Here is a 53,859-nt window from a genome sequence, read left to right on the forward strand (position 1 = left end):
TTATCGGTCCCTCCGCCGGCGGTCCGCCTGGTGCTGAGAACACCAGGCGGACGTCCCGGAAGACACCAGCAGCTTACCGCTTCTCCAACAGACAAGGGGTCGAAAGCCCTATTTAGATAGGTCTGAGAGACCGCTCACCCGACCTCGCTCCGCGAGGCCACCCTCTCCCGCAAGGGGAGAGGGACCTAGCTCGCGGCCTGCGACGCCGCCTTGAACACCGCCAGCTGTTCGGCGAAGGCGCGCTGGTAGGCGGGACGGGCCTCGGCGCGGGCGACATAGGCGGCGAGGTTGGGGTATTCGTCCAGCAGACCGTGGCCCCTGAGCCGCAGCAGCACCGAGGCCATCATCAGGTCGGCGGCGCTGAACGCGCCGTCCAGCCAATCGGCGTCGCCGAGACGGTCGGAGAGCTCGCCCAGTCGCGCGCGGATGCGGTCGTGGACCATGGCCAGGCGCTCCTCGTACCAGCTCTTGTCGCGCTCGGTGAACATGACGAACTGCAGTTCGACGATCGACTGCTCGACCGTGCTGAGCGAGGCGAACATCCAGGTGACCGCCCGCGCCCGGGCATCCGGGTCGTCCGGCAACAGCCCCGCGCGGGTCTGGGCGATGTGGAGCACGATGCCGCCGGATTCGAACAGCACCAGGTCGCCTTCCTCGTAAGTCGGGATCTGGCCGAAGGGGTGAAGCGCCCGGTGCGCCGGCTGCTTCATCTCGGCGAACGTGACGAGGCGGACGTCATAGGGCTGGCCGACCTCCTCGAGCGCCCAGCGCACGCGCATGTCGCGCGCCAGGCCCTGGCCGCGATCGGGCGAGGTCTTGAAGGCGGTGATGGTGGGCTTCGTGACACTGTTCATGGCGATGATCTCCCGATCGCTTGTTTCCCACCGAGGACGCATCACCCACGCCCCGCCCGACAAGACACCCTAGCTTTTTCGCAGAGCCGCGACCTCATCGGCCAGCGGAACGAGGGCGACCATTCTGAAAGTGAATTTATTTAATCCTTCCCTCAGGCCGCCGCTTCCCCTTAGGTTGCACAAAACACGGGGAGTGAAACATGCTGTCGAGACGCCGCCTGCTGGTCGCCGGAGCCGCCGCCATGGCCGCGGGCGGAGCCGCCGCCATGGCCGCAGGCGGAGCCGCCGCCGAGACCGCCAAGCCCTCGCCCGGCTTCGTCGCCGTCAAGGACGGCCGCCTGAGCCTGGACGGCAAGCCCTACCGCTTCGTCGGCGCGAACCTCTGGTACGGGGCCTGGCTGGGCTCGCCCGGCGTATCGGGCGACCGCGCCCGGCTGGGGCGCGAACTGGACCGGCTAAAGGCTCTCGGTGTCACCAATCTGCGCATCCTGGGCGCGGGCGAGACCTCCCCCGCCAAGGTGGCGATCTCTCCCACCTTCCGCGGCCCCGGCGAGGACTACGACCAGGACCTCCTCAAGGGCCTGGACGTGGTGCTGGCCGAGATGGCCAAGCGCGGCATGAAGGCGGTGATCTACGTCAACAACTTCTGGGACTGGTCGGGCGGCATGCCGGCCTATCTGCGCTGGACCGGCAACGGCGAGTGGTTCCAGCAGGGCGACCCCGCCCATCCCTGGCCCGAATTCGCCGACTATTCCGCGCGCTTCTACGGCGACGCCAAGGCCCAGGACCTGTTTCGCCACTATCTGCGCGCCCTGGTCGGCCGGGTCAGCAGCGTGACCGGCAAGCCCTATCGCGACGATCCCACGATCATGGCCTGGCAGTTGGCCAACGAGCCGCGGCCGGGCGGCAGCGAGGCGTTCGGCGTTCCCAACCTGCCCACCTACTATCGCTGGATCGCCGAGACCTCGGCCCTGATCAAGGCGCTGGACCCGCGCCACCTGGTCACCACCGGCAGTGAAGGGGCCATGGGCTGCCTGCAGCGCGAGGCCTGCGTGGTCGAGGCCCACAAGCCGGCGAGCATCGACTACCTGACGCTGCACGTCTGGCCCAACAACTGGGGCTGGATCGATCCGAAGAACCAGCCGGCGACCTATGCGGCCGGCGAAGCCAAGTGCCGCGACTACGTGACCCGCCACATCGCCATCGCCAAGGGGCTGGGCAAGCCGCTGGTGATCGAGGAGTTCGGCCTGATCCGTGAGGACCGCGCCTTCACGCCGGGCGGCCCGACCACCCACCGCGACCGGTTCTACAGGATGATGTTCGGCCTGGTCGAAGCCGACATGAAGGCCGGCGGCCCGTTGGCGGGCACCAACTTCTGGGCCTGGAACGGCGAGGGCCGCGCCCAGCATGCCGACGCCTGGTTCAAGATGGGCGATCGCGCCTATGTCGGCGACCCGCCGCAGGAGGAGCAGGGCCTGTTCGGCGTGTTCGACGCCGACGCCTCGACCCTGGCCGTGGTGCGGGAACACGCAAAGGCGGTGGCGGCGATCTAGAAGCCGTCCCCGGGAAGGCCGCCCTAGCAGCCTGGCCCCGCCCCCAGCGGCAGGCAGCGGCCATCCACGTCCGCGGGGACCGGCACGCCGGTGACCGCCGCGAGGGTCGGAGCGATGTCGACGGTCTCGATCGGCAGCACGCGCTCGCGCGCCGGGCCGCCTTTCCACCAGAACAGGATCGGCACCCGGCGGTCGTAGTTCCATGGGCTGCCGTGGCTGGCCACGTAGGTCGCGCCGGCCGAGGCCGGGGTCTGGTAGGGCTGGAAGGCCACCAGGATGTCGCCCACCCGGCCGGGATAGGCGCTGCGGCGCATGCGTTCGGCGACGCTGATCTCGTCCGGCGGCGTTCCCTTGGGGGGCGGGGCGGCGGTGACCAGGGCGCCGGCATCGTAGGCCGCGAACACCTCCGGCCGCTTGGCGAGAATGGCGAGGGCGGCGGCGGTGATCCGGGCGTGATCGACGGCGGTCGGCGCCTTGCCGTCGGCCCCGACCACGTACAGCGACTCGATCCCGCCGGCCTGGACCAGCGGATCGTAGGCCAGCTGCAGTTGCCCGCGCACGGCGGCGTTCAGGTCCTTCAGCCACTGGACCGGCGGCACTCGACCGGCGTCGTAGCCCTGCTGGGCTAGGCGTTCGGGGAAATCCGACCCGCCATGGTCGGCGGCCAGCACGACCAGCACCTGGCCCTTGACCTTGTCCAGGCTGTCGAGGAACACGCCCAGCCGGTCGTCCAGCCGCATCAGGTGGTCGCACATCTCCGGCCCCTTGGACCCGAAGCGGTGGCCGATGAAGTCCGTGGCCGACAGGCTGATGGCCAGGACGTCGGTCGCGTCGCCGTCGCCCAGCTTGAACTGGTCGCGCAGCATCTGGGCGGCGTCCAGGGTCACGCGGTCGGTGTAGGGGCTGACCGACAGGTCATCGGTCGCCGCGGCGGCGTCCTTCGGAGCCGGCCGCGGCAGGGCGGCGCGCCAGGCTCGGCCGCCGGTGACGTAGTCGTCCTCCAGGGTCGCGCAGCGCTTGTCGCCATAGGTCCAGGTGAACGGGTGCGTCTTCTGGTCGGCGACGAGCCGGGCGTTGAACGCCGCCACCGGCGCCAGCCGGGCCTTGGCGTCCTGGCCAGGCTCGACCCAGGTGGTCATGCCAAACCGCGTCTCCAGCCAGAACACGCCGTCGCCGTGGTGACCGGCCATGTTGATCGCCCCGCGGTCCTTGCCCGACACCGCATAGACCCGGCTCGCCGGCGAGACCGCCTTCAGCCAGTCGCCATAGGTATCGGCCATCAGTAGCTTCGGGCTGACCAGCCGGCCGCCGCCGGACGGCTCGTTGGCCAAGGTCACCGACGGGTCGGCCAGGCAATAGGTCTTCTGGCCGGTCGTCAGGTCGTAGAAGTCGTTGGCGACGATGCCGGTCTTGTTCGGCGACTTGCCGGTCAGCAGGGTGGAGTGGCCGGGGCAGGTCTCGGTCATGCCGTGCGACTGGTAGCCGCTGGGATAGACCGTCCCCTGCCGCGCCAGCCGCCCCAGGCCGCCGTGGAAGTCGGCGCGGTACTGCTCGAACAGGCTGGCGCCGAACTGGTCGATCGAGATCACCACCACCAGCTTGGGCCTGGGCGCCTGGGCCGGCTGGGCGAGAGCTGGCGAAAGGGGTGCGGCGAGGACGGCGGCGGTCAGGCCCGCCACGGCGACGGATTTGGACAAGCTGAACATGGCCGCCACCAAGCACCGTCACAAAACCGTCGCAAGCCGAAATCGACCGCACGGCGCTCGCTCGACCGGCCAGCGAGCACTTGCCCCGGCCGGGGGCGAATTCCTCGTCCTTCGACAGGCTCAGGATGAGGAATTCAATTCAACCGCTCTGAACGTAGACCTCATCCTGAGCCTGTCGAAGGACGAGGGCGGCTCCTCGGCGGCGGTCGTTCAACAGCCCACAGCACCTACACCGGAACGTGGCTGACGAACTCGATCAGCCGCCCGTCCGGATCGTGGGCGAAGCCGGCATAGTAGTGCGGGTGGATCTGCGGCAGCACGGCCGGGGCGCGCTCCCGCACGCCGCCATGCTGGCCGGACCGGGCGTAGGCTCGGTCGACCGCCGCGCGGTCGGCGGCCAGGAAGGCGTAGTGCACGTCGACCGACGGCTCGCCCTCGACGATCCAGAAATCGAGGCGCCCGCCGTTCGAGCCGAAGCCCTTCTTGGGGCCGTCGACGACCAGGCGATAGCCGGTGGGTTCCAGGACCTGGCGGTAGAAGGCTGCGCAGTCGTCCAGGCGGCGGGTGCGGATTTCCAGGTGATCGAGCAAGGGAGCGACCTTTCAGGGGAGCGAAACGACGCCGTGACGTGTAGCCGCGCGATTGCGGCGTTTGGCGGCGAAGATCGGCGGCTCAACGCGGAAATTCGGCGCTCCGAGGCGTGGATCTGGCGTAGGCTGAACCCCATGAAACTCGACCGCTTCGATCGCCAGCTGCTGAACCTGGTCCAGGAGGATGCGGGTCGCACCTCCGAGGACCTGGCCCAGCGGGTGGCGCTGTCGCCTTCTGCTGTGCAGCGCCGCCTGCGCAAGCTGAAGGAGGCCGGCGTCATTACCCGCCACACGGCCGTGCTGGAACCGCGCAAGGTGGGGCGGCCGACCTTCTTCATCGTCTCGCTGGAGATCGAGCGCGACCGGCCCGAACTGCTGACCCAGCTGCGCACTTGGCTGGCGGCGGAGGAGCACGTGCAGCAGGCCTTCTACGTGACCGGCGAGGCCGACTTCATCCTGGTGGTCACCGCCCCCGACACCGAAACCTACGACGCCCTGATGGCCCGGCTGGCGACCGAGAACCCCAATGTGCGCAAGTTCACCACCAACGTCGCCCTGGGCGTGGTCAAGCGCGGGCTGACCATCCCGGTGCCGCTGGAGGAGGCGTGAGATTCTCCAAAATTCCGCTCATCCCGGCGAATGCCGGGATGAGCGGTTTAAGAAAGTTAGCGCCTGAGTCCCGCCTCCAGCGCCCTTGCCGCCTCGCCTGGCGGGACCTTTCCCGCGTCCCGGTCCACCGCGTAGTTGGCCTTCTGCATGGCCTCGACCGTGATCGCCCCGTCCAGCCCCACCAGCGCCTTGCGCAGTCGCGCGTCCTCCGCCCGGCCCGGGGCGATCAGCAGCACCGCGTCGTAGGGCGGCAGGGCGCCCTTCGGGTCGCCCAGCACCACTAGGTCGTCGGCGGCGATGCGGCCGTCGCTGGAGAAGGCCGAGATCACGTCGGCCTCGCCCGAGCCCAGGGCGCGGTACATGAAGGTGGGCTGGAACTGCCGCCTGGCCTTGAAGCGCAGACCATAGGTCGTCTCGACGCTGGTCCATTCCGGACGCGAGAAGAACTCCAGGTCGCCGCCCATGGTCAGCTGCGGGGCCTTGGCGGCCAGATCGGCCAGGGTCCGGATCCCCAGGGCCTGGGCCCGGTCGCGGCGCATGGCCAGGGCGTAGGCGTTCTCGAAGCCGAGCGGGGCCAGCAACACCACGCCGTCGCGGCGCTTCAGCTCGGTGCGCAGGCCGGCCAGCACGGCGGCGCGGCCGGGATTGTCCTTGCGGCCCAGGACGTTGGCCCACAGGGTGCCGGAATAGTCGACATAGGCGTCGATCTCGCCGGCGGCCAGGGCGCGGTAGGCGACGGCCGAGCCGAGGTTGATTTTGCGCGTGACCTGCGCGCCCTGCCCTTCCAGCCGATCAGCCATCAGCTCGGCCAGAATGTACTGCTCGGAGAAGTTCTTGGCCCCGATCACGTAGCGGGTCGGACGGGGCGCCAGGTCCGCCGCAAGGGGGGCGAGGGCGACCGCCAGGCCGACGGCCAGACCGGCCAGGCCCGCGCCCCACAGCCGCCGGTCGCGTCGTTCGGTCCCGCGCTCGATCAGGCCCAGCAGTTGGTCGACCACCAGGGCCAGGACGGCCGAGGCGACGCAGCCGGTCAGGACCATCGCCCAGGTCTCGGTCTGCAGGCCGGAGAAGATATAGTCGCCCAGCGAGGTCTGGCCGACGGGGGTGGACAGGGTGGCCGCCCCGATGGTCCACACCGCCGCGGTGCGCACCCCGGCCATGATCACCGGCGCGGCCAGGGGCAGCTCCACGCGCCACAGCCGCTGGCGATCGGTCATGCCCACGCCGCGCGCCGCCTCGACCACCGCCGGGTCGACGCCCGTCAGGCCGGTCACCGTGTTGCGCAGGATCGGCAGCATCGAATAGAGCGTCAGGGCCAGCAGCGACGGCAGGAAGCCGAGCGCCGAAAACCCGTGGCCGAACGCGCCTTTGGCGAGGTTCGAGAGTCCCAGCAGCAGCGGATAGAACAGCGCCAGCAGGGCCAGGCTGGGTATGGTCTGGACCAGGCCGGCCAGGGCTAGGGACGGCCAGCGCAGGCGCGGGCTACGGGCGGCCAGCACGCCCAGCGGCAAGGCGATCGCCAGGCCCAGGGCCAGGGCCGCCGCCGACAGCGCCACGTGCCAAGCCAGCCGTTCCGGCAGCAGGGACAGCAGGCCGCTATTCACCGGCGATCTCCCGCATCCGCGCGGCTTGGCGGCGGGGGGCCTGCATCAGGGCCTCGACCGCCGGGTCGGGGTGGCCGGCCAGCAGGTCCCGGGGCGTATCGTCGGCGATCACTCGGCCCTGGCTCATCACCACGATCCGGTCGGCCAGCAGCACGGCCTCGGCGATGTCGTGGGTGACCATCACCGTGGTCAGGGACAGCTGGTCGTGCAGCCGCCGCACGTCGTCGGCCAGGGCCGTGCGGGTCACCGAGTCCAGGGCCCCGAACGGCTCGTCCATCAGCAGGATCGAGGGCCTGGCCGCCAGGGCGCGGGCGACGCCCACCCGCTGGCGCTGGCCGCCGGACAGGGCGGCGGGGCGGCGCACGGCGACCTCCCGGGGAAGGGCGACCAGGTCCAGCAGCTCGGCGGTCCGGGCGGCGATCGTCGCGGCGTCCCAGCCCAGCAGGGTCGGGACGATGCCGATGTTCTCGCCCACGCTCAGGTGCGGGAACAGGCCCACCTCCTGGAACACGTAGCCGATCCGCCGGCGCAGGGTGGGACCGTCCGGGTCGGCGACCGCCGCACCGTCGATCCGCACCTGCCCGCCGTCGGGCGCGACCAGGCCGTTGATGGTCTTGAGCAGGGTGGTCTTGCCCGCGCCCGATCCGCCGACCAGGGCGACGAACTGGCCCCTCGGGATGGAAAGGCTGGCGGGCTGCAGAACCGTCGCGCCGTCATAGGCCTTGCGCACCTGGTCCAGGACGATGGCGTCGGTCATGCGGCTCCCAGGCTGGTGAACGCGAAATCGCCAGGACAGGCTGTCGCAGGGGCGTCCTGTCACAGTCAGCCAGAACGCGCGGCGTGGGAAGCCTAATGCGACAGCTGATTCCCGGCGCGGTTCGCCGCCACGGGGAACGGCTCCAGGAGACCGACCATGACCTTCGACACGCTCGCCCTCGACCGCCGCTTCGAAGCCCGCGTCACCCCGGCCCAGCAGCGCGCCCGCGCCGACGGCCGCCTGCGCGAGGCCGTCTTGCTGATGGTGCTGCTGAACCTCCTGGTCTGGGGCGGCATGGTCGCCGCGACGCGCGGCCTGATCGACGTCCATCAACTGGCGGACCAGGCCTGGGCCCTGGGCGCCGGCTGGATCGCGGCGCTTCCCCAGGTGAGCGTCACGATCTCGCACTGAGCGCCGGCGCTCATCGGGTTGATGCGGGCGACCGTCCGCCCGGGTGAAAAGCCCCCGCCGCCTCACATCGCCGCGACGCGATCGAGATTGGCGATCAGCCGCTCGCGCAGCGTTTCCAGTTGCAGCGCCTCCGCTTCACTGAAGCACTTCCAGCGCCTCGGCGCTCCCGGCCAGCAGCCCCGCCACGGCCTCTGTTGAGCGTGGAACGCGGCCGCTCATGACGGTAGCGGTAACAATCGCTTTACGCATGCGAATTGTCTGAGTAATGTCGCGCGCACATAACAGCGACCGGGGGGAATTGGGTGAAACGAAATCTGTCTCTCGCGCTTGCCTGCTGGGCGGCGCTCGCTGCAGGCGGCGCCCCATCGGTCGGTCAGTCGGCTGGTCCCGAGCCGGTCATCGTCAACCGGGGCAACCCGCTGTTCCGCGACCGGTTCACCGCCGACCCCGCCCCGCTGGTCGTCGGCGACACGCTGTATCTCTACACCGGCCACGACGAGGCCCGGGGCGACGAGATGTTCACCATGCGCGACTGGCTGGTCTTTTCGACCAAGGACATGAAGACCTGGACGCCGCACGCTCCGATCATGAAGGCCACGGATTTCAAGTGGGCCAAGTCGGACGCCTGGGCGTCGCAGGCCATCGAGAAGAACGGCAAGTTCTACTTCTACGCCGCCGTCGCGCACGACGACAGTCATCCGGGCATGGCCATCGGCGTCGCCGTCTCGGACCGTCCAACCGGTCCGTTCACCGACGCGCGCGGATCGGCCCTGATCACCAACCAGATGACGCCCGAAGGCACGCACAGCTGGGAGGATATCGACCCCACCGTCTTCACCGACGATGATGGCGTGACCTGGATCGCCTGGGGCAATCGCGACTGCTACATCGCGAAACTCAAGGCCAACATGACGGAAATCGACGGCCCGATCCGCAAGATCACCCCGCCGCATTACGAGGAAGGCCCCTGGCTGCACAAGCGCGGCGATCTCTATTACCTCATCTATGCGTCGTTAGACCGCAAGACCCAGAGCGCCGAACACACCTCCTACGCCACCGCGACCTCGCTAAACGGTCCATGGACCTACCGCGGCGAACTGACCCAGTCGGCCAAGAACAGCTTCACGATCCATGCCGGGGTCGCCGAGTTCAAGGGCCAGGCGTACATCTTCCTGCACAATGCGACGCTTACGATCGGTGACCAGGGCGGCGCCGTCGGCCGCCGCGCCGTGACGGTCGAATACCTGCACTATAATCCGGACGGCACGCTCAAGCCCGTTGTCCAGACCGAGGCCGGCGTGTCCGTGCCGCCTCCGCCAGCCAATTAATCAGACAAATAGCCGCGCCCAACCATGGCGCGATAATCCACCGGGGATACGATCAATGCGCCTTCTGACCTCCGCGGCCGCGATCGCCGCCGTCCTGACCCTGCCGGTCGCGGCTCATGCCGCCGACGCCCCGGTTCAGGTCACGCTCGATGCGTCCAAGCCCGGCGCCGTGATCGACCGCCATGTCTTCGGCCAGTTCGCCGAGCACCTGGGCAGCGGCATCTATGGTGGTATCTGGGTCGGCAAGGAATCCACGATCCCGAACACGCGCGGTATCCGCAACGATGTCGTAGGGGCCTTGAAGGCGCTCAAGGTGCCCAACGTCCGCTGGCCGGGCGGCTGCTTCGCCGACCAGTACAACTGGCGCCGCGGTGTCGGTCCCGAGCGCAAGCCGATTGGGGCCGGCGAGCCCAACACTTTCGGCACCGACGAATTCATGGACTTCGCCCAGCAGATCGGAACCGAAGCCTATATCTCGGTCAATCTCGGCTCCAGCACCGCGCAGGATGCATCCGAATGGCTCGAGTACATGACCGCGTCGGCCGACCATGCCCTGGGCGCCGAGCGGGCCAAAAACGGTCATCCAGAGCCGTACAAGGTCGCGATCCTCGGCCTCGGCAACGAATCCTGGGACTGCGGCGGCGCGATGTCGGCGGACTTCTACGTCAACGAAATGAAGCGCTTTTCGCACTTCCTGCACAGCTATAACCCCGCCCAGCCGACGATGAAGCGCGTGGCCGTCGGACCGAGCGGCGGCGCCGAAAACTATACCGAAGAAGTCATGAAGGCGTGGAAGAGCCGTTCCTGGTCCTGGGACATCGACGCTATGTCACTGCATTTCTATGCGACGGGCGGCTGGCCGCCGCATATGGCGGACACCGGCTTTGACGAAAAGGACTATGCCGTCCTGCTGAAAGACCCGACGGCCATGGACGACATGATCAAGACGCAGTCGGCGATCATGGACAAGTACGATCCCGAAAAGAAGGTCGCCCTGGCGGTCGACGAATGGGGCGCGTGGCTGGCGCCGACGCCGGGATCGAACCCTGGCGCCCTGGCGCAGCAGAACAGCCAGCGCGACGCCGTGCTGACGGCGCTCAGCCTCAACGTCTTCGCGCGACATGCCGACCGTGTCCGCATGGCCAATATCGCGCAGATGATCAACGTCCTGCAGGCCATGATCCTGACCGACAAGGACAAGATGGTGCTGACGCCGACCTATCACGTCTTCCACATGTACGTGCCGTTCCAGGACGCGACCTTCATACCGCTGACCTTCGACGCCGGAACCTATACGACCAATGGCGTCACCCTGCCGCGCGTCGACGCCGTGGCGGCCAAGGACAAGGCCGGCAAGGTCTGGATCGCCGTCACCAATATCGACGCGAAGTCGCCCGCGACCTTCAGCGTTTCACTGGCCGGCGTGAAAGCCACGAAGGCTTCGGGCCAGACCCTTTCGGCGCCGAAGGTCAGCAGCATCAACACCTTCGACGCGCCCAATACCGTCGCCCCCAAGGCTCTGTCGGCCAAGGTCGCGGGCGGCAAGCTGACCATCACCGTCGCGCCGGCGTCGGTGACGGTGCTCGGCCTGGAATAGGGGGCAAAACCGGCGGGCCAAGGCTCGCCGGTTTTTTCTGCCAGTAAGGTGGGGAGTGCTCTTGGGCGCAATGCGCGGCCTCTGGCATGAGAGCGCATCCACGGCCCGGCGCTGGACCTGCTCACGATCGCAAGGCGGAGCGGACGTTCGCGGCGGGACGAACGCCCGGCGCGGCCCTCGCTCGCCGCTAGATCGGCATCCGCATGATTTCCTGGTAGGCCGAGATCACCTGGTCGCGGACGGCCATCACCGTGTCGAGGCTGGCCTCGGCCGAGGAGATGGCGGTGACGACGTCGATCAGTTCGGCCTTGCCGGCCGCCTGCTGGGCCATCTTGGTTTCGGCCGCCCGGGTCTGGTGCAGGGTGTCGGTCATAGCCGACTTCAGCAGGGCGCCGAAGTCCATGGCCTTCTTGGCCTCGCCGGTCCCGCCCAGCGAGGGCGCAGCCATCGAGCCCTGGGCGGCGTAGGCCTTGGCGGCCGCGAGCGCGGTGATCATCGCCTAGCTCCTTACTTGCGCAGGATGTCGAGCGTGCGCGCTTCCATGGCGCGCGACGTCTCGATGACGTTCATGTTGGCTTCGTAGGCGCGCTGCGCTTCCTTCATGTCCAGCGCCTCGACCAGGGTGTCGACATTGGGCAGCTTGACGTAGCCCTTGGCGTCGGCGGCCGGATTGCCGGGATCGTACTCGGTGCGGAAGTCGCTGCGGTCGGGATCGACCGAGGCCATGGCCACGCCCTCGCCACCGGCCACCTGGGCGGGCTTGAACACCGGCACCTGGCGGCGATACGGATCGCCGCCGGCCGTGCGGGCCGTCGAATTGGCGTTGGCGATGTTCTCGGCGATCACCCGCATGCGGCCCTGCTGGGCCTTCAGGGCGCTGGCGGCGATGGCCATGGTCGCCATGGACTGGGAACGGATCTCGGTCATCTAGCGTGTTCCCCTAGCCGCCCGGCCGACGCGTGGACGTCTTCAGCATGGCCATGGACTTCTGGTAGAAGCCGACGGCCGCGTCATAGTTCATCCGCGCGTCGGTCATCTTGAGCATCTGGTCCTCGAGCGTCACCGAATTGCCGTCGAGGGTGGTCTCGCTGTCGGCCTGCTCGGGCGAGCGCCACGGGCTGGCCGGCCTGGACGGGGCCATGTGCGCGGCGCTGGTGGCCATCATCTGCACGCCGCCGGTCGCCGTGGTCGAGACGGGCCCGCCGCGATAGGGCTGCCCCGCCGCCTGCTGGTCCAGCGTCGCCTTGAAGCTGTAGGCTTTCAGGTCGCGCGGCTGGTAATCCGGCGTGTCGCCGTTGGCGACGTTCTGGGCGATGACCTTCTGCCGCTGGGACAGATAGCCCATGCGGCTCTTCAGCATCGCGAAAAGGGGAATGTCGTCGGGACCCATGCCGCTCATGGTGAAGAAACAGGGTTAATCGGCCATTAAGGACCCTGCGGCACACCAGGGGTGCGGCTCCGCGCCGCGCCCTGCGCTATCCTGTTCCCCGACTCGCTTCCCGTCACTCCTTCCGCCAGGCGTCATGGACATCTTCCTACTGATCCGCGCCGTCGCCGCCCTGGCCATCACCCTGGGCCTGGTGGGGCTGGCCGGAGTGGCCCTGCGCAAGTTCGGGCCCGACGCCCTGTCGCGCATCACCGCCCTGCGCAAGGATCGCCGGATGCAGGTGATCGAGACCCTGGTGCTGGATCCCACCCGGCGCCTGGTGCTGTTCACCCTCGATGGCGAGGAGCGCCTGCTGATGCTGGGCGAGGGCCAGCTTCTGGACTGGGCGCCCGGAAAGCCCAGGAAGGCCCCCGCCCCGAAACCCGCTTCCAAGCCCTCTTCGGAGACCGTGGTCTGATGCGCGGCCTGCTCAAGCTGATCACCGGCGCCGACCCCAAGGACCTTCGCCAGGCCGCGATCATCTCGGTGCTGGCCGGGCTGATCACCGTGCTCGGGCCCGCCGTGGCCACGGCCCAGTCGGCGATCAATGTCGACCTGGGCACCGGCGCGGGCCTTTCCGAGCGCGTGGTCCAGATGGTGGGCCTGCTGACGGTGCTGTCGCTTGCTCCGTCGATCGTGATCATGACCACCTCGTTCGTGCGGATCGTGGTGGTGCTGGGCCTGCTGCGCACCGCCATCGGCGTCCAGCAAAGCCCGCCCAATCCGGTGATCATCAGCCTGGCCCTGTTCCTGACCGCCATCGTCATGGGCCCCACCTTCGAGCAGTCGTACGACGCCGGGATCAAGCCGCTGCTGGACAAGCAGATTGAGATGCCCGAGGCGTTCGACGCCGCCGCCCAGCCGGTCAAGGTGTTCATGCTGCGCCAGGTCGACCAGGACGACCTGGCCCTGTTCATCCGTCTGTCGAAAATCGAAAAGCCCAAGACGGCCGTCGAGACGCCGCTGAAAGTGGTGACGCCGGCTTTCATGATCTCGGAGCTGAAGCGGGCGTTCGAGATCGGCTTCCTGCTGTTCATCCCGTTCCTGGTCATCGACCTGGTGGTCGCCAGCGTGCTGATGAGCATGGGCATGATGATGCTGCCGCCAGCGACGATCAGCCTGCCGTTCAAGCTGATCTTCTTCGTGCTGGTGGACGGCTGGCGGCTCGTCGCCGGCAGTCTGGTGGAGAGCTTCCAGCGCGGGTCCGGCGGCGGCTAGGGCGCTTTCGACAAAGTGGAAACCGGTTCGCGTGAAGACAGCGCGCCAAAGCAAGCGATCTAGAGAAGAAGAACAATGAGCGTTTTCGTCCTGGGCTCGATCAATCTGGACGCCGTGGCGCGGGTCGACGACCTGCCGCGGCCGGGCGAGACCGTGGCCGGCATCTCGCTGGAGCTGTTTCCCGGCGGCAAGGGCGCCAACCAGGCCGTGGCCGCCGCCCGCTTCGGCGCCCCCACTCGGCTGATGGGCGCAGTGGGCCGGGAGGACAGCGGCCCCAGCCTGAAGGCCAAGCTGGCCGGCTACGGCGTGCAGGTCTCCGACGTCGCCGAGCTGCCGTCGATCCCGACCGGCCAGGCCCATGTCTGGGTCTCGTCCAGCGGCGAGAACATGATCGTCGTCACCAGCGGGGCCAACGCCACCCTGTCGCCCCAACATGTGGCCGCCACGCCGCTGGAGGGCCAACGCGTGCTGCTGTGCCAGCTGGAGACCCCCGCCCCGGCCATCGAGGCCCTGTTCCGCGCCGGCGTCGCCAAGGGCGCCCTGCGGATCCTGAACGCCGCCCCCGCCCTGCCCCAGGGCGCGGCGCTGTTCCCGCTGACCGATATCCTGATCCTGAACCAGACCGAGCTGGCCACATACGCCCGGCTGGACCATGAGCCCTCGCGCCTGGAGGAAGTCAGCCGCGTGGCCCGCAAGCTGATGAGCCGTCCGGACCAGACGGTGATCGTCACCCTGGGCTCGGCCGGCGTCGCCACGGTCCGCCGCGACGAGGCCTTCCTGGTCGAGGGCCGCAAGGTCAAGGCGGTCGACACCACCGGGGCCGGCGACTGCTTCTGCGGCGCCCTGGCGGCCTGCCTGAGCACGGGCATGGACCTGCGCGACGCCGTCGAGCACGCCAACGCCGCCGCCGCCCTGTCGGTCCAGAAACCCGGCGCCGCGCCGTCCATGCCCAGTCGGCGCGAGGTGGAGCAGATCCTGGCGGAGTGAGCCCTCGCCGCTCGCCAAGGCGCGCCCCTCGTTCGCTGACGCCGGACGTCGATACGCCCTAGCGTCGGCCGAGAATTATCCTACAAATGGCGCAACACATCCGACCAGGAGTCGACCCATGCGCCGCCGTGACCTTCTGAAGCTGGGGGCGGTCGCCGCCGTCGGCGTTCCCTCGGCGACCGTGGCGGCCCAGGCGGCGACCAAGGCGCCCGCCGACCCCGCCGCGCCGCCGACCGCGCCCGGTCCGCTCTCCGAGAAGACCGCGCGCGAAACCATCCTGCTCGACGCCGACTGGCGCTTTCACCACGGCGACATTCCCTTCCCCAAGGTTCGCGGCGACAGCCCGACCTATGACAGCACCAAGGCTGGCGCGGCGGGCGGCGCGGCGGCGATCAAGTACGACGACAGCGGCTGGCGCGCGCTGGACCTGCCGCACGACTTCGTGGTCGAGGGCCCGTTCGATCCCGACGAGAACCCCGCCCAGGGCTATCGCCCCAAGGGCCAGGCCTGGTACCGCAAGACCTTCACCCTGCCCGCCTCCGACCGGGGCAAGCAGTTGGAACTGCGGTTCGACGGGGTGGCGGTCAACGCCACCGTCTGGGTCAATGGCGACGTCGTGGCCCACAGCCACAGCGCCTATAGCGCGATCATCGTCGACCTGACCGCCAACGCCCACTACGGGGACACGCCCAATGTCGTCGCCGTCCGGGTCGACGCCGACCCGATCGAGGGCTGGTGGTACGAGGGCGGCGGCATCTACCGCCACGTCTGGCTGGTCAAGCGCCCGCCGGTCCATCTGGTGGCCGACGGCGTCTACGCCCATCCGCGACGCCGCGAGGACGGCCGCTGGGTGACGCCGATCGAGGCCAGCGTGGGCAACATCGCCGAAGCGGCGAAACAGGCGACGGTCGACGTCGTCCTGCTGGACCCCGACGGGCGGCCAGCGGGACAGGCGCGCGTTTCCGGAACCGTGAACGCGCTGGAGACCACGGTGCTGCGCACCGAGATCCTGGTGGACGCCCCGCGCCTATGGTCGGTCGACGACCCCGCGCTCTACACGGTGCGCACCCGTGTGGTGGCCGACGGCCAGGACGCCGACGAACTGGTGACTCCGGCGGGCTTCCGCACCCAACGTTTCGACCCGGCCCAGGGCTTCTTCCTCAACGACAAGCCCCTGAAGATCCAGGGCGTCTGCATCCACCAGGACCACGCCGGCCTGGGCGTCGCCCTGCCCGACTCGATCATCGAATTTCGCCTGCGCCGCCTGAAGGCGTTGGGCTGCAATGCGATCCGCAGTTCGCACAACGCCCCCACCCCCGCCCTGCTGGACGCCGCCGACCGCCTGGGCTTCGTGGTGATGGACGAGAACCGGGTGTTCAATGTCAGCCCCGAATACACCCGGATGCTGTCCTGGCTGGTGCGCCGCGACCGCAACCACCCCAGCGTGGTCCTGTGGTCGGTGTTCAACGAAGAGCCCCTCCAGGGCACGGAGGCCGGCTACCAGATGGTTCGCCGCATGGCCAAGATCGTCAAGGACCTGGACGACACCCGGCCCGTAACGGCGGCGATCAACAACGGGATGTTCAACCCGGTCAACGTGACCCAGGCCGTCGATGTGGTCGGCTTCAACTACCAGATCAAGGAATATGACCGCTTCCATGCAGCCCATCCCAACCTGCCGCTGACCAGCTCGGAGGACACCTCCGCGGTCATGACGCGCGGCGAGTGGGTCACGGACATGAAGCGCAACGTCCTGGCCGCCTATGACGACGAGTTCCGGCCCTGGGGCGCCACCCATCGGGCGGCCTGGAAGGCGATCGCCGAGCGGCCCTACCTGGCGGGCGCCTTCGTCTGGACCGGGTTCGACTATCGCGGCGAGCCCCAGCCGTTCACCTGGCCAACCGCCAGCTCGTCCTTCGGGATCATGGACCTCTGCGGCTTCGAGAAGACCGCCTTTTACATTCACCAGTCGCAGTGGGTGCGCGACCGGCCGGTGCTGCACCTGGTCCCGCACTGGAACTGGACGGGCCGCGAGGGCCAGCAGATCAAGGTGATGGCCTTCACCAACTGCGACACGGTCGCCCTGCGCCTGAACGGCAAGCTGATCTCCGAGCAGAAGAACAACCTCTACGAAGGCCTGACCTGGCAAGTTCCCTATGCGCCCGGCCGGCTGGAGGCCGTGGGCATGACCGGCGGCAAGGTGGTGACCCGCGCCGTGGTCGAGACCACCGGCGCGCCCGTGGCCCTGCGCCTGACGCCCGACCGCTCGGCCCTGGCCGGCGACGGGCGCGACGCCACGCCGATCCGGGTGGAGGCCGTCGACGCCAAGGGACGTCCCGTGCCGACCGCCCAGACCCCGGTCCAGTTCGCCATCGAAGGCGGCCGCATCATCGGCCTGGGCAATGGCGACGCCAACAGCCACGAGCTGGAAAAGGGCGACCGCCGCAGCCTCTATAACGGCCTGGCCCAGGTCATCGTGCAGACAACCGGCGCGACGGGGCCGCTCGTGGTCACCGCCCGGGCCGAGGGCCTGAAGCCGGCTGAGGCGCGCGTCGCCGTTCGGCCCGCTTAGGCTAGGTCCTGGGCCGCAGGTTCTTGCCCAGCACGGCGACGATGATCAGCACGAAGGCGGCCAGGCGGAACAGGTAGATGCCGCCGCGCTCCTCGTGCGGCGTGCCCAGCAGAACCGGCAGGGCGTTGCCCACGGCCAGTAGGCCGAAGGCGGCCGCGAACGCCAGGAACAGTCGATCGCGCGTGCGGCGCCAGAACTTCAGGAAGAACAGGCCGGCGATCAGGAAGCCCGCGGCCAGGGCCCCGGCGATCAGACCCTCGACGGGGGTGATGGGGACGCTCATTCGTCCACCTCCCAGATGAAGCCGTACAGCAGCGCGGCGATGGCCAGGCCCGCGCTGGCCTGGCGGTAGGGCAGCAGGTTCACCTGGGCGAAGATCACCAGGTCGGCCACCAGCAGAAGATTGTTCAGGGCCAGGAAGCCGAAGCTGATCGCGGTCCATAGCAGCAGGCGCGAGCGGCTGGCGCGCCAGGCCCGGGCCAGCAGGCCCGCGCAGGTCATGCTGGCCAGCATGCAGAGGACGTAGACCACCGTCGGCGCCAGGCCGGTCACGGGGAGGCCGCTCATTGGTCTTTCCCCTTGAACTTGAAGGCGTCGGCCAGGGACTGCAGGCGCTCGGCCGGCGCCGAGATCCAGCGGATCACGGTGACAGGCTTGGCGCGGTAGGCGGCGTCCAGGTCGTCGCAGACCTGGGCCAGGACGGCGGCGGCGGGTTGGTAGCGGAAGCAGCCGCGCTCGTCGGCCGCCACCAGGCCCGCGCTCTCGAAGGCGGTCAGGTTGTCGCTCACCAGGCTGTGACTGGCCCTCAGGTCGCTGACCAGTTCCTCCACGGTCCAGCAGCGTTCCGGGTCGTGCTTGAGCCGCAGCAGCAGCTCCAGCGCCCAGACCGAGCGTACGTGCTCGCGAATGAACTGAAAGACGTCGCGGTCGACGGTCACCCGGCCCCTGCCCTCAAAACCTTCGGCTCCGGCGCCTCGGAACCCAGGCGGACAATAGGCGGCGAGCCCGCCGGAGCAAGCTTGGCCGTGGAAAATCGGAGCGGCGCACGCTCGCGACGAGGGGTCAGGCGGCGCGGATGCCGCTGTGCTGGTCGGCGGCCTGGGCCCCGACCACCGCGTCGTAGCCCAGGATCATGTCGACGTCCCGACCATTGCTGGCCAGGGGCAGGCGCAGCCACAGGATCGACATGTGCGGCGAGCCCTTCCAGGCCAGGCTGTGCACGCCCACGCCCGGGCGGCGCTCGGTGACCACCTTGTCCAGCTCGCGGCGCCAGTATTCGACCGCGGCGCTGTTGTAGACATCTTCCAGGGTGCGGCCGGTGATCTCGCGGCCATAGACCGAATAGAGACCGGTGCCGGCCAGCCGCAGGCGGTAGTCGATGGCGCCTTCGGCGCCGCGCTTGACGTCGATCAGGCTGACGGTCGGCAGCATGCGCTTGATGCCGGAAGGGTGCAGGTCGACGCGCGACGGGAGGCTAGCCCCCCGGCGGAGGGACGCCCAGTAAGCGAACATCTCCTGGTGAGCGCGGGCCGCCGTGGCCGATGCGCTCAGCTGCGCGTTCATCTTCAGATTCCTTAACAAGCCGTTGGAATCACGACGATTCACTATGTCTTAAGGACCGAATCGCCGCCAGCAAAAATCACGGCCTACAGCCAAGTTTGTTGAGATGAGTCAATCCGCAAGCGGCGCGCTCGCCCTGAAAACAGGGATGCCGGAAAGAGGTCGTGAAAGGCGCAAGCAATTGTTTGAGTTAGGGTTAATGAACGCTCAGACTCACCTCTTTCAGCGCCGTCGCGACAGTCCGCGGCCCCGGTTTCGGATTTCGTTTTCCAGAGCGTTGAAGCCCAGGAACCACAACCCAGACGAGGCAATCGGCCTGAATGCGCGACGATCGCATGATAGGGTCACGCGAAGACCTCAGGGAATCCGGAGTCCGCGATGCCGAAACCCCTGCTGACCGCCCAGGCGCTCCTGGCCCGAACGCCGCGCCGAACCGCGCCCGTCGGCGACGCCGCGCCCCTCTCGGTCGCCGGTTGAGCGCGGCCATGCGCGTGGCGGTCTTCTCGACCAAGGCTTATGACCGCCGCTTCCTGGAGGCGGCCAATCGCGGCTTCGGCCATCGGCTGGACTATTTCGAGGCCCGGCTCGACGCCAGCACCACCGCCCTGGCCGAGAGCTATCCGGCCGTCTGCACGTTCGTGAACGATCGCGTCGACGCGGCGGTCCTGGAAATCCTGGCCCGAGGCGGGACCCGGCTCGTGGCCCTGCGCTGCGCCGGGTACAACAATGTGGACCTGGAAGCGGCCGAGCGCCTGGGCGTCGCCGTCGTACGGGTTCCAGCCTATTCGCCCGAGGCGGTGGCCGAGTTCACGATCGGCCTGATCCTGGCGCTCGACCGCAACATCCCCCGGGCCTGGAACCGGGTTCGCGAGAACAACTTCGCCCTGGACGGCCTGATCGGCCGCAACCTCTCCGGCCGAAAGGTCGGGGTGGTCGGCACGGGCCGTATCGGCGCGCTGGTCGCTCGTAGCCTAAGGTCGGGTTTCGGCTGCGAGGTCTTAGCCAGCGACTTGGTCGAGGATCCCGAGTTGGTCGCGATCGGGGTGCGCTACGCCGCCGTCGATGACCTGCTGAGGGAGGTCGACCTGATCACCCTTCACTGCCCGCTGACGCCGCAGACTCGGCATCTGATCGGCAGGCGCCGTCTGGCCGCCGCGAGGCCGGGGGTGACGATCATCAACACCAGCCGCGGGGCGCTGATCGATACGGCGGCGCTGATCGAAGGCCTGAAGTCGCGCCAAGTCGGCGGGGTCGCCCTGGATGTCTACGAACAGGAGGCCGACCTGTTCTTCGAGGATCTCTCCAACGAGATCATCCAGGACGATGTGTTCCAGCGCCTGCTGACCTTTCCCAACGTGCTGATCACGGGGCACCAGGCCTTCCTGACCGAGGAGGCGCTGTCGGCGATCGCCGAGGCCACCCTGGCCAGCATCGCCGAAGCCGAGGCGGGCGCATCCCTGACCCGCCAGGTCACCGCCCGGCAGGTCAGGGGGCAGGCTTAGCCCCCGCGCGCCCGACGGGTCGGCTTCCGGCCGCCCTGGCCCAGGCCCATCTGCTTGGCCAGTTCGGAGCGCGCCTGGGCGTAGTTCGGCGCCACCATCGGGTAGTCCTTCGGCAGATCCCAGCGGGCGCGATACTGCTCGGGACTCAAGTCGTACTTGGTGCGCAGGTGGCGCTTCAGCGACTTGAACTTGCGGCCATCCTCCAGGCAGATCAGGTAGTCCGGCGTGATCGACCGGCGGATCGACACGGCCGGTTCGCGGCTGGCCTCGCCGGCCTCGGCCGGGGTTCCCATCGTCGAAAGCGCCTGATGCACGCTGCGGATCAGGGCCGGCACATCGGCCGCCGCGATGGTGTTGCCGCCGACATAGGCGGCCACAAGGCTTGCCGTGACTTCAATAAGCTCGGATTGCTGGTCCATTATCTTGTCGCTCCCCCGACTCGTACTGGTCCGATAGGAACCAATTCTGTTTTGGATAACAGATTATTACATTTCCGCAACATAGACCTGCGAGTAACGACAGCTGGCGGCCGTTCATGGACTGTCATCGCAGGTACCCAATACAGCCTTCAGTTGACTGAGATCTCTATTTCGGACGAAACCCTAGTCCGACAATATTCGTCGAACACATTCAACGACTAAGGGAAGCTAGCGTCCAAAGTCCCTGGAGAGCGCCAGCATCGCGGCGCGCTGCGGCACCGAATATTCGTCCACGGCGGCCTCGTCGCCCTCGCGGATGGCCTTCAGCAAGGCCGGGGTCATGGCCGAGGACAGCGACCAGTTCCAGTAGCGCAGCATGGTCTGGGCGCGATCGACCGCGATGGTGTCGAAGGCCGTCAGCACGCGCTCGAGACCCGGCGTCGGCGCGCCGGAGGCGTCGGTCTCGGGCCGGCGAAGGCCGCGCCACAAGGCCCGCACGGCGCCGCGCGGCAAACCGGTGGCCTTGCACAGGATCGCCAAGGGCTCGCCGCCGGCGTCGGTGAAGATCTTCGCCCCGGTCATTGGCTTCAGACCCGACAGGTACGAGATCTCCTCGGCCGTTTCGCGGGTCATGCCGGCCTGGGCCGCGGCGATGGCGTCCTCAAGGCTGTCGTAGGGGCTCTTGGCGATGGCGGCGCGGTTTCGCTGACGCCGTTCAATGAACTGCAACGCCTTCCGCGACAGCGGATCCTGCCAGCCTTCGGCCGAGGCCAGCGGAAACACGTCGCCGACCGCGTCCTGCAGGATCTCACGCGACACGGCGAAGCGCTGCAGGATCGTGCGCCGCGCCTCCGCGTCCGACCACCAGAACATCACATAGGCGTGGCTGGGCCGCAGCTCGGCCCGCTTGAGCAGAAGCGGGATCAGCTGCGGATTGTCGCGCGAGGACGCGACGATGTTCTCCAGGCCCTGGTGGCTGAAACGCACCAGCTCGTTCCGGAGCAGCGCCTCGATGACCGGCGTCTCGTCCATATCGACCAGGGCGTCGGCCACCACCTCGCTGACGCCGCGACGCTGGGCGATCAGGCGACGATGGTCCTGGGTGCTGTTGTAGAGACAGCTGATCAGGTCGGCGTCGCTGAGGTTGGGCGAATGCTCCAGCAGCGCCCGGGCCACCGGCAGTTCGTCACGCAGCAGCAGGCGCACCAGCACGCCGGGCATCTCGGTCAGGTTGGCCAGGCGCCGCGCCACCTTCTCGCGCTCGCCCACCACCGCGTCGCGCAGCATCTCGACCAGCAGGTCGGCGGTCATGGCGCGCTCGAAGGCGTTGATGCGGCTGGCCGGCAGGCAGACCACGTCGGCCAGCCGCTTGAGCAGGGCGGCGCGCGAGCGCGGGATCGCGGCCGGTTCGAGTTGAGGACTGGCGAAGGGCGCGGTGAAATCGTTCATGGTCGTCCTGACGGCGGTCCGTCGTTCTCCAGCCTAGACCCGAACGCCGTTAACGTCCCATGAGCGGGCTGGAACGGGACTGTGCGCCGCTTCGCCCAGATCCGCCACCGGACGGGCGGTCAGCGCCATTGGCCAGGGCGCGAGCGCGGTTCGATCTTCAACGCATTGGCGCCGTGCACGTAGCGCTCGCGGAAGGCGTCGCGGCGGGGCGCGACCGGCGTCTCGCGGCGCTGGTCCTGGCGTGGACGGTATTCATGAACCTGGGCGCCGACCTGGAAGCCGCCCAGCAGACGCTCCAGATCCTCCGCCTCGGCGGCCAGGGCGTCGGCGGCGGCGGCCGACTGCTCGACCAGGGCCCCGTTCTGGTGGATCCCCTGGCCCATCTGGTTGACCGCGGCGTTGACGTCGGCCAGTCCGCTGGCCTGCGCCTTGGACGAGGCGGCGATCTCGCCGACCAGGTCGTTGATCTCGATCACCTGGCCCAGGATCTGGTCCAGGGTCTGGCCGGTCTCTCCCACCAGCTTGACGCCCTTGTTGACCTGCTCGCTCGACGCGCGGATCAGGCCCTTGATCTCCTTGGCCGCGTCGGCCGAGCGCTGGGCCAAGGCCCGCACTTCCTGGGCCACGACCGCGAAGCCTCGGCCAGCGTCACCGGCGCGAGCCGCCTCGACGCCGGCGTTCAGGGCCAGCAGGTTGGTCTGGAAGGCGATCTCGTCGATGACGCCGATGATCTGGGTGATCGACTGCGAGGATTTTTCGATGCCGCCCATGGCCTCGACCGCCTCGCGCACCACCTGGCCGCTCTTCTCGGCGTTGGACTTGGCGCTCTGGGTCACGCCCCGCGCCTTCTCGGCGTTGTCGGAGCTGGTCTTCACCGTGACGGTGATCTGGTCGAGGGCGGCGGCGGCGCGCTCCAGACCGGAAGACTGGCGCTCGGTGCGCTGGGCCAGGTCATCAGCAGCCGCCGAGATGTCGTTGCAACCAGCCCGGAGACTACGGGCAGCGCCCAGAACGCCGGCCAGGGCCTGCTGCAGGTTGTCGACGGCGGCGTTGAAGTCGCTGGGGATCTTGCGGGCCTCGACGGGGAAAGCGTCTTCGCGCAGGCGCGAGATCAGGTCGCCGTCGGCCAGCTTCTCCACGCCCTGGCCCAGGGCGTTGACAGCGGTCAACTGGGCGCGAGCATAGGTCTCGACCTCCGCCAGGTGGCGGCGCTGTTCGGCTTCGGCGGCGGCGCGCTCGGCGTCCTCGGCGGCGCGGGCCGCCTGGTCGCCAGCCAGCTTGCGCTGGACGCCGTCCAGCCCCTTGGCCAGGGCCTGGACCTGTTGGTCGTCCGTGGCGGGCGACGCCAGGGGCCGGTCGTACTGGCCCGCGCCCAGGGCGTCGACCGAGCGGCTCAGGCCGTCCAGGGCGCGGTGCGTGGCGTCGTTCCAGGCCAGCAGGCCGATGGCCAGGGTCGCCACCAGGGTGGCCAGGCCAGCCATGCTGAACGGCGAGACCAGGCCCGGGCCGCCGAACGCCGCCCAGCCCAGCTGGCCCAGGCCCGCCACCAGGCCGAGGACGACGATCAGCCTCCAGCCGAGAGGCAGCCGATTGAACCCGCTCATCTACGAATCTCCGCGGCCCAGCTAGGCCGTCTGCGAGAAATGGCGACTGAGTCCTAACGCCCCATTAACCATACCGGCGCCGCGACATTTTGGCGGAGCTTGACACCCGGCTCGATCGAATATAATCATTTAGTTATGGAACTGATGAGTTATGGAAACCCCGCAGGGCTCGACGCCACCTTCGCCGCCCTGGCCGATCCGACCCGGCGCGCCATCCTGGCGCGGCTGGCGACGGGAGAGGCCTCGGTCGGCGAACTGGCCGCACCGTTCGCCATGAGCCAGCCGGCGATCTCCAAGCACCTGAAGGTGCTGGAGAAGGCCGGCCTGGTCTCGCGGGGCCGTGACGCCCAGCGCCGTCCGGTGCGGGTCGAGGCCCAGCCCCTGGCCGAGGCCAGCGCCTGGCTCGAGGCTTACCGACAGACCCTGGAGGCCAATTTCCAGCGTCTGGACGCCCTGCTCGACGAACTGAAAACCACCCAGGGGCGCTGAAGCGCCCGCCAACCCGGAAGAGGAACTGTCCATGCCCAGCAAGCTGACCGTCGACACGCCCGACGACCTGAAGATCGTGATCACCCGCGCCTTCGACGCGCCCCGCGACCTGGTGTTCAACTGCATTACCACGCCCGACCTGGTGAAGCGCTGGATGACCGGCCCTCCCGGCTGGACCATGCCGGTGTGCGAGATCGACCTGCGGGTCGGCGGCAAGTACCGCTATGTCTGGCGCAATACCGAGGGCCAGGACATGGGCATGGGCGGGATCTATCGCGAGATCAGCCGGCCCGAGCGCATCGTCAGCAACGAGTTGTTCGACGAGGACTGGACCGGCGGCGAGACCGTGGCGACCATGACCCTGGCCGAGCGCGACGGCCGCACCACCCTGACCACGACGGTCGCCTACAGCTCGACGGCCGCGCGCGACGCGGCCCTGCGGTCCGGCATGACCGAAGGCATGGAGATGGGCTACGCCAACCTCGACGCCCTGCTCAAAACCGTCTGACGCACCAAGACAGACAAGGTCGCAGTGGCGGGCCACGGCCTTGCCGTCGTCCCGCCGGAACCTCCGAAGGAGACCCTTTATGACCAATCTCGCCCAGAGCGCGCCTTTCCAGAGCGCCCCTCCCCGCCGGCTCGGCCGGAGCCTCGTCGCCGTGGTCGCCGGTTTCGCGGCCGTGGTGGCGCTGTCGACCGCCACCGACGCCGTCCTGCACGCGGCCAAGGTCTATCCGCCGACCGAGCAAGGCTTGCACGATCCGCTGCTCGCCCTGCTGGCCGTGGCCTATCGCAGCGTCTTCACCCTGCTGGGCGGCTGGATCGCCGCCAGGCTGGCGCCGAACGCGCCGCTGCGTCATGCCGGCGTCCTGGGCCTGCTGGGCCTGATCGCCGGCACGGCGGGGGTGATCGCCACCTGGAACCTCGACCTGGGGCCGCGCTGGTATCCGATCGCCCTTGCGCTCAGCGGCCCGATCCTCTGCTGGCTAGGCGGCCTGCTGGCGGTGCGAGGCCGCGCCTCGTGACACCATGACTTGACCCCGCGCCCCGCGGGCGTCACTTAGGCCCCGGACCAGATGGTCGGGCGGCCGCGGCATCCTTGGATGTCGAGGAAAGTCCGGGCTCCACGGTGACAAGGCGGCGGGTAACGCCCGCCGGGAGCGATCCCAGGGATAGCGCCACAGAAAGCAAACCTCCTCCCTTCGGGGCGGGAAGGGTGAAAGGGTGGGGTAAGAGCCCACCGCGGACCTGGCAACAGGGACGGCATGGCAAGCCCCGCCTGGAGCAAGACCGAATAGGGACCCCGCGCCGGCCTCGCGTCGGATAGGCCGTCACTGGCCGAGAGGGTCCGGGTAGGTCGCGAGAACCGTCCAGCAATGGGCGGTCCAGAGGAATGGCCGTCTCGCGGCTGTCCTGCCTTCGGGGCATGGCAGCCGTAGACAGAACCCGGCTTACAGACCCTCTGGTCCATTTCACCCCCATTCGGGCGCGTAAAGAGCGGGTTTCAGCCCCGCCTCTCCCTCGACGCCGACAGCCCAACCAGGCGCGCCGTTGCCCACAAGGCGTTTCGCAGAGTCTAGCCCTCGCTAATTATTAACAAGTTCTATGTATGTTCTGTGGATAGATTCACGAGCTCTGTGAAAGAGCTTCCAGACACCCTTGTTTTGACGGTCAAACGGCCGTTGGTGTCATTGTATCCCAATCAATCCCATGTTAACCCATCTGCTGTCGGGGCGATCGCGGCAGGCGTCCCGTGGCGGGCTTTAACAGGGGTAGCGAGGTGTTTCTCTCGACGTTCGAGAAGCAGCTGGACAGCAAGCGGCGCATCGTCGTGCCGCAGGACTTCCGCGCCGCGCTCTCGGGCCCGTTCGACGGGATCTTCTGCTTCCCCTCCATCGAGGCCGACTGCCTGGAAGCCGGCGGGAAAAGCCTGTTCGACCGCTATCAGAGCGTGATCGACGAGCTGCCGTTCGGCGATCCGCTGCGCTCGGCGCTGGAGACCAGCGTGCTGGGCGGCATGGCGCGGCTGTCGTTCGACACCGCCGGCCGGATCACCCTGCCCGACACCCTGTGCGAGATGTTCGGCCTGACCGACTGGGTCGCGGTGGTCGGCCTGGGCGAGCGGTTCCAGATCTGGTCGCGCGAGGCCTTCCAGGCCCACCGCGCCGCCCAGCGCGAACTGGCCCGCGACGGCCTGGCCGCGATGCGCGCCCAGCAGCGCGTCGCCCGGATCGGGGGCGCGGCGTGAGCGAGCTCGAAACCCTTCAGGAGCCCGGCGCGCCGCACGTCTCGGTCCTGCTCGACGAGGTGGTCTCGGCCCTGGCCGCCGGACCGGGCGATATCGTCGTGGACGGCACCTTCGGGGCCGGCGGCTACACCCGCGCGATCCTAGCGACCGGCGCCTCGGTGATCGCCTTCGACCGCGACCCGACGGTGCAGCGCTTCGCCGCTGAGTTTTCCGCGGCGGATGGTCGCTTTCGGCTGATTCAGGACCGGTTCTCGCAAATCACCGCGTATCTGGAGGATGCGTCGGCGGACGGCGTAACCCTGGATCTTGGCGTGTCTTCCATGCAGCTCGACGAGGCTGAGCGCGGCTTTTCCTTCATGCGAGACGGTCCCCTGGACATGCGCATGGGCGCCGACGGCCCGACCGCCGCCGACCTCGTCAACGAACTGGACCCGGTCGAGCTGGCCCGCATCCTCTATGTCTACGGCGAGGAGCACGCCTCGCGCCGCATCGCCAGCTTCATCGTCAAGCGTCGGGCCGAGCGTCCGTTCACGCGCACCCTGGACCTGGCCCACGTGATCGAGCGCGCCCTGGGCGGCCGCAAGGGCGCCAAGGTCCACCCGGCCACCCGCTCGTTCCAGGGCCTGCGGATCGCGGTCAACGCCGAGCTGGAGGAACTGGAGGCCGGCCTGGCCGCCGCCGAGCGCGTGCTCAAGCCGGGCGGTCGGCTGGCGGTGGTCACCTTCCATTCGCTGGAAGACCGCATCGTCAAGAATTTCCTGGCCGAACGGGCCGGCCGCACCCCCGGCGGCTCGCGCCACGCGCCGCCGGTCGAGGCCGGCGCCCCGTCCAGCTTCCAGCTGATCTCGTCCAAGGCGATCGCGCCGGGCGAGGCCGAGCTGGCCGTCAACCCTCGCGCCCGCTCCTCCAAGCTGCGCGCCGCCGTGCGTACGCAGGCTCCGGTCTGGAGCGCCGCATGAGCCTGTCGAGCATGTTCGACCGCCGCGTGCGGGGTTTCCGGGTCGTCGAGCTGGTCTGTCTGACCATCCTGCTGGTGCTGGTCCTGGGCGTCTACATGGCCAAGACCTTCGCCGGCCGCGAGCGGGCCCAGATCGCCGAGGTCGAGCGCCAGATCGAGGACGAGAAGGTGCGCGTGCGCTTGCTCAAGGCCGAGGTCGCCTATCTGGAGCAGCCGCGCCGCATCGAGCAACTGGCCCAGCAGCTGCAGTTGGCGCCGATCAAGCCCGAGCACGAGACCACCGAGGACGCCCTGATCGACGTGGCCCGCCACGCGCCCGCCGCCCACGCCCCGGCCTCGCCGACGGCGGCGGCCAACACCGACGCGGCGGCGGCCGAGGCCCCCGAGTCGACGCCCGACGACTATCCGTCGCCCGAACAGTCCTCCACGGAGGCGCCGCGATGAGCCTGGCCAACCTCGCCCCCGGCGGCGCGCCCGCGGCCTGGCGCTGGCTGATCGAACGGGTCTGGCGGCTGGAGCACGCCTTCGAGCGCTCGCGCGCCGCCGCTCGGCCCGAGGACGACACCCGCATCCGCATCTTCTTCGTCATGGCCATCTTCGGCCTGGCCTTCACCGTGCTGGCCCTGGGCGCCACCTGGGCGGCGGTGTTCTCCAAGGTCGGCGGCAACGGCTACCTGGCCTCGACCGACGGCGCGCGGGGCGATCTGGTCGACCGCAACGGCCAGCTGCTGGCGGTCGACCTGACCCACTACGCCCTCTACATCAATCCCAAGGACGTCTGGGACGCCAAGGCCACGCGCAAGGCCCTGGCCAAGGCCTTGCCCCAGGTGCCGGCCAAGCGCCTGGACCAGGTGGTGTTCGCCGACCGCCGCGGTTTCCTGGTCGGCGGCATGACCCCGGCCGAGAAGGACGCCATCTTCGACCTGGGCCTGCCCGGCGTCGAGTTCGAGGAGCAGGCCGCGCGGGTCTACCCGCTGGGCGCCAGCGCCGCGCACTTCATCGGCTTCGTCGACAAGGGCGGCAAGGGCCTCTCCGGCGCCGAGAAGGCCCTGGACAAGCCGGTGCGCGACGCCGCGGCCAAGGGTCCCGACGGCGCGATCCCGCTGTCGATCGACCTGCGCGTCCAGGCCGCCCTGGAGGACGAGGTCCGCAAGGCCGCCATCGAGTTCCAGGCCAAGGACGCGGTCGGCATCGTCACCAACGTCCATACGGGCGAGATCCTCGGCCTGGTCAGCTATCCGGACTACGACCCCAACCAGCTGAACCAGGCCTCGGCCGAGCAGATGACCAACCACGCGGCCGCATCGGTCTACGAGATGGGCTCGACCTTCAAGGCCTTCACCGTGGCCATCGGCCTGGACACCGGCGCGGCGACGCCGGCCTCGACCTTCGACGCCCGCGAGCCTTTCAAACTGGGCTACCGGACGATCCACGACTTCCACGCCGCGCGGAAGATCCTCACCCTGGTCGAGGTGTTCCAGCACTCGTCCAACATCGGCACCGCCATGCTGGCCGAGCGGATCGGCGGCGAGCGCCTGAGCCGCTACTTCAACGCCCTGGGCCTGACCCGGCCGGCCAAGGTGGAGCTGCTGGAATCGGCCCGTCCTCTGACCCCGAAGAAGTGGGACGACGACGCCGTCGCCTCGACCTCGTTCGGCCACGGCATCAATGTCTCGCCGCTGGCCCTGGCCCAGGCGATGGGCGCGCTGCTGAACGGCGGCACGCTGCCGCCCCTGACCATCCACAAGCTGCCCCAGGGCGTGCGTCCGGAAGCGCCCCGCGCGATCTCGGAGGAGACCTCGCAGCAGATGCTGCAAATCATGCGCGCCAACGTCACCGGCGGCAGCGGCAAGTCGGCCAACATTCCCGGCCTGTCGGTGGGCGGCAAGACCGGCACCGGCGAGAAGTACGACCCGGCGATCCGCGGCTACAACCACCAGCGCCAGGTCTCGTCGTTCGCGGCGGTGTTCCCCACCGAGGGCGCGCTCGAGGCCGATCGCTACTTCGTGCTGGTGCTGCTGGACGAGCCCAAGGGCAACGCCAAGACCCACGGCTTCTCGACGGGCGGCTGGGTGTCCGCGCCGGCCGCCGGCCGGGTCATCGACCGCATCGCCCCGTTCCTCGGCGTCCGCCGCCAGACCGACATCTTCACCGTGGCCGCCCAGCAGCCGAAAGCCGCACCGGAGGCGGGACTTTGAGCAAGACGCTTTCGCAGATCCTCAACCGGCCTTGCGCGACCGACCCCGTGATCACCGGGGTCACCGCCGACAGCCGCAAGGTGCGTGAAGGGTTCCTGTTCGCCGCCCTGCCCGGCAGCAAGGTCGACGGTCGCACGTTCATCCCCGGGGCCATCGAGTCCGGCGCGGCCGCTGTCCTGGCGCCGGACGATGTCGAGGGCCTGTCGGTCCCGGTGGTCCACGCCGGCGACCTGCGCCGCGTCTACGCCCTGGCCGCCGCCCAGTTCTGGGCCGAACAGCCGGCGACCTGCGTGGCGGTGACCGGCACCAACGGCAAGACCTCGGTCGCCGGCTTCTGCCGCCAGATCTACGCCCGCCTGGGCCGCAAGGCCGCCAGCATGGGCACCCTGGGCGTGGTGGTCGGCGAGGCGGGCAAGCCGGACCTGCAGCTGACGCCGCCGGGCCTGACCACGCCGGACGCCGCCGACGTCGCCGAGATGATGGCCAGGCTGGCGAGCATGGGCGTCACCCACCTGGCGGTGGAGGCTTCGTCGCACGGCATCGACCAGCGCCGCCTGGACGGTGTGCGCCTGGCCGCCGCCGGCTTCACCAACTTCACCCAGGACCACCTGGACTATCACGGCACCATGGGCTGCTACCGCGCGGCCAAGCTGCGGCTGCTCGAGACCCTGCTGCCGCGCGCCAGCACGGCCGTTCTGAACGCCGACAGCGACGCCTTCCCGGCCTTCGCCTCGGCCGCCGTCACCTCGGGCCAGTCCCTGCTGACCGTCGGCCACGAGGGGCAAGGGCTGAAGCTGGTCGAGCGCATCCCCGTACCGGAAGGCCAGCGCCTGAAGATCGCCGCCCAGGGGCGCGCGTTCGAGGTGCTGCTGCCCCTGGCCGGCGACTTCCAGGCCTCGAACGTGCTGGTCGCGGCCGGCCTGTGCGTCGCCACCGGCGAGGACCTTGAGGCGGTGATCGCCGCCCTGGCCACCCTCGAAGGCGCGGCCGGCCGGCTGCAGCGGGTCGGGACCGGCGCGCGGGGCGGCGAGGCCTATGTCGACTACGCCCACACCCCCGACGGCCTGGAGACGGTGCTGGCCGCCCTGCGCCCCCACACGCGCGGCAAGCTGATCGTTGTGTTCGGGGCCGGCGGCGACCGCGACCGGGGCAAGCGGCCGCTGATGGGCGAGATCGCCGCGCGCCTGGCCGACGTGGCCATCGTCACCGACGACAATCCCCGCTCCGAGGAGCCAGCTTCGATCCGCGCCGCCATCCTGGCCGCCGCGCCCGGAGCCAAGGAATATGGCGACCGCCGCGAGGCCATCCGGGCCGGCGCGGCCCTGCTGGCCGACGGCGACGTGCTGGTGGTGGCCGGCAAGGGCCACGAGCAGGGCCAGCTGGTGGCCGGCGTCAATCATCCGTTCGACGACGTCACCGAGACGGCCCAGGCGCTGGAGGCCGTCCATGCGTGAGATCCTCTGGACCGCCGACGAGATCGCCGCCGCCACGGGCGGCCAGGTGCTGGCTGACTTCGCGGCCACCGGCGTGTCGATCGACAGCCGCAGCCTGGAGCCCGGCGACCTGTTCGTGGCCTTGACCGGCGCGCGGGACGGCCATGAGTTCGTCGTCCAGACCGCCGACAAGGGCGCGGCCGGGGCGCTGATCTCCAGGCCCGTGGCCATCCCGGCCGTGCTGGTCGAGGACACCTTCCGCGGGCTGGAGCGCCTGGGCGTCGCCGCCCGCGAGCGCGCGCCCCAGGCACGGCGCGGCGCGGTGACAGGCTCGGTCGGCAAGACCAGCGTCACCCGCGCCGTCGAGGCGGGCCTGCGCCGCGCGGGCAAGGCCCATGCCTCGATCAAGTCGTACAACAACCATATCGGCGTGCCCCTGACCCTGGCGCGGATGCCGCGCGACACCCAGCGCGCGGTGTTCGAGGTCGGCATGAACCACGCCGACGAGATCACCCCGCTGTCGGGCTTCATCCGGCCCCACGCCGTGGCCATCACCACCGTCGGGCCCGTCCACCTGGAGAACTTCGCCGACGGCGAGGAGGGCGTCGCCCGGGCCAAGGCCGAGATCTTCGCCGGGCTGGAGCCGAACGGCGTGGCCGTGCTGAACGCCGACAACCCCTGGTTCGGCCTGCTGAAGGCCGAGGCCGAGAAGGCCGGCGCCCAGGTCTGGAGCTTCGGCACCGGCGAGGGCGTCACCGCCCAGCTGACCGTGTTCGCTTCCGGCGCGCAGGGCGCCCAGGTCACCGCCGTGGTGCGCGGCGAGACCCTCCACTTCCCGATCCTGCAGACCGGCGTCCACTGGGGCCTCAACAGCCTGTGCGTGCTCTTGATGCTGGAGGCCCTGGACGTCGACCGCGAGACGGCCCTGGCCGCCCTGGCCGAGTTCGAGCCGATCGAGGGCCGCGGCGCCGAGCGCATGGTCCGGATCCCCGGCGGGACCTTCACCCTGGTCGACGAGAGCTACAACGCCAATCCGGTGTCGATGCAGGCCGCCCTGGCCACCCTTGGCGCACGCAACGTGGCCGGACGGCGCATCGTCGTCCTCACCGACATGCTGGAGCTGGGCCCCCAAAGCGCCCGATTCCACGGCGATCTAGCCAGCCCGATCGCGGCCGCCGGCATCGACCTGGTGTTCTGCGCCGGACCGTTAATGAAATCTTTATGGGAAGCGCTTCCGCCGACTCGGCGAGGCGCGTACGCCCAGAGCGCCGCCGAACTCGCGCCCCAGGTCGCTTCGGCGATGCGGGCGGGCGATGTGGTGATGGTGAAGGGATCGAACGGGTCGAAGGCGGGGGCCGTGGCCGCCGCCCTGGGCACGCTCGACCTCGAAGGACAGGACTGATGCTGTATTTCCTCTACGAGTGGCTGTCGCGCGGCGGGCACGAGCACGTCCCGGTCCTCAACCTGCTGAAATACCTGACCTTCCGCACCGGCATGTCGATGCTGACCGCCTATATCGTGGCGGTCGCCATGGGCTCGCGCTTCATCCGCTGGATGAAGGCCAAGCAGGGCAAGGGTCAGCCGATCCGCACCGACGGCATCGCCCGCCACGTCACCGAGAAGGCCGGCACGCCCACCATGGGCGGCTTCATGATCCTGGCCGGCCTGTTCGTCGGCTCGCTGCTGTTCGGCGACCTCAAGAACGTCCACGTCTGGGTGGTGCTGGGCATTACCGCCGCCTTCGGCGTGCTGGGCTTCATGGACGACTACGCCAAGGTGACAAAGCAGACGACCGCCGGCCTCTCCAGCGGCCAGAAGCTGGTCGCTCAGTTCATCGTCTCGATCCTGGCGGCCGTTGTGCTGATCATCTTCGCTCCCAAGTCGCCGACCACGCTGGGCCTGGAGACCTCGGTGGTCTTCCCGATCCTGAAGAACCTGGTGATCAATCTGGGCTGGTTCTATGTGGCCTTCGCCGCGATCACGATCGCCGGCTTCTCCAACGCCGTGAACCTGACCGATGGCCTGGACGGCTTGGCCATCGTGCCGGTGATGTTCGCCGCCTCGACCTTCGGCCTGATCGCCTACCTGGTCGGCAACGTGAAGTTCGCCGACTATCTGAACCTGCACTACGTGCCCAGCGTCGGCGAGCTGGCCGTGTTGTGCGGCGCGATCATCGGCGGCGGCATGGGCTTCCTCTGGTACAACGCCCCGCCGGCCAAGATCTTCATGGGCGACACCGGCTCGCTGGCCCTGGGCGGGGCCCTGGGCTCGATCGCCGTCTGCGCCAAGCATGAGCTGGTGCTGGGTATCGTCGGCGGCCTGTTCGTGGCCGAGGCGCTGAGCGTCATGATCCAGGTCGCCTACTTCAAGAAGACCGGCAAGCGCATCTTCCTGATGGCGCCGATCCACCACCATTTCGAGAAACTCGGCTGGGCCGAGAGCACCGTCGTCGTCCGGTTCTGGATCGTGGCGATGATGCTCAGCTTCGTCGGCCTCGCCACCCTGAAGCTGAGATAGGAAGGGGCGCGCCATGATCCCGGTCCGCGGTTTCGAGGGCAAGACCGTCGCCGTGTTCGGCCTTGGCCGGACGGGGCTGACGGCCGCGCGCGCGCTGATCGCCGGCGGGGCCAAGGTGGCGCTGTGGGACGAGAAGCCCGCCAGCCGCGAGGCCGCGGCGGCCGAGGGCCTGAACGTGGTCGACCTGACCACCGCCGACTGGAGCCGGTTCGCCGCCCTGATGCTGTCGCCGGGCGTGCCGCTGACCCATCCCAAGCCGCACTGGACGGTGACCAAGGCCAAGGCGGCCGGGGTCGAGGTGCTGGGCGACATCGAGTTGTTCGCCCGCACGGTGAACGCCGCGCCCGAGCACAAGAAGCCCAAGATCGTCGCCATCACCGGCACCAACGGCAAGTCGACCACGACCGCCCTGATCGGCCACCTTTGCCGCCAGGCCGGCCGCGACACCCGGGTGGGCGGCAATATCGGCGAGGGCGTGCTGGGCCTGGAGGACATGCACGGCGGGGCGGTCTATGTGCTTGAACTTTCGTCCTACCAGCTGGACCTGACCTCGAGCCTCAAGCCCGACGCCGTCGTGCTGCTGAACATCTCGCCCGACCACCTGGACCGCCACGGCGGCATGGACGGCTACATCGCCGCCAAGCGCCGGATCTTCCTCAACCAGGGCAAGGGCGACACGGCGATCATCGGGGTCGACGATCCCTGGTGCCAGCAGATCTGCACCGAGATCACCGCCGCCAATCGCCGGACCATCTGGCCGATCAGCGCCGGCAAGGCGATGGGCCGCGGCGTCTACGCCCTGCAGGGCGTGCTCTACGACGCCACCGGCGAGCGGGTGACCGAGATGGCCGACCTTCTTCGCGCCAGAAGCTTGCCGGGCCGCCACAACTGGCAGAACGCCGCGGCCGCCTATGCCGCCGCCCGTGCCCTGGGCATCCCGCCGCACCAGGCGGTCGACGGCCTGATGACCTTCCCTGGCCTGGCCCACCGGATGGAGACGGTCGGCAGGATCGGCAAGGTCGTCTTCGTCAACGACAGCAAGGCCACCAACGCCGACGCCGCCCGCCAGGCGATGTCGTCCTATCCCAGGTTCTACTGGATCGCCGGCGGCGTGCCCAAGGCCGGGGGCATCGACGACCTAACCGACCTGTTCCCGCGCGTGGCCGGCGCCTACCTGATCGGCCAGGCCGCCGAGGACTTCGGCCGGACGTTGGAGGGCAAAGCCCCGATGCGCCAGTGCGGCGACATCGAGACCGCCGTGACCGCCGCCTTCACCGACGCCGCGGCGTCGGGCGAGGAGGCCATCGTCCTGCTGTCGCCCGCCTGCGCCTCGTTCGACCAGTTCGCCGACTTCGAGCAGCGGGGCGAGGCGTTCCGCGCGGCGGTCATGGGGCTGGGCAAGGCGCCGGCGGCTTCGGCGGCCAAGCGGGCCTAGTTGCTCGCCTTCCTGGAGGGCTTGGCGTGCATCCCTACTGGTTCACCTTCGAGCCGCTGAATTCTCGGACGCCGCTCAATTCTGGCGCAGGGGTCACGGCGCGCGACGACGAGGACGCCCGGCGGTTGGTTCGGGAAGCCTTCGGAGATCTGTCTGTCGCCAAGATGGTGGTTTTGAAGGATCTGGACGGGCTTGACCAAGGCCATGTGCGTCCGAACATGGGAAACATCCTGGTTCGCGGGATCTGGTTTCCGCTCGGCTACGAAAACATCGGCAAGGACTGACCAGAGTCCATTCGCCACACCCGTTCCAACCGTCACAACAACACTCGATTAACCCTAAACTCCGACCCTCCGGCCATGACGTTCCAGACCACCCACGCCTTCGCCCGCACCGACCGCTCGCGGCTCGGCGTCTGGTGGTGGACGACCGACCACTGGCTGCTGGGCGCCACGGCGGTGCTAGTCACGGTCGGGGTGCTGCTGTCGTTCGCCTCCAGCCCCGCCGCGGCCGCGCGGATCGGGATCGACGACCAGTTCCACTTCGCGGTCCGCCAGTGCGTCTTCGGCCTGGGCGCGGCGATGATCGTGCTGTCGGTGTCGATGCTCAGCCCCCGGGGTATCCGCCGCTCGGCGTTCTTCATCTACATCGTCGCCATCGGGGTGATGGCCGCCCTGCCCTTCATCGGCCACAGCGCCAAGGGCGCGGCGCGATGGCTGCTGATCGGCGGCTTCACCTTCCAGCCCTCGGAATTCATGAAGCCCGCGCTGATCGTGCTGGTCTCGTGGATGTTCGCCGAGGGGCAGAAGGGCGAGGGGGTGCCGGGCGTGTCGATCGCCTTCGCCCTCTATTTCATCGCCGTGGCCCTGCTGCTGGTCCAGCCCGACGTCGGCCAGACCGTGCTGATCACCATCGCCTTCGGGGCCGCCTTCTGGATGGCCGGGGTGCCGATCTCGTGGATCATGGGCCTTGGCGCCGTGGCGGTCGGCGGGCTGATGTCGACCTATTTCCTGTTCGACCACGTCCACGCCCGGGTGCAGAAGTTCCTCAGCCCCGACCAGGCCGACACCCACCAGATCACCCGCGCCGCCGAGGCGATCCACGCCGGCGGTCTGTTCGGGCGCGGCCCGGGCGAGGGCGTCATGAAACGCCACGTCCCCGACCTGCACACCGACTTCATCTATTCGGTCGCCGCCGAGGAGTATGGCCTGGTGTTCTCCCTGGCCCTGATCACCCTGTTCGCCTTCGTCGTGGTGCGCGGCCTGTACAAGGCCATGAAGCTGACCGACACCTTCGAGCAGGTGGCGGCTTCCGGCCTGTTCGTTCTGGTGGGCCAGCAGGCCTTCATCAATGTGGCCGTGAACCTGAACATGATCCCGACCAAGGGCATGACCCTGCCCTTCATCAGCTATGGCGGCTCATCGATGCTGGCCATGGGCCTCACCCTGGGCATGGCCCTGGCGTTGACGCGCAAGCGTCCGGGGGCCTATGGCGGGGCGGGAGAGTTCGACCGGGCGGGGGGCCTGGCCTAGGAGTCTCCCGAGGAGAGCCGCCTTGCCCGTCATTCGCTCGCGTACCGGAGCCCTTCCACAATGAGCAAGCTGGCCGTCGTCGCCGCCGGAGGAACCGGCGGGCACCTGTTCCCCGCCCAGGCCCTGGCCGAGGCCCTGGCCGCCCGCGGCTGGCGCATTGTGCTGGCCACCGACGAGCGCGGCGCGCTCTACGCCGACAAGTTCCCGGCCCAGGAGCGCCTGGCCCTCTCCGCCGCCACCGCCAAGGCCGGCGACCCGATCGGCATGGCCAAGGCCGGCCTGGCTGTCTGGCAAGGCGTGAACCAGGCCAAGGCCGCGTTCAGGCGGCTGAACCCCGCCGTCGTGGTCGGCTTCGGCGGTTATCCCGCCCTCCCCGCCCTGCTGGGCGCCCTGGCCCAGAAGCGGCCCACCGTGATCCACGAGCAGAACGCGGTGCTGGGCCGCGTGAACCGCTATCTCGCGCCCAAGGTCGACGAGGTCGCCTGCGCCTTCCCGACCTTGCAGAGGGCCAAGCCCTCGGTGAAGGCCCGGGCCCACGTGGTCGGCAATCCCGTGCGGCCGCCGGTGCGGGCGCTGTACGACGTGCCCTACCTGCCGCCCGAGGTGCAGTTGCGCATCCTGGTCACCGGCGGCAGCCAGGGCGCGCGCCTGCTGTCCGAGTTGATCCCCGAGGCGGTCGCCAAGCTGCCCGAGGACATGCGCGGCCGCCTGAAGGTGTTCCAGCAAGCCCGGGCCGAGAGCATGGAAGGCGCCCGCAAGACCTATCGCAACGCCATGGTCGAGTGCGAGGTCGCCCCCTTCTTCCGCGACATGGCCGGCTATCTGCGCCAGGCCCACCTGGTGATCGGCCGTTCCGGGGCCTCGACCTGCACTGAGTTGGCCGTGGCCGGCCGCCCGTCGATCCTGGTGCCGCTGAAGATCGCCGCCGACGACCACCAGCGCTTCAACGCCAGGCTTCTGGAAGAGGCGGGCGCGGCGGCGGTCTGCCTTGAGGACGAACTGACCGTCGACGCCATGGCCGGCGCGCTGAACGCGCTGCTCAAGGACCCCGAGCGCCTGGCCAAGATGGCGGCGGGCGCGCGGTCGGTCGCCAAGCCGGACGCGGCGGAGGAGCTGGCGGACCTGGTGGAGAAGACGGCGGGGTAGGACCACCGGTCTCTTCGCGCCTGGAGCCGCCAGGCCTCCCACTCCGAAAAATTGCAACGTAAAGAATACTTCCCAGGATTGATTTGAGGTTTGATCTGATGGACGGTCAGGTCGCGCCTGTCGCGCTTTTCAGATGGGAGAGTTTCGATGACCATCCGCATCAAGGCGGTTTTCGCCGGGGCGGCGGCCGCCTACGTCGCCCTGGGCGCACCGATCGCCATGGCCGAAGATCCGCTGACCGCCTACACCTACACCTACTACGCCGACGCAGCGAAGACCCAGGTCCTCGGACAGGTCAGCGACCAGGGCTGCGGCCGCGTGGGCGACTTTGTCTACGTCGTCCGCGCCAATATTCCGTCGCCGTACTACGACGCCGAACCGATCTACGTCTGCACGGGCGGCGGACCCACCCTCCCCGGGGACTGACTGGTAAGGGTCGGCGACCCGCGTCTTTCGAGGGGCGACGCCAGGCCGGTCGCGGAAGTGGCGATCGGCCGACCGCCCAGTAACCGTCCAGCAACCGTCGACGCCAGACGGCGCCGACGGCGAAGATCCGCTCGTCAAACCGCCTTGAGCTGCGCCCTGCGCGGCGCCAGGCAATTGGTCTTGGTCAGGCCGGCCGGGGTCTTGGACAGGGTCTGGCTCAGGCAGTCCTGATAGAAGAACGCGTAGCATTCCTGCCATTCCGGCGTGCCGCGGTCGTAGAGCGGGTCGCAGTTCATCCACGCCCATTGCACGCACCAGGGCGGCAGCGCCTGGGCCTGCGGCGCGAAAACCGGGGCGTTGGCCAGCGCCGTTACGGCGGCGCCGAGGCACAGGGACTTCCAGGCGGATAGCTTCACCATCGCGTATTCTCCTCGTTGAAAGGAAGGATCGACGCGGTGAGCTTCCATGTAGGATTGCACACAGTCAACCTTGAGTTATCCACGAGGACTTATAACCTTGGGTGATGGCGCGCATATTCTCAGGGTTCGGCGCCCGTCGCGATAGCGGGCGGCTGAGCTTGACGGCCTTCTCGGCGCGGGTCGCTACGGGAACCCCAGCCAACGGCCTCCACCAGGACGAGGATTTCGCGCGCGATGGCCGGACGTCGTGCATTTTGCACGATCCCCCGTTCCACCCCTGCCCGAGATCGTCTAATCCGCTGTGATGATCCAGCGTCGACGACCCGTCCCCTTCGAACTCGGCCCCGTGCACTTCATCGGCATCGGCGGCATCGGCATGTCCGGCATCGCCGAGATCATGATCCGCATCGGCTACACCGTGCAGGGCAGCGACGCCAAGGCCAGCGCCAACACCGAGCGGCTGGAAAAGCTGGGCGCGCGAATCTTCATCGGCCACGACGCGGCCAATGTCGACGGCGCCTCGGCCATCGTCTACTCGACGGCGGTCAAGGCCGACAACGCCGAGATGGTCGCCGGCCGCGACAAGCGCCTGCCGCTGGTCCGCCGCGCCGAGATGCTGGCCGAGCTGATGAGATTGCAGTTCTCGGTGGCCGTGGGCGGCACGCACGGCAAGACCACCACCACCTCGATGGTCGCGGCCCTGCTGGACGCCGGCGCGCTGGACCCCACCGTGGTCAACGGCGGGATCATCAACGCCTACGGCACCAACGCCAAGGTCGGCGAAGGCGACTGGATCGTGGTCGAGGCCGACGAGAGCGACGGCTCGTTCCTGAAGCTGAAGTCCACCGTGGCCATCGTCACCAATATCGACGCCGAGCACCTGGACCACTGGGGCGACTTCGACGCGGTCAAGAAGGGCTTCCGCGACTTCGTCGAGAACATCCCGTTCTACGGCTTCGCGGCGGTCTGCACCGACCATCCGGAAGTCCAGGCCCTGACCGCCCGGATCGAGAACCGCCGGCTGGTCACCTACGGGACTAATCCCCAGGCCGAGGTCCGGGTCAGCAACATCGGCATGGGTCCGGACGGGGCGACCTTCGACATCGTCGTCTCGCCGCTGTCGGGCGAGCAAGTCCGGTACGAGGGCCTGAAGATGCCGATGGCCGGGCATCACAACGTGCTCAACGCCACCGCCGCCGTGGCCGTGGCCCGCGAACTGGGGGTCGACGCCGACGCCATCCGGGCCGGCCTGGCCGGGTTCGGCGGGGTCAAGCGCCGCTTCACCACCACGGGCGTGGCCAACGGGATTCGCGTCGTCGACGACTACGGCCACCACCCGGTCGAGATCGCCGCCGTGCTGAAGGCGGCCCGCGCGGTCTCGACGGGCAAGGTGATCGCCGTGGTCCAGCCGCACCGCTTCACCCGCCTCCGCGACCTGATGACCGAGTTCAGCAGCTGCTTCAACGACGCCGACACGGTGATCGTCGCCGACGTCTACACGGCCGGCGAGCAGCCGATCGAGGGCGTCGACCGCGACCACCTGGTCGAGGGCCTCAAGAAGTTCGGCCACCGCCGCGCCCTGCCGCTGGAAAGCCCCGCCGCCCTGCCGGCCCTGGTCGCCGCCGAGGCGCAGTCGGGCGACCTGGTGGTGCTGCTGGGGGCTGGGGACATCACGTCCTGGGCCTATGCGCTGCCGGGGCAGCTGGAAGCGCTGGCGAAGTGAGCGCGGCGGTGACCCCACCCGACCTTCGCTTCGCTTCGGCCACCCTCCCCATAAAGGGGAGGGAAGACGCGTTTTCTCTTTCCCTCCCCTTTATGGGGAGGGTGGCGGCGAAGCCGACGGGTGGGGCTCGCGCGCAATGAGCTGGAAGCAGAACCTTCCCGCCGTTCGCGGCAAGCTGCTGGTCGACGAGGCCCTGGCGCCGTTCACCTGGTTCCGGGTCGGCGGTCCGGCCGACGTGGTGTTCCTGCCGGCCGACGAGCAGGACCTCGCCGATTTCCTGAAAGCCCTGGATCCGGCCGCGCTCGTACTGGCGATCGGGGTGGGCTCCAACCTGCTGGTCCGCGACGGCGGCGTCGACGGGGTGGTGATCCGGCTGGGCAAGGGCTTCAACACCGTCGAGGCCTTGGGCGACAACCGCATCAAGGCCGGCAGCGCCGTGCCCGACGCCATCCTGGCCCGCAAGGCGGCGGACGCCGGTATCGCCGGGCTGGAGTTCTACGCCGGCATCCCCGGCACGGTCGGCGGCGCGGCGGTGATGAACGCCGGCTGCTACGGCTCCGAGACCGTCAACGTCATCCGCTCGGCCCGGGTCATGGACCGCCAGGGGAACGTGCGTGAGATCAGCGGCGACCAGTTCGACTTCACCTACCGCCACAGCGCCCTGCAGGGCGCGGACCTGATCGTGCTGGACGCCATTTTCGAAGGGACCGCCGACGAGCCCTCGGAGATCAAGGCCCGCATGCGCGCCATCACCGAGCGCCGCGAGACCACCCAGCCGATCCGTGAGAAGACCGGCGGCTCGACGTTCAAGAACCCGCCGGGCCATTCGTCGTGGAAGCTGGTCGACGAGGCCGGCTGGCGCGGACGCCCGTACGGCGGGGCGATGTTCTCGCCGCTGCACAGCAACTTCCTGATCAACACCGGCGAAGCCACCGCCGCCGACCTGGAAGGCCTGGGCGACACCGTCCGCGCCGACGTGCTGGCCAAGACGGGCGTCCAGCTGGAGTGGGAAATCAAGCGCATCGGGCGGGCGGAGTAGCTCGAGGCGCTTTGCGTCCTTCGAGGCCCGCTGCGCGGGCGCCTCAGGATGAGGACCTCTGTGCTGACATCCTCATCCTGAGGTGCGAGGCGTAGCCGAGCCTCGAAGGACGCACGGCGCCCGAACCGCACGCATCGCAAAGGTTACGGATAGTTCATCCGGTTGTTGCCTATTCCGGGCGCGGAGCGGTGCTATGAAACCCCCAACGAGGGAGATTTCATGCGCCTGTTCCGTACCCTGCTGACCGCCGCCGCCGTTTCCGCCCTGATGGTCGGGGCGTCGCACGCCCAGGACGTCAAGACCGCCGAGGCCCTGCGCGACAAGGCCCTGCTGGACCGCACCGCCTGGGACGTCACCGAGGACCTGACCACCACCATCGGCCCGCGCCTGGTCGGCTCGCCGGCCATGGCCCGCGCCAAGGACTGGAGCGTCGCCAAGTTCAAGGCGCTGGGCTTCACCAACGTCAAGGTCGAGGAATTCGCCAAGCCGTCGTGGACGCGCGGCGAGGAGAGCGCCGAGCTGGTCGCCCCCTATCCGATGAAGCTGAGCATCGTGGGCCTGGGCCGAACCGTGCCGACCCCCGCGGGCGGGATCGAGGCCGAGGTGGCGCTGTTCAAGACCTATGCCGAGCTGATCGCCGCCCCGGAAAGCGCCGTGAAGGGCAAGATCGTGGTGATCACCCAGCCGATGGTCCGCGCCCAGGATGGGGCCGGCTACGGCGTGGCCGGGATCTCGCGCCGGACCGGTCCGGTCGAGGCCGCCAAGCGCGGCGCCGTCGGCCTGCTGATCCGCTCGATCTCGACCTCGGACTCCACCGTGCCGCACACCGGCGTCACCGCCTTCGGCGACGGCGTCGTCTCGATCCCCTCGGCCGCCCTGGGCGTGCCCGAGGCCGAGCAGCTGGAGCGCCTGGCCGCCAAGGGCCCGCTGCGCATCAAGCTGAAGCTGGCCTCGACCGTCGATCCGGCCGACGTGGCCTGGAACATCTCGGGCGAGATCAAGGGCTCGGAAAAGCCCGACGAGGTGATCGTCATCGGCGGCCACCTGGACAGCTGGGACGTCGGCACCGGCGCCCTGGACGACGCCACCGGCGTGGCCATCACCACCGCCGCCGCCAAGCTGATCGGCGACCTGCCCAAACATCCCAAGCGCACCATCCGCGTGGTGATGTTCGGCTCGGAGGAGAGCGGCGGCTCGTCGGAGGCCTATCTGGCCGCCCACAAGGACGAGGTCCCCAAGATCGTCCTGGCCGGCGAGAGCGACAGCGGCGCCGACCGCGTCTACAGCCTGCAGATCCCCAAGGGTTCGGCGGGACACCCGGCCATGCAGACCGCCGCCCGCGTGCTGACCGCCCTGAAGATCTATGTCGACCGCGCCCCGCCGGCCCACGCCGGGGCCGACATCGAAGGCCTGGAGGAGTCCGGCGTGCCGGTGGTGGCGCTGAATCAGGACGCCAGCCGCTACTTCGACTACCACCACACCATGGACGACACCCTCAACAAGGTGCGCCCGGACGAACTGGCCCAGAACGTCGCGGCGTGGGCCAGCTTCATCTACCTGGTGGCCGACAGCGACATCGACTTCCGCGCCCTCAGCGCCGCGGCGCCGGCGGCGGCTGCGGGGCACTAGGGCCAACCGGCCGTCGGCGGGGGACGCCAGGGGATCGCCCCCTCGCATCCCCCGCCGAACGCGCTATATCCACGCTCATGGCTGAAGCTTTCAACGACAAGACCCTGGCCGGCGACAAGGCCGCCCGCTACGCCGAGGTGGCCGACGAGATCGCCGCCGTGCTGGACGGCGAGACCAACCTGACGGCGCGCATGGCGACCGTCGCCTCGATGCTGGCCAGCAGCTTTGACCATTATTTCTGGACCGGCTTCTACGTGGTCGATCCGGCCAAGGACCGCGAACTGGTGGTCGGCCCTTATCAGGGCACCCTGGGCTGCCTGCGCATCGCCTTCGGGCGCGGGGTCTGCGGAGCCGCCGCGGAGACCGGCCAGACCCAGCTGGTCGCGGATGTCCATGCCTTTCCGGGACACATCGCCTGCGACAGCCGGTCCCAAAGCGAGATCGTCGTGCCGGTGTTCGACGCCTCCGGAACCCTGCTGGCGGTGTTCGATGTCGACTCCGACAAGCCGGCCGCGTTCGACGCCGTCGACCAACAGGGCCTCGAAAAGATTCTGAAGGCCACATTCGCCTGAGAAGCGTATCGGGCCGATACAAAGTGGCCCGGTGGTTGCAATCCTGATCCACATCTTTCCCTAACCGGATCGGATTAGGACATATGGCGATGCTGGATATCGAGACCCTCCACCCGCTGGCCCTGGACGAGGCCGAGCTGCGGACCTGGCGCGACATGGCGGCGGCGCAGCCGGCGTTCCGCAGCCCGCTGATGGGTCCGGACTTCGCGCGCGCCGTCGGGGCCGTGCGCGAGGACGCCCGGGTGGCCGTGATCCGCCGGCGGGGCCAGACTCTGGGCTTCCTGCCGCATCACCGCCGTCCCGGGGCCATGGCCCGACCGATCGGCTCGCCGCTGTCGGACTATCACGGCCTGGTCTCGCGCCCCGACGCCGGCCTGACCGCCGCCGAGGTGCTGCGCGCCGCCGACCTGACGGCCTATCGCTACACCGGCCTGGTCGATCCTCACGGCGTTTTCGGGCGGACCGAGACCAGGGTCGCCCACGTGATCGACCTGGCCGAGACCGAGGCCGAGGCCTATCTGGAGGCCGTCCGCGCCGCCAGCCCCAAGAAGATCAAGAACTGGCGCCGGCTGGACAACAAGCTGGAACGCGAGGTGGGCGCGGTCACCCTGGTCGGCCCCGACCCCTCCCGCGAGGCCTTCGACCAGTTGATCGCCTGGAAGCGCGAGCAGCTGGAACGCACCGGCGTCCACGACTTCCTGCGCGCCGACTGGACCCGCGGGCTGATGCTGGACCTGTTCCAGAAGCGGACAGGCCCGTTCCAGGGGCTGATGATCAGTCTCTATGCCGGCGGCCAGCTGGTGGCCGGCCATTTCGGCGTGCGGCTGGACGGCGTCTATCACCCGTGGATCGCCTCGACCAATCCGGCCCATGGCGAGTGGTCGCCGGGCCAGATCTTCTTCATGCGCGCCATCGCCGCCATGCCGGGCCTGGGCCTGCAGCACTACGACCTGGGTCCCGGCCACGACCACTACAAGGGAGCCTACGCCCTCAGCCAGGTCCAGATCGGCGAAGGCACGGCCACGGCCGCGACCATGGCCGGGCGCGTCGCCCATTCGCTGGACGGGGTCATGGCCCTGGCCGGTTCTCGGGGCGCCGGTCCCGTGGGGCGCCTGAGCCGCCGGATGGAGGCCATCGCCAGCGTCGAGCTGACCATGGGCGGGCGGATGCGCGGCTTGGTCGACGCCTTCGCTAACCAAGCGCAAAGGCGCGGCGGATAAGCTGGGCCAAAGCCTGGAGTTGCCATGCGCGTCACGGTCATGATCCCCACCCAACGGCGTCTCGGCGGCCTGGCCGTCGCGGCGCGTTCGGTGTTCGCCCAGGTCGGCGTCGACTTCGCCCGCCTGGAGCTGGTGGTCGTCGACAACGACCAGACGCCGTCGGCCCAGGCGACCGTCGCCGAGCTGACGGGTGAGGCGCCGTTTCCCGTCCACTACGTCCACGAGCCGCGCCCCGGCGTGGCGCACGCCCGCAACGCGGGCATGGCGGCGGTCCGGGGCGAGTTGATCGCCTTCCTGGACGACGACGAGGAGGCCCCGGCCGGATGGCTTGCGGCGCTGCTGGCCGCCCAGGCCCGCTACCAGGCCGACGTGGTGTTCGGACCGGTCCGGGCCCGCGCCCCGGCCAGCGTCACCCGGCACCGCGACTATCTGGAACGCTTCTTCTCGCGCGAAGGCCCCGCCGAGGCCGGGGTCATCGACCACTACTACGGCTGCGGCGACAGCCTGCTGCGCCGCGCCGCCCTGCCCGATCCGGTCGCGCCGTTCGCCGTCGAGCGCAATCACATCGGCGGCGAGGACGACATGCTGTTCGGCCACATGCGGGCCGGCGGCGCGCGGTTCGCCTGGGAGCCGGCGGCCTGGGTCTGGGAAGACCCCGTGCCCGACCGCCTGAGCCTGGACTACACGATCCGCCGCGCCTTCGCCTACGGCCAGGGCCCCTCGGCCCACTGCGCCGCCGCCAGCCCGCCCGACCGCCTGGGCGTCGCCCGCTGGATGGCCGTCGGGGTGGTGCAGAGTGCGCTGTTCGGCCTGGTGGCCGGCTTCAAGTGGCTGACCCGGGCCGGCGACCGGGCCGACTGGCTGGACCGCGCCGCCCGAGGCCTGGGCAAGACCCTGTGGTGGGGGCCGTTCAAGATCCAATTCTACGGAAGGACCGCGTCGTGAGCATCATCAGCGACTGGACCGACGACAAGGCCAAGGCGTTCGGCCGCGAGAACCTGATCTTCCAGCACGGCCTGCACCAGCGGCCGATGTTCGACGACGAGGGCCTGGCGCGGCTGCTGGACCAGTATCCACGCGACCAGCTGGGCGTCTTCACCATGGGCGAGGACCCCAAGGCCTGGACCACCTGGCGCAAGGGCGCGGCCGGGAACCTGACTGGCGACCAGCTGCTGGAGGCCGCCCAGGCCGGCCGGATCTGGCTGAACCTGCGCAAGACCAACGACTTCGTGCCGGACTACGCCGCCCTCTGCGACGAGATCTTCGCCGAGAAGGAGGCCCGCGTCCCAGGCCTGAAGACCTTCAAGCGCGACCTGGGCATGCTGATCAGCAGCGCCAACGCCCAGGTGTTCTATCACCTGGACGTGCCGCTGGTGTCGCTGTGGCAGATCCGCGGCCAGAAGAAAGTCTGGGTCTATCCGGTCGCCGACCCCTATGTGGGCGAGCTGGCGCTGGAGAGGATCGTGCTCAAGGAGACCGCCGAGCAGTTCGCCTTCGACCCGGCGTGGGACGCCGGCGCCCGGGCCTACGACCTGACGCCCGGGACCATGGTCACCTGGCAGCAGAACGCGCCCCACCGGATCGAGAACGGGCCGATGCTGAACGTCTCGATCTCGATCGAATTCATGACCCCGCCAGCCCTGATGCGCGCCAATGTCATCTACGCCAACGGCGTGCTGCGCCGCCGGCTGGGGGCCAGGCCGCGCGTGCAGAACGGTTTCGGCCCAACGGCCCTGGGCAAGCTGGCCGTGGCCCGCGGCGCCAAGGCCCTGAACCTGCAGACCCCGCATGTGCGCCACCTGCCGGTGACCTTCGGTCTGGACGCCCAGCGGCCCGGCGTGCTGATCGAGCGCGCCGGCGACGGGATCAGGGCCTAGAGGCCTTCCGGTTCGAGCTCCACCTCCCGCATCCACCCCGCCACGGGATGATCGCCAAGCGCGGCGACCATCGCCGCGCGTTCCGTAGCGCTCTTGTTCTGGCCCAACTTCCAGGTTCCCTCCAGCCGCTCGACGTTCAGCCGGCAGCCGATGACGCCCCGCAGCAGGGCCTCGAAACGGCCCGGAGTCATCTTGTCGCGGGTCCACGGCGTCTTGGGCGACAGCCGCGCCTCCTCCTGGGCCGAGAGGTCGTCGAGAAGGGTCAGCAGCTCCTCCGCCGACAGCGGCGCGACCAGGCCCTCGGCCTCGGCCGAGACATAGTTCCAGGTCGGGACCTGGTCCGGGCTTCCATACCAGTCGGGGCTGACATAGGCGTCCGGTCCGATGGCCAGGGCCACGGCGCGGAAACCCTGCACGACCTGCGGCGCCAGGGCGTTGCCGCGGGACAGGTGGAAGTCGAGGGCGACCTCGCCGAAGTCCAGCTCGCGGACCACCACCGGCGCCTGGGCGACGAACGGCCGGCCGCCGACCGCGGCCGCCAGGGTGACGAACGGATGGGCGCGGACGAAGGCCAGCAGCGCCTGGCGGTCGTCGACGCGGAACGGTCTGGCCGGATGCATCAGCCCGCCGCCCGCAGCAGGGCGACCAGCCGCGCCCGGGTCTCGCCGTCGGCGACGCCGTCGAAGCGACTCTGCCGCCAGTGCCGCTGGAAGGCGGCCACGACCGTCTCCGTCCACTCGTCGTACTGGCCCGAGGGCGCGCAGTTGTAGCCCAGGCGGGTCAGGCCGGCCTGCAGGGCGAAGACGCCGGTCCCCTGCTCGCCTCGACCCAGCGGCGCGCCCGGCGACGGCGGCGGCTCGACCCACAGGCCATGGCCCGCTTCGGCCAGACGCTTCCAGGGGAACAGCTCGCCCGGATCGATCTTGCGGGCGGGGGCGATGTCGGAGTGACCCAGGATACGGTCGTCGTCGATCGTCCAGCGCGAGCGGATATCGGCCAGCAGGTTGATCACCGCGGCGACCTGGGCGTCGGGGAACGGGCGATAGCCGAACTCGTGGCCGGGATTGACGATCTCGATGCCGATCGAGGCCGAGTTGATGTCCTTGACGCCCTTCCAGAAGGCGGCGCCGGCGTGCCAGGCGCGGCGCTCCTCGGGCACCAGCCGGAAGACCCGCCCGTCCTCCTCCACCATGTAGTGGGCCGAGACCTTGGCTTCCGGATCGCACAGCCGGGCCAGGGCGGCCTCGCCCGTCTCCATGCCGGTATAGTGCAGCACGATGCAGTCGGGCACGGCCTTGCGCGCGTCGAAGTTCGGCGACGGAGCGTCAATGAACGTCATTGAGAGCGGTTCCTCGTCAGCAGCAGCAGCGGCATCACCTGGTTCTTGCGCAGGGCGATGATCAGCACCCCCACTAGCGCGAGCAGCGTGCCGAGTCCCATTCGGGCGTCGAAATGATCGTGCGTGACCAGCACGCCCAGGCCAATGGTCATCAGCGGGGTCATCAGGGTGAGCGGCGCCACCAGGTTGGCGTCGTGGCGCTGGATCAGGCCGTAATAGGCGGTGTGGGCCAGGACCGAGACGATCAGGGCCGAGAACAGCAGCGCCGCCAGGAACGGCCAGCCGGCCTTCAGCGCCAGGCCCAGGCCGCCGGGTTCTGTGGCCAGGCTCAGCAGCGCCAGCGGCAGGACCGAGGTGGCGCCCACCCAGGCCTGGAACTGCAGCGGCTTCACGCCTTCGATCTGCTTCATCATAACCGCCCCCAGCGAACCGGTGAAGGCCGAGGCGACGATGAACCACAGGCCCGGCGACAGGGTCAGGCCGTGCGGGTTCCACATCACCACCACCGCGCCGGTCAGGGTCAGGGCGATGCCCAGGCCGCGCTTCCAGCGCACCTTCTCGCCCAGCAGCAGCATCGACAGGATCGTCGTGAACGGCACGGCCAGTTGGATCACCACCGCCGAGGCCGAGGGCGAGGCGGTCCGAAAGCCCATGAACAGCAGGGCGAAGTTGCCCGCCCCCATCAGCAGGCCGACCGCCACGATCCGCCAGGTCGGCCGGGGCGCGGGCAACAGCCAAGGCAGGGTCACCGCCGCGACGATGGCGAACCGCACCGCCGCATAGAACAGCGGCGGCACGCCCCACTGGGCGACCACGATCTTGGAGACGATGTTGTTGCAGGCCCAGACCAGGCAGACCAGGACCAGCACGCCGAAGTCGCGCAGGGACATGGGACGACCGATACGCGGCGCCGATGAAGGTTTGCAATCAAAACCGGGAAGCGTGCGCCGGGGACATGCACTTGTGCGTGTCCCCAGAAGCGGCGTCGACGTCCGCCGGTCATGAGCGCGGTGCGACGGCTGGGGACACGCACAAGCGCATGTCCCCGACGCCGCGGTTGACGTCCGGCGTAAACGGTCGTTTGCTGGTGAACAATGTTCACATACGCGAGCGTCCGGACCACCGGGCCGGGTGAACGTCAGGGCGGAAGCACGATGGCCATCGAGCACTTCGACGTACTGATCGTGGGCGCGGGCCTCTCGGGCATCGGCGCGGCCTACCACCTGCAGCGCGACTGCCCGGGCAAGACCTACGCCGTCCTTGAGGCGCGGGCGGCGATCGGCGGCACCTGGGACCTGTTCCGCTATCCCGGCATCCGCTCCGACAGCGACATGTACACGCTGGGCTACGCCTTCAAGCCGTGGCGTGAGGCCAAGGCCATCGCCGACGGCCCGTCGATCCTGCGCTATGTCCGCGAGACCGCCGACGAGAACGGCATCACCCCGCACATCCGCTTCGGCCACAAGGTCAGGCGGGCCAGCTGGTCGTCGGAGACCGCCGCCTGGACCGTCGAGGTCGAACACGAGGGCGCGATCCTGAAGGTCAGCTGCGGCTTCCTGTCGATGTGCAGCGGCTACTACAACTACGACGCCGGCTACACGCCCGACTTCCCGGGGACCGACCGGTTCCGGGGTCGGATCGTCCATCCCCAGCACTGGCCGAAGGACCTGGACTACGCCGGCAAGCAGGTCGTGGTGATCGGCAGCGGCGCGACGGCCGTGACCCTGGTCCCGGAAATGGCCAAGGCCGCCGGCCACGTCACCATGCTGCAGCGCTCGCCGACCTATGTGGTCTCGCGGCCGGCCGAGGACGGACTGGCCAACTGGCTGCGGGCCCGGCTGCCGGCCATGACCGCCTACGGGATCACCCGCTGGAAGAACGTGCTGATGCAGATGCTGTTCTTCCGGATTGCTCGCCGCAAGCCGGAGAAGACCAAGCAGCAGCTGCTGGGCCTGGTGCGCCAGCACCTGGGACCCGACTACGACATCGAGACCCACTTCACGCCGCGCTACAATCCGTGGGACCAGCGGCTGTGCCTGGTGCCGGACGCCGACCTGTTCGACTCCATCAAGGCCGGGACCTCGTCGGTGGTCACCGACCAGATCGAGACCTTCACCGAAACCGGCCTGCGACTGAAGTCGGGCAAGACCCTGGACGCCGACGTGATCGTCACCGCCACTGGCCTGCGCATGCAGTTGCTGGGCGAGATGGAGGTGGTGATCGACGGCCGGAAGGTCGCTCCGCACGAGACCACCAGCTACAAGGGCATGATGTTCAGCGACGTGCCGAACCTGGCCTCGACCTTCGGCTACACCAACGCCAGTTGGACTCTGAAGGCCGACCTGACGGCGGAGTATGTCTGCCGCCTGCTCAACCACATGGACCGCACGGGAACCCGGATCTGCACCCCACGCCTGCCCGAGGGTGAGATGGAGATCGAACCCTGGCTGGACTTCTCCTCGGGCTACGTCCAGCGGGCCCTGGCCGTCCTGCCCCGCCAGGGGGCCAAGGTCCCGTGGAAGGTGCACCAGAACTACGCCCTGGACCTGGTGGCCCTGCGCTACGGCAAGGTCGACGACGGGACGATGGAGTTCTCGAAGGCCAGGGCGCCGGCCAAGGCCAGGACGGCGGCGTAGGCTCCGCGTCGGACAGGCGAACCGAAGGCCCGATTGGCGCGGCGCGGGAAAGTTTGCGACCGAAGCCTCGCGAACACGTTATCTTATCGCACGACGTGTCACGGATGGCCTGTGAGCCGGCGCGCAATCGGCCGGAGCTAGGCGTACGGAAAAGCTAGACGTCGTCCTCCAGCGGGCGAGACGCGCGATACGCGCGGCCTCGGAGTTGATCCAACAATCGCGGGACATCCTGGCCCGCCTGGAGGAAACCAGGATCCGCAATCTCGCGGTCCGGCAGGCTTGCTTCGAGACGGCCGTTCGCCTGGGAGCCGACCGTGCCAGCTCTGAGCCGAAGTCCGCCCCCCCCCCCGAGGCTCTCAGTATCCCTATGCCGGCGCCTTCTCGCCTTCAGCCTGCGCCAGGAAGGCCAGCGTCACGTCGACCAGCCCCGGGGCGTCAGACATCTCGTAGTGGGTGACGCCCGGTAGGATGGCCAGGCGGTGGCGGGACATGCCGGCCCCGTCCCAACCCGCGTCGCGCAAGCCTCCGCCCAGCAGCTGGTAGAAGCGCACGATGTGCTCGGGTTCGAACATGTCGCTGTCGCCATAGACCAGAAGCGTGGTCGGCTTCAGGGCCCTGGCGTCCTCCGACCAGTCGTAGGGCCGGCGAATGGCCTCGCCCATGCGCTCGACGAACTCGGGAAAGTCCTCCACCCGCGGCGCCACGGCCTTGTATCCGTCATAGAGCGCGGTCCGCATGAACATGTCGGCGCTGTCGCGGGTAATGGCCTTCTGCTGCTCGCGGATGTCGGCGTAGAAGCCCGTGTCGGCATAGGGCGCGGAGGCCAGGACCAGCTTGCCCACCACCTCGGGATGCTGCGCCGCCAGGCGGAACGCGACCATGCCGCCGAACGAGAAGCCCATCACGTCCACCCGCTCGAACCCGAGGGCCCGCACCAGAACCGCCAGGTCGTCGCCCATGGCGATCGGATCGATCGGTCGGTCGGTCAGCGCCGTGCGGCCATGGCCATAGAGGTCGACGGCGATCACCTGCCGCCCCGCCGCCAAGCGGCCCAGCACGGGCCCGAACATGTCCATCGTGCCGAACCCGCCGTGCAGCAGCAGTAGGGGCGCGCCGGCGCCGTGGATCTCGTAGCCGTAGCGGACGCCGCCCGCCTCGACATGGCCTTTCTGGATGGGGTTCATCGCCGGTTCTCCGTTACTCGCCTCCCAAGGACGCGGCCAGGCGAGCCGGCCCGACAACGGCGCGAGAATAATCCGGAAAACCTACGCCTCGTCCTCGAAGCCCTCGTCGTCCTCGACCGGCGCGGCCTTGACCGGCGGACCGCCCTTGCGCGCCACGAACCGCAGCGCCGTATGGGTCTTGGAGAACGCGCAGACCTTCGTATCCACGAGCCCCCGTTCGCGGGCGGCGGCCAGGATCTCGGCGTCCTTCAGCGGCGCGCCCTTGCCCTTCTGGGCGACGATCCAGAGCGCGCCCTTCGGCCCCAGCCCGCCGGCCAGGTCTTCGAGCTGGTCGAAATCGGCCAGGTCCTCGACGCCCAGGAACAGCAGGTCGATGTCCTCATAGGCCTCGACCGGTTCGACCCGGGTCGACAGCTCGTCCAGGAACGCCGCGTCGTCGATCGCCTCGACCACCACCGTCTGGCCCGCCTTGACGCCCAGCTTGTCGAGACGGCCGGGCGGGTTCTGGATGGCGTGCAGCCACTTGGCCGCCTGACCCGGCTCCAGGGTGAAACGCGTGCCGTCGGTCAGCACCAGGTCGTCGCCCTCGACCCGCAGGTCGCGCAGGGCGTGACCCTGGAAGATGCCGCGCACCGCGCCGCGGAAGATCAGCTTGGGCGGCTCCCACAGCAGCTTGCCGTCGCTCTCGCCGTCCGACAGCTGGCCCCAGACGCCCTTGGCCTCCTTGCCCATGGTCACGACCCCCGGAAGTTGGGTTGGCGCTTCTCGAGGATGGCGTCGACGCCCTCCATGTGGTCGTCGGTGTGGTGGGCGATGGCCTGGGCCGCTGCGCTCATCTCCATCAGGGTGTCGTAGCTGGCGGTCTGGCCGTGCTTGAGCAGGCTCTTGCCCATGCGCAGGGCGTGCGGCGGCTGCTGGGCGATGCGCGTGGCCAGGGCCAGGGCCTCGTCCATCAGCGTCTCGGCGGGCACGGACTTGCTGACCAGGCCCCAGGCCTCCGCCTTGGCCGCGTCGATGACGTCGCCGGTGAACAGCAGCTCGGCGGCGCGGCTCATGCCGATCGTGCGCGGCATCAGCCAGGCCCCGCCGTCCCCTGGGATCAGGCCCAGCTTCAGGAAGGTGACGCCGAACTTCGCCGTGTCGGCGGCGATGCGGATGTCGGTCATGCAGGCCACGTCGCAGCCCAGGCCGATGGCCGCGCCGTTGACCGCCGCGATCGACGGGACCTCCAGGCCGTAGATGGCCCGCACGATGCGGTGGATGTTCTTGCGGTAGCCGTCGCGGACCTTGACGCCGTTGCCGCCGAACGCCCCCTCCCGCGCCTTCATCGCCTTGACGTCGCCGCCGGCCGAGAAGGCCCGGCCCGCCCCGGTCAGGATCACGCAGCGGATGTCCTGGTCGTCGTTGATCGCCTCGCAGGCCGCCGCGACCTGGTCGCCGTCGCCGGGCGCGCCCAGGGCGTTCAGGGCGTCGGGTCGGTTGAGAGTGAGAATGGCGACATGGCCGCGCTTCTCGGTCAGGATCAGGGGGTCTTGCGACATGCCAGCGGCTCCGGGTGTTTCGCCCTGCATAACGCAAATCACGCAGGGAGAGGCAAGAGACCAGCGCTCGCCCGACATCGTTCTACAAACTAAGGTTAATCCCTGACTTCGCCCAAAATAGACAAGACTCTGGGCTTCTTACTGTGATCACACACAAGACCTGGAAGATCTTGGACAGTGAGAACAAGACGCAACAGCAGCCCTGCGACATTTTAGGCAAGCTGAGCCATAAAAACCGTTAGCGTAGAAGAGAATCATAGGTTTTTACTAGGACCAGGGACGATTTTGAAAAGCGGTGGCGTGTAGTGCTCATGTCCCACAGACATGCTTTGATCATCGAGGATGAAATCCTCATCGCGATGGAAGTGGAGGCCCTGCTTGGCGAGCAAGGGTTCGACAGCTTCGACATCGCGGAAAGCCCGCAGGACGCGCTGGATTGCGCGCTGCGACGTCCGCCTGACCTGATCACGGCTGACTATCGCATCGTAGGCGGCACCGGCGTCGAGGCGGTCACCGCCATTCTCGCCCGGCTGGGACCGATCCCCGTGGTCT

Annotated in this window: 56 protein-coding genes, 1 other RNA gene and 2 pseudogenes (1 of these 59 only partly in view); 36 read left to right on the plus strand and 23 right to left on the minus strand. The window is 69.1% G+C overall.

The annotated features are described in order from the left end of the window. Positions 1-185: 185 nt before the first annotated feature. Complete coding sequence (locus ASD47_RS17095; protein ID WP_056759177.1) at positions 186-854, minus strand: glutathione S-transferase family protein; 669 nt, start codon at positions 852-854, stop codon at positions 186-188. Between the two features lie 200 nt (positions 855-1,054). Between ASD47_RS17095 and ASD47_RS17100 the strand changes: the two genes are divergently transcribed. Further along, positions 1,055-2,407: a cellulase family glycosylhydrolase gene (locus ASD47_RS17100; protein ID WP_056759179.1), complete on the plus strand. Its 1,353-nt coding sequence runs from the start codon at positions 1,055-1,057 to the stop codon at positions 2,405-2,407. 23 nt (positions 2,408-2,430) lie between these two features. On the opposite strand, the gene ASD47_RS17105 is transcribed toward ASD47_RS17100, so the two are convergent. Continuing rightward, a complete protein-coding gene (locus tag ASD47_RS17105) occupies positions 2,431-4,113 on the minus strand; it encodes an alkaline phosphatase family protein (protein ID WP_056759280.1) in 1,683 nt (560 codons plus the stop codon). Between the two features lie 97 nt (positions 4,114-4,210). On the opposite strand from ASD47_RS17105, the pseudogene ASD47_RS28280 reads away from it, so the two are divergent. Continuing rightward, a pseudogene (locus ASD47_RS28280) lies at positions 4,211-4,317 on the plus strand (hypothetical protein); the annotation flags it as partial. 23 nt (positions 4,318-4,340) lie between these two features. Here the strand turns inward: ASD47_RS28280 and ASD47_RS17110 are convergent. After that, positions 4,341-4,703, minus strand: coding sequence for a VOC family protein (locus ASD47_RS17110; RefSeq protein WP_056759182.1), 363 nt, complete (start codon positions 4,701-4,703; stop codon positions 4,341-4,343). Between the two features lie 135 nt (positions 4,704-4,838). Between ASD47_RS17110 and ASD47_RS17115 the strand changes: the two genes are divergently transcribed. Next, positions 4,839-5,312 carry an Lrp/AsnC family transcriptional regulator gene (locus ASD47_RS17115; protein WP_056759184.1) on the plus strand — a complete coding sequence of 158 codons (474 nt, stop codon included), beginning with the start codon at positions 4,839-4,841 and terminating at the stop codon, positions 5,310-5,312. Positions 5,313-5,368: 56 nt separating this feature from the next. On the opposite strand, the gene ASD47_RS17120 is transcribed toward ASD47_RS17115, so the two are convergent. Next, on the minus strand, positions 5,369-6,916 hold the full coding sequence (locus ASD47_RS17120) for a glycine betaine ABC transporter substrate-binding protein (RefSeq protein ID WP_056759187.1): 1,548 nt from the start codon (positions 6,914-6,916) through the stop codon (positions 5,369-5,371). Beyond that, positions 6,909-7,673 carry an ABC transporter ATP-binding protein gene (locus ASD47_RS17125; RefSeq protein WP_056759189.1) on the minus strand — a complete coding sequence of 255 codons (765 nt, stop codon included), beginning with the start codon at positions 7,671-7,673 and terminating at the stop codon, positions 6,909-6,911. The genes ASD47_RS17120 and ASD47_RS17125 overlap by 8 nt, the downstream gene beginning before the upstream one ends. A 156-nt stretch (positions 7,674-7,829) precedes the next feature. Between ASD47_RS17125 and ASD47_RS17130 the strand changes: the two genes are divergently transcribed. The 3 genes from ASD47_RS17130 (at position 7,830) to ASD47_RS17140 (ending at position 11,009) form a co-directional block, all read left to right on the plus strand. Beyond that, the gene (locus ASD47_RS17130) at positions 7,830-8,084 is read left to right on the plus strand and encodes a hypothetical protein (RefSeq protein ID WP_056759191.1); all 255 of its coding nucleotides are present in this window, start codon (positions 7,830-7,832) and stop codon (positions 8,082-8,084) included. Positions 8,085-8,386: 302 nt separating this feature from the next. Then, positions 8,387-9,412, plus strand: a complete 1,026-nt coding sequence (locus ASD47_RS17135; RefSeq protein ID WP_235525942.1) for a glycoside hydrolase family 43 protein — start codon at positions 8,387-8,389, stop codon at positions 9,410-9,412. Between the two features lie 55 nt (positions 9,413-9,467). After that, positions 9,468-11,009, plus strand: a complete 1,542-nt coding sequence (locus tag ASD47_RS17140) for an alpha-N-arabinofuranosidase (protein WP_056759193.1) — start codon at positions 9,468-9,470, stop codon at positions 11,007-11,009. 187 nt (positions 11,010-11,196) lie between these two features. Here ASD47_RS17140 and fliE read toward each other — a convergent pair whose 3' ends face one another. From fliE to flgB, 3 genes are read right to left on the minus strand one after another with little or no spacing between them, the layout of a single operon-like run. Then, a complete protein-coding gene (gene fliE / locus ASD47_RS17145) occupies positions 11,197-11,505 on the minus strand; it encodes a flagellar hook-basal body complex protein FliE (protein WP_018113273.1) in 309 nt (102 codons plus the stop codon). 11 nt (positions 11,506-11,516) lie between these two features. Beyond that, the gene (gene flgC, locus ASD47_RS17150) at positions 11,517-11,936 is read right to left on the minus strand and encodes a flagellar basal body rod protein FlgC (RefSeq protein ID WP_035073623.1); all 420 of its coding nucleotides are present in this window, start codon (positions 11,934-11,936) and stop codon (positions 11,517-11,519) included. A 13-nt stretch (positions 11,937-11,949) separates the two neighbouring features. After that, the gene (gene flgB, locus ASD47_RS17155; protein WP_056759194.1) at positions 11,950-12,399 is read right to left on the minus strand and encodes a flagellar basal body rod protein FlgB; all 450 of its coding nucleotides are present in this window, start codon (positions 12,397-12,399) and stop codon (positions 11,950-11,952) included. Between the two features lie 133 nt (positions 12,400-12,532). On the opposite strand from flgB, the gene ASD47_RS17160 reads away from it, so the two are divergent. The 4 genes from ASD47_RS17160 (at position 12,533) to galA (ending at position 17,212) form a co-directional block, all read left to right on the plus strand. Continuing rightward, entirely contained in the window at positions 12,533-12,853 is a 321-nt protein-coding gene (locus ASD47_RS17160) for a flagellar biosynthetic protein FliO (RefSeq protein WP_056759282.1), read from the plus strand. Continuing rightward, positions 12,853-13,653 (plus strand): flagellar type III secretion system pore protein FliP, encoded by an 801-nt coding sequence (gene fliP, locus ASD47_RS17165; RefSeq protein ID WP_369800317.1) that lies wholly within the window; start codon positions 12,853-12,855, stop codon positions 13,651-13,653. The genes ASD47_RS17160 and fliP overlap by 1 nt, the downstream gene beginning before the upstream one ends. Positions 13,654-13,728: 75 nt before the next feature. Beyond that, positions 13,729-14,640 carry a ribokinase gene (locus ASD47_RS17170; protein WP_056759196.1) on the plus strand — a complete coding sequence of 304 codons (912 nt, stop codon included), beginning with the start codon at positions 13,729-13,731 and terminating at the stop codon, positions 14,638-14,640. 118 nt (positions 14,641-14,758) lie between these two features. Further along, a complete protein-coding gene (gene galA, locus ASD47_RS17175) occupies positions 14,759-17,212 on the plus strand; it encodes a beta-galactosidase GalA (RefSeq protein WP_056759199.1) in 2,454 nt (817 codons plus the stop codon). A 1-nt stretch (position 17,213) separates the two neighbouring features. On the opposite strand, the gene ASD47_RS17180 is transcribed toward galA, so the two are convergent. The 4 genes from ASD47_RS17180 to ASD47_RS17195 form a co-directional block, all read right to left on the minus strand. After that, positions 17,214-17,495, minus strand: a complete 282-nt coding sequence (locus tag ASD47_RS17180) for a DUF5985 family protein (RefSeq protein WP_056759200.1) — start codon at positions 17,493-17,495, stop codon at positions 17,214-17,216. Then, entirely contained in the window at positions 17,492-17,779 is a 288-nt protein-coding gene (locus tag ASD47_RS17185; RefSeq protein WP_056759202.1) for a DUF5985 family protein, read from the minus strand. Before ASD47_RS17185 ends, ASD47_RS17180 begins: the two co-directional genes overlap by 4 nt. Continuing rightward, positions 17,776-18,150 (minus strand): hypothetical protein, encoded by a 375-nt coding sequence (locus tag ASD47_RS17190; protein WP_056759204.1) that lies wholly within the window; start codon positions 18,148-18,150, stop codon positions 17,776-17,778. The genes ASD47_RS17185 and ASD47_RS17190 overlap by 4 nt, the downstream gene beginning before the upstream one ends. Before the next feature lie 124 nt (positions 18,151-18,274). After that, the gene (locus ASD47_RS17195) at positions 18,275-18,781 is read right to left on the minus strand and encodes a PAS domain-containing protein (protein ID WP_156402299.1); all 507 of its coding nucleotides are present in this window, start codon (positions 18,779-18,781) and stop codon (positions 18,275-18,277) included. 476 nt (positions 18,782-19,257) lie between these two features. On the opposite strand from ASD47_RS17195, the gene ASD47_RS17200 reads away from it, so the two are divergent. Beyond that, positions 19,258-20,274: a 2-hydroxyacid dehydrogenase gene (locus ASD47_RS17200; RefSeq protein ID WP_056759209.1), complete on the plus strand. Its 1,017-nt coding sequence runs from the start codon at positions 19,258-19,260 to the stop codon at positions 20,272-20,274. Here ASD47_RS17200 and ASD47_RS17205 read toward each other — a convergent pair. The 3 genes from ASD47_RS17205 to ASD47_RS17215 form a co-directional block, all read right to left on the minus strand. Continuing rightward, complete coding sequence (locus tag ASD47_RS17205) at positions 20,271-20,693, minus strand: MucR family transcriptional regulator (RefSeq protein WP_056759211.1); 423 nt, start codon at positions 20,691-20,693, stop codon at positions 20,271-20,273. The genes ASD47_RS17200 and ASD47_RS17205 overlap by 4 nt on opposite strands. A gap of 228 nt (positions 20,694-20,921) precedes the next feature. Next, positions 20,922-22,142 (minus strand): DUF2336 domain-containing protein, encoded by a 1,221-nt coding sequence (locus ASD47_RS17210; protein ID WP_056759213.1) that lies wholly within the window; start codon positions 22,140-22,142, stop codon positions 20,922-20,924. Between the two features lie 119 nt (positions 22,143-22,261). Next, on the minus strand, positions 22,262-23,746 hold the full coding sequence (locus ASD47_RS17215) for a methyl-accepting chemotaxis protein (RefSeq protein ID WP_056759215.1): 1,485 nt from the start codon (positions 23,744-23,746) through the stop codon (positions 22,262-22,264). Positions 23,747-23,890: 144 nt separating this feature from the next. On the opposite strand from ASD47_RS17215, the gene ASD47_RS17220 reads away from it, so the two are divergent. From ASD47_RS17220 to ASD47_RS17290, 16 genes are all read left to right on the plus strand, one after another. Continuing rightward, complete coding sequence (locus ASD47_RS17220; RefSeq protein ID WP_056759286.1) at positions 23,891-24,235, plus strand: helix-turn-helix transcriptional regulator; 345 nt, start codon at positions 23,891-23,893, stop codon at positions 24,233-24,235. 31 nt (positions 24,236-24,266) lie between these two features. Continuing rightward, entirely contained in the window at positions 24,267-24,743 is a 477-nt protein-coding gene (locus tag ASD47_RS17225) for an SRPBCC family protein (protein WP_056759217.1), read from the plus strand. Between the two features lie 79 nt (positions 24,744-24,822). Beyond that, complete coding sequence (locus ASD47_RS17230; RefSeq protein WP_056759219.1) at positions 24,823-25,260, plus strand: hypothetical protein; 438 nt, start codon at positions 24,823-24,825, stop codon at positions 25,258-25,260. 47 nt (positions 25,261-25,307) lie between these two features. Continuing rightward, positions 25,308-25,705, plus strand: an RNA gene (gene rnpB, locus ASD47_RS17405) — RNase P RNA component class A. Between the two features lie 310 nt (positions 25,706-26,015). Next, complete coding sequence (locus tag ASD47_RS17235) at positions 26,016-26,483, plus strand: division/cell wall cluster transcriptional repressor MraZ (RefSeq protein ID WP_056759221.1); 468 nt, start codon at positions 26,016-26,018, stop codon at positions 26,481-26,483. Next, complete coding sequence (rsmH, locus tag ASD47_RS17240) at positions 26,480-27,442, plus strand: 16S rRNA (cytosine(1402)-N(4))-methyltransferase RsmH (RefSeq protein WP_056759223.1); 963 nt, start codon at positions 26,480-26,482, stop codon at positions 27,440-27,442. Before ASD47_RS17235 ends, rsmH begins: the two co-directional genes overlap by 4 nt. Then, entirely contained in the window at positions 27,439-27,885 is a 447-nt protein-coding gene (locus tag ASD47_RS17245) for a hypothetical protein (protein ID WP_056759224.1), read from the plus strand. The genes rsmH and ASD47_RS17245 overlap by 4 nt, the downstream gene beginning before the upstream one ends. Beyond that, positions 27,882-29,639 carry a penicillin-binding protein 2 gene (locus ASD47_RS17250; protein WP_056759226.1) on the plus strand — a complete coding sequence of 586 codons (1,758 nt, stop codon included), beginning with the start codon at positions 27,882-27,884 and terminating at the stop codon, positions 29,637-29,639. The genes ASD47_RS17245 and ASD47_RS17250 overlap by 4 nt, the downstream gene beginning before the upstream one ends. After that, the gene (locus tag ASD47_RS17255; RefSeq protein WP_056759227.1) at positions 29,636-31,093 is read left to right on the plus strand and encodes a UDP-N-acetylmuramoyl-L-alanyl-D-glutamate--2,6-diaminopimelate ligase; all 1,458 of its coding nucleotides are present in this window, start codon (positions 29,636-29,638) and stop codon (positions 31,091-31,093) included. The genes ASD47_RS17250 and ASD47_RS17255 overlap by 4 nt, the downstream gene beginning before the upstream one ends. Beyond that, on the plus strand, positions 31,086-32,474 hold the full coding sequence (gene murF, locus ASD47_RS17260) for a UDP-N-acetylmuramoyl-tripeptide--D-alanyl-D-alanine ligase (protein WP_056759229.1): 1,389 nt from the start codon (positions 31,086-31,088) through the stop codon (positions 32,472-32,474). Before ASD47_RS17255 ends, murF begins: the two co-directional genes overlap by 8 nt. Continuing rightward, positions 32,474-33,589 carry a phospho-N-acetylmuramoyl-pentapeptide-transferase gene (gene mraY / locus ASD47_RS17265; RefSeq protein WP_056759231.1) on the plus strand — a complete coding sequence of 372 codons (1,116 nt, stop codon included), beginning with the start codon at positions 32,474-32,476 and terminating at the stop codon, positions 33,587-33,589. The genes murF and mraY overlap by 1 nt, the downstream gene beginning before the upstream one ends. A 13-nt stretch (positions 33,590-33,602) precedes the next feature. Then, entirely contained in the window at positions 33,603-35,024 is a 1,422-nt protein-coding gene (gene murD, locus ASD47_RS17270) for a UDP-N-acetylmuramoyl-L-alanine--D-glutamate ligase (RefSeq protein ID WP_056759232.1), read from the plus strand. Between the two features lie 26 nt (positions 35,025-35,050). After that, positions 35,051-35,308 (plus strand): hypothetical protein, encoded by a 258-nt coding sequence (locus ASD47_RS17275; RefSeq protein ID WP_056759234.1) that lies wholly within the window; start codon positions 35,051-35,053, stop codon positions 35,306-35,308. 75 nt (positions 35,309-35,383) lie between these two features. Further along, entirely contained in the window at positions 35,384-36,556 is a 1,173-nt protein-coding gene (ftsW, locus tag ASD47_RS17280) for a putative lipid II flippase FtsW (protein ID WP_056759236.1), read from the plus strand. 60 nt (positions 36,557-36,616) lie between these two features. Beyond that, positions 36,617-37,702, plus strand: a complete 1,086-nt coding sequence (murG, locus tag ASD47_RS17285) for an undecaprenyldiphospho-muramoylpentapeptide beta-N-acetylglucosaminyltransferase (protein WP_056759238.1) — start codon at positions 36,617-36,619, stop codon at positions 37,700-37,702. Positions 37,703-37,849: 147 nt separating this feature from the next. Continuing rightward, complete coding sequence (locus ASD47_RS17290) at positions 37,850-38,128, plus strand: hypothetical protein (protein ID WP_056759240.1); 279 nt, start codon at positions 37,850-37,852, stop codon at positions 38,126-38,128. Between the two features lie 134 nt (positions 38,129-38,262). Here ASD47_RS17290 and ASD47_RS17295 read toward each other — a convergent pair whose 3' ends face one another. Further along, a complete protein-coding gene (locus ASD47_RS17295; protein WP_056759242.1) occupies positions 38,263-38,547 on the minus strand; it encodes a hypothetical protein in 285 nt (94 codons plus the stop codon). 304 nt (positions 38,548-38,851) lie between these two features. On the opposite strand from ASD47_RS17295, the gene murC reads away from it, so the two are divergent. After that, on the plus strand, positions 38,852-40,270 hold the full coding sequence (gene murC, locus ASD47_RS17300; RefSeq protein WP_056759244.1) for a UDP-N-acetylmuramate--L-alanine ligase: 1,419 nt from the start codon (positions 38,852-38,854) through the stop codon (positions 40,268-40,270). 136 nt (positions 40,271-40,406) lie between these two features. Continuing rightward, a complete protein-coding gene (gene murB / locus ASD47_RS17305) occupies positions 40,407-41,309 on the plus strand; it encodes a UDP-N-acetylmuramate dehydrogenase (protein WP_056759247.1) in 903 nt (300 codons plus the stop codon). Between the two features lie 3 nt (positions 41,310-41,312). Here murB and ASD47_RS27040 read toward each other — a convergent pair. Further along, positions 41,313-41,440: pseudogene (locus ASD47_RS27040) on the minus strand (hypothetical protein); the annotation flags it as partial. Positions 41,441-41,528: 88 nt separating this feature from the next. Here ASD47_RS27040 and ASD47_RS17310 point away from each other — a divergent pair. The 5 genes from ASD47_RS17310 to ASD47_RS17330 all read left to right on the plus strand — a co-directional run bounded on the left by ASD47_RS17310 (position 41,529) and on the right by ASD47_RS17330 (position 46,607). Then, positions 41,529-42,938 carry a M20/M25/M40 family metallo-hydrolase gene (locus ASD47_RS17310; protein WP_056759248.1) on the plus strand — a complete coding sequence of 470 codons (1,410 nt, stop codon included), beginning with the start codon at positions 41,529-41,531 and terminating at the stop codon, positions 42,936-42,938. A 77-nt stretch (positions 42,939-43,015) separates the two neighbouring features. Then, on the plus strand, positions 43,016-43,510 hold the full coding sequence (locus ASD47_RS17315; RefSeq protein ID WP_056759250.1) for a GAF domain-containing protein: 495 nt from the start codon (positions 43,016-43,018) through the stop codon (positions 43,508-43,510). Positions 43,511-43,599: 89 nt separating this feature from the next. Then, positions 43,600-44,730 (plus strand): GNAT family N-acetyltransferase, encoded by a 1,131-nt coding sequence (locus tag ASD47_RS17320; RefSeq protein WP_056759251.1) that lies wholly within the window; start codon positions 43,600-43,602, stop codon positions 44,728-44,730. 24 nt (positions 44,731-44,754) lie between these two features. Further along, positions 44,755-45,675 (plus strand): glycosyltransferase family 2 protein, encoded by a 921-nt coding sequence (locus ASD47_RS17325; RefSeq protein WP_056759252.1) that lies wholly within the window; start codon positions 44,755-44,757, stop codon positions 45,673-45,675. Beyond that, entirely contained in the window at positions 45,558-46,607 is a 1,050-nt protein-coding gene (locus ASD47_RS17330) for a hypothetical protein (protein WP_162251668.1), read from the plus strand. Before ASD47_RS17325 ends, ASD47_RS17330 begins: the two co-directional genes overlap by 118 nt. Here the strand turns inward: ASD47_RS17330 and ASD47_RS17335 are convergent. The 3 genes from ASD47_RS17335 to ASD47_RS17345 are packed head-to-tail and all read right to left on the minus strand — an operon-like array spanning position 46,604 to position 48,836. Next, complete coding sequence (locus ASD47_RS17335; RefSeq protein WP_056759255.1) at positions 46,604-47,227, minus strand: FMN-binding negative transcriptional regulator; 624 nt, start codon at positions 47,225-47,227, stop codon at positions 46,604-46,606. The genes ASD47_RS17330 and ASD47_RS17335 overlap by 4 nt on opposite strands. Then, a complete protein-coding gene (locus ASD47_RS17340; RefSeq protein ID WP_056759257.1) occupies positions 47,227-47,946 on the minus strand; it encodes an N-acetylmuramoyl-L-alanine amidase in 720 nt (239 codons plus the stop codon). The genes ASD47_RS17335 and ASD47_RS17340 overlap by 1 nt, the downstream gene beginning before the upstream one ends. After that, entirely contained in the window at positions 47,943-48,836 is an 894-nt protein-coding gene (locus tag ASD47_RS17345) for a DMT family transporter (protein WP_056759259.1), read from the minus strand. The genes ASD47_RS17340 and ASD47_RS17345 overlap by 4 nt, the downstream gene beginning before the upstream one ends. 264 nt (positions 48,837-49,100) lie before the next feature. On the opposite strand from ASD47_RS17345, the gene ASD47_RS17350 reads away from it, so the two are divergent. Then, positions 49,101-50,582, plus strand: coding sequence for an NAD(P)/FAD-dependent oxidoreductase (locus ASD47_RS17350; protein ID WP_056759261.1), 1,482 nt, complete (start codon positions 49,101-49,103; stop codon positions 50,580-50,582). Positions 50,583-50,947: 365 nt separating this feature from the next. Here ASD47_RS17350 and ASD47_RS17355 read toward each other — a convergent pair whose 3' ends face one another. The 3 genes from ASD47_RS17355 to ASD47_RS17365 all read right to left on the minus strand — a co-directional run bounded on the left by ASD47_RS17355 (position 50,948) and on the right by ASD47_RS17365 (position 53,307). After that, complete coding sequence (locus ASD47_RS17355) at positions 50,948-51,766, minus strand: alpha/beta fold hydrolase (RefSeq protein ID WP_056759263.1); 819 nt, start codon at positions 51,764-51,766, stop codon at positions 50,948-50,950. A gap of 81 nt (positions 51,767-51,847) precedes the next feature. Further along, complete coding sequence (locus tag ASD47_RS17360; protein WP_056759265.1) at positions 51,848-52,498, minus strand: DUF3052 family protein; 651 nt, start codon at positions 52,496-52,498, stop codon at positions 51,848-51,850. 2 nt (positions 52,499-52,500) lie between these two features. Beyond that, complete coding sequence (locus ASD47_RS17365) at positions 52,501-53,307, minus strand: crotonase/enoyl-CoA hydratase family protein (protein ID WP_056759267.1); 807 nt, start codon at positions 53,305-53,307, stop codon at positions 52,501-52,503. Positions 53,308-53,618: 311 nt separating this feature from the next. Between ASD47_RS17365 and ASD47_RS17370 the strand changes: the two genes are divergently transcribed. Further along, positions 53,619-53,859: the 5' portion of a response regulator gene (locus ASD47_RS17370; protein ID WP_056759269.1), read on the plus strand. Its footprint extends 110 nt past the window's final position; the window shows 241 of its 351 coding nt (coding positions 1-241); it begins with the start codon at positions 53,619-53,621; the stop codon falls past the right edge of the window.

It is taken from the genome of Caulobacter sp. Root1472 (assembly GCF_001426985.1).
Taxonomy (GTDB): domain Bacteria; phylum Pseudomonadota; class Alphaproteobacteria; order Caulobacterales; family Caulobacteraceae; genus Caulobacter; species Caulobacter rhizosphaerae.

What these genes read in the sequence shown, in the direction of transcription:
- ASD47_RS17095 (WP_056759177.1), bottom strand. Translation starts at nt 854, where the DNA reads ATGAACAGTGTCACGAAGCCCACCATCACCGCCTTCAAGACCTCGCCC.
- ASD47_RS17100 (WP_056759179.1), top strand. Translation starts at nt 1,055, where the DNA reads ATGCTGTCGAGACGCCGCCTGCTGGTCGCCGGAGCCGCCGCCATGGCC.
- ASD47_RS17105 (WP_056759280.1), bottom strand. Translation starts at nt 4,113, where the DNA reads ATGTTCAGCTTGTCCAAATCCGTCGCCGTGGCGGGCCTGACCGCCGCC.
- ASD47_RS17115 (WP_056759184.1), top strand. Translation starts at nt 4,839, where the DNA reads ATGAAACTCGACCGCTTCGATCGCCAGCTGCTGAACCTGGTCCAGGAG.
- ASD47_RS17125 (WP_056759189.1), bottom strand. Translation starts at nt 7,673, where the DNA reads ATGACCGACGCCATCGTCCTGGACCAGGTGCGCAAGGCCTATGACGGC.
- ASD47_RS17130 (WP_056759191.1), top strand. Translation starts at nt 7,830, where the DNA reads ATGACCTTCGACACGCTCGCCCTCGACCGCCGCTTCGAAGCCCGCGTC.
- ASD47_RS17140 (WP_056759193.1), top strand. Translation starts at nt 9,468, where the DNA reads ATGCGCCTTCTGACCTCCGCGGCCGCGATCGCCGCCGTCCTGACCCTG.
- fliE (WP_018113273.1), bottom strand. Translation starts at nt 11,505, where the DNA reads ATGATCACCGCGCTCGCGGCCGCCAAGGCCTACGCCGCCCAGGGCTCG.
- flgC (WP_035073623.1), bottom strand. Translation starts at nt 11,936, where the DNA reads ATGACCGAGATCCGTTCCCAGTCCATGGCGACCATGGCCATCGCCGCC.
- flgB (WP_056759194.1), bottom strand. Translation starts at nt 12,399, where the DNA reads ATGGGTCCCGACGACATTCCCCTTTTCGCGATGCTGAAGAGCCGCATG.
- ASD47_RS17160 (WP_056759282.1), top strand. Translation starts at nt 12,533, where the DNA reads ATGGACATCTTCCTACTGATCCGCGCCGTCGCCGCCCTGGCCATCACC.
- fliP (WP_369800317.1), top strand. Translation starts at nt 12,853, where the DNA reads ATGCGCGGCCTGCTCAAGCTGATCACCGGCGCCGACCCCAAGGACCTT.
- ASD47_RS17170 (WP_056759196.1), top strand. Translation starts at nt 13,729, where the DNA reads ATGAGCGTTTTCGTCCTGGGCTCGATCAATCTGGACGCCGTGGCGCGG.
- galA (WP_056759199.1), top strand. Translation starts at nt 14,759, where the DNA reads ATGCGCCGCCGTGACCTTCTGAAGCTGGGGGCGGTCGCCGCCGTCGGC.
- ASD47_RS17180 (WP_056759200.1), bottom strand. Translation starts at nt 17,495, where the DNA reads ATGAGCGTCCCCATCACCCCCGTCGAGGGTCTGATCGCCGGGGCCCTG.
- ASD47_RS17185 (WP_056759202.1), bottom strand. Translation starts at nt 17,779, where the DNA reads ATGAGCGGCCTCCCCGTGACCGGCCTGGCGCCGACGGTGGTCTACGTC.
- ASD47_RS17200 (WP_056759209.1), top strand. Translation starts at nt 19,258, where the DNA reads ATGCGCGTGGCGGTCTTCTCGACCAAGGCTTATGACCGCCGCTTCCTG.
- ASD47_RS17205 (WP_056759211.1), bottom strand. Translation starts at nt 20,693, where the DNA reads ATGGACCAGCAATCCGAGCTTATTGAAGTCACGGCAAGCCTTGTGGCC.
- ASD47_RS17210 (WP_056759213.1), bottom strand. Translation starts at nt 22,142, where the DNA reads ATGAACGATTTCACCGCGCCCTTCGCCAGTCCTCAACTCGAACCGGCC.
- ASD47_RS17215 (WP_056759215.1), bottom strand. Translation starts at nt 23,746, where the DNA reads ATGAGCGGGTTCAATCGGCTGCCTCTCGGCTGGAGGCTGATCGTCGTC.
- ASD47_RS17220 (WP_056759286.1), top strand. Translation starts at nt 23,891, where the DNA reads ATGAGTTATGGAAACCCCGCAGGGCTCGACGCCACCTTCGCCGCCCTG.
- ASD47_RS17225 (WP_056759217.1), top strand. Translation starts at nt 24,267, where the DNA reads ATGCCCAGCAAGCTGACCGTCGACACGCCCGACGACCTGAAGATCGTG.
- ASD47_RS17230 (WP_056759219.1), top strand. Translation starts at nt 24,823, where the DNA reads ATGACCAATCTCGCCCAGAGCGCGCCTTTCCAGAGCGCCCCTCCCCGC.
- ASD47_RS17245 (WP_056759224.1), top strand. Translation starts at nt 27,439, where the DNA reads ATGAGCCTGTCGAGCATGTTCGACCGCCGCGTGCGGGGTTTCCGGGTC.
- ASD47_RS17250 (WP_056759226.1), top strand. Translation starts at nt 27,882, where the DNA reads ATGAGCCTGGCCAACCTCGCCCCCGGCGGCGCGCCCGCGGCCTGGCGC.
- murF (WP_056759229.1), top strand. Translation starts at nt 31,086, where the DNA reads ATGCGTGAGATCCTCTGGACCGCCGACGAGATCGCCGCCGCCACGGGC.
- mraY (WP_056759231.1), top strand. Translation starts at nt 32,474, where the DNA reads ATGCTGTATTTCCTCTACGAGTGGCTGTCGCGCGGCGGGCACGAGCAC.
- murD (WP_056759232.1), top strand. Translation starts at nt 33,603, where the DNA reads ATGATCCCGGTCCGCGGTTTCGAGGGCAAGACCGTCGCCGTGTTCGGC.
- ftsW (WP_056759236.1), top strand. Translation starts at nt 35,384, where the DNA reads ATGACGTTCCAGACCACCCACGCCTTCGCCCGCACCGACCGCTCGCGG.
- murG (WP_056759238.1), top strand. Translation starts at nt 36,617, where the DNA reads ATGAGCAAGCTGGCCGTCGTCGCCGCCGGAGGAACCGGCGGGCACCTG.
- ASD47_RS17290 (WP_056759240.1), top strand. Translation starts at nt 37,850, where the DNA reads ATGACCATCCGCATCAAGGCGGTTTTCGCCGGGGCGGCGGCCGCCTAC.
- ASD47_RS17295 (WP_056759242.1), bottom strand. Translation starts at nt 38,547, where the DNA reads ATGGTGAAGCTATCCGCCTGGAAGTCCCTGTGCCTCGGCGCCGCCGTA.
- murC (WP_056759244.1), top strand. Translation starts at nt 38,852, where the DNA reads ATGATCCAGCGTCGACGACCCGTCCCCTTCGAACTCGGCCCCGTGCAC.
- murB (WP_056759247.1), top strand. Translation starts at nt 40,407, where the DNA reads ATGAGCTGGAAGCAGAACCTTCCCGCCGTTCGCGGCAAGCTGCTGGTC.
- ASD47_RS17310 (WP_056759248.1), top strand. Translation starts at nt 41,529, where the DNA reads ATGCGCCTGTTCCGTACCCTGCTGACCGCCGCCGCCGTTTCCGCCCTG.
- ASD47_RS17315 (WP_056759250.1), top strand. Translation starts at nt 43,016, where the DNA reads ATGGCTGAAGCTTTCAACGACAAGACCCTGGCCGGCGACAAGGCCGCC.
- ASD47_RS17320 (WP_056759251.1), top strand. Translation starts at nt 43,600, where the DNA reads ATGCTGGATATCGAGACCCTCCACCCGCTGGCCCTGGACGAGGCCGAG.
- ASD47_RS17325 (WP_056759252.1), top strand. Translation starts at nt 44,755, where the DNA reads ATGCGCGTCACGGTCATGATCCCCACCCAACGGCGTCTCGGCGGCCTG.
- ASD47_RS17335 (WP_056759255.1), bottom strand. Translation starts at nt 47,227, where the DNA reads ATGCATCCGGCCAGACCGTTCCGCGTCGACGACCGCCAGGCGCTGCTG.
- ASD47_RS17340 (WP_056759257.1), bottom strand. Translation starts at nt 47,946, where the DNA reads ATGACGTTCATTGACGCTCCGTCGCCGAACTTCGACGCGCGCAAGGCC.
- ASD47_RS17345 (WP_056759259.1), bottom strand. Translation starts at nt 48,836, where the DNA reads ATGTCCCTGCGCGACTTCGGCGTGCTGGTCCTGGTCTGCCTGGTCTGG.
- ASD47_RS17350 (WP_056759261.1), top strand. Translation starts at nt 49,101, where the DNA reads ATGGCCATCGAGCACTTCGACGTACTGATCGTGGGCGCGGGCCTCTCG.
- ASD47_RS17355 (WP_056759263.1), bottom strand. Translation starts at nt 51,766, where the DNA reads ATGAACCCCATCCAGAAAGGCCATGTCGAGGCGGGCGGCGTCCGCTAC.
- ASD47_RS17360 (WP_056759265.1), bottom strand. Translation starts at nt 52,498, where the DNA reads ATGGGCAAGGAGGCCAAGGGCGTCTGGGGCCAGCTGTCGGACGGCGAG.
- ASD47_RS17365 (WP_056759267.1), bottom strand. Translation starts at nt 53,307, where the DNA reads ATGTCGCAAGACCCCCTGATCCTGACCGAGAAGCGCGGCCATGTCGCC.